Origin of the sequence: Nonomuraea sp. NPDC050643 (genome assembly GCF_040654715.1) — a bacterium.
Classification (GTDB): Bacteria; Actinomycetota; Actinomycetes; order Streptosporangiales; family Streptosporangiaceae; genus Nonomuraea.
Genome location: NZ_JBFAIM010000048.1, coordinates 1 through 55,374, shown reverse-complemented (window position 1 = coordinate 55,374; position 55,374 = coordinate 1). Strand labels below are relative to the sequence as shown.

Below are 55,374 nucleotides of genomic sequence, written 5' to 3'. Positions count from 1 at the left end.
GAGCCGTTCGAGCGCCGGGTAGGCGAGGCGGCGGGCGGAGAAGAGCGCCTCGGCCTCCTCGGCGTCGGTCGAGCGGGTGCTCCACGTGGCCCCGGCCCGGTCGAAGCACTCCTGCAGCGCGGCCGCCTCCCGCTCGTCGCCGGTGTCCACCCGGCCGAGCAGCAGGACGTCGCCGAGGTCGGCCAGCCCCATGTTCTTCCAGTCGTCCACGGCGCGCAGGCAGTAGCGGTCGACCAGTTCCAGCGCGGCGGGCGTGATCCCGGCCGCGGCCGCCGCCGCGACCCCTCTGCCCGCCGCCACCAGCGAGTCGAACGCGCCCACGATCGTCATCGGCGGGCTCTCCGGCAGCCGCAGCAGCCGCACGGTGATCTCCGTGATCACGCCCAGCGTGCCCTCGGAGCCGACGAACAGGGCGGCCAGGTCGTACCCCGCCACGCCCTTCCTGGTCCGGCGGCCGAGCCTGACCAGCTCGCCGGTGCCGGTCACGACCTGCAGGCCGAGGACGTAGTCGCGGGTGACGCCGTATTTGACGCAGCAGACGCCGCCCGCGTTGGTGGCCGCGTTGCCGCCGATGGTGGACCAGGGCGAGCTGGCCGGGTCGGGCGGGTACCACAGGCCGTGCTCGGCGACCGCCGCCCTGAGGTGGTCGTTGATCACTCCGGGCTGCACGACGGCGAGCTGCTCGCTCGCGTCGATCTCGAGGACGCGGTCCATGCCGTCGAGGGCCAGCAGCACGCAGCCGTCCACGGCGTTCGCGCCGCCGGACAGGCCCGTGCCCGCCCCTCTCGGCACGATCGGTACGCGGTGCGCGGCGCAGGCCGCCACCACCGCCCGTACCTGCTCGGCGTCCTGGGGCCGGACCAGCGCGAGCGGCCGGCCCGCGGGCGCCCAGGCGGCCTGGTCGCGGGAGTGGGCGGCGATGACGTCGGCGTCGGCGACGATCCGGCTCGGCGGCAGGATCTCGGACAGGACCTCGATGAAGGGCACGGGCAGCACGTTAACAACCCGTTCGGGGCGGGGCTCGTCACGGTTCGACGGCCGTGCCTGGGGCCGCCCTCGCCGCCGCGTCAGCCGCCGGATTCTCGGCCGCCGCCTTCTCCGCCGCGTAGGCGCGTAGGAGGGGGTGCAGGCCGTAGCGGCCGGCGGCGTGCTCCTCGACGACGTGGGCGGTGGCCAGCCGGCGCAGGAGGCGGGCCGCCGTGGCGGGGGCGGCGGCGATCAGGGTGGCGGCCTCCTGGGCGGTGACGTGCGCGGCGGGCAGGGGTCCGAGCCGCCGGAACAGGTTGCGGGCGTCTTCTTCCAGGGCCGCGTACGAGGCGTCGAACGCGGCCCTGACCCCGGTACGCGGATCGCCGTCCACGTCCAGGCCGCCGAGGGGGTCGGTGGCCAGGGTGGCGGCGTACTCGGTGGGGGTGGTGTGGGGGCGGGCGGCCAGGTTGGCGGCGGCGATGCGCAACGCCAGCGGAAGATTGCCGCACAGACGCGCCAGCTCCGCCCCCGGCGCCGCCGCGATCCCGTCGCCGCACGGGTGGGCCGGATCCGTTTGCGGTGCTGTGGGGAGGTGGTCGCCGATGAGGGCGGTGAGAAGGGCGTGGGCCTCGGGGTCGGACAGGACGTCGAGGGTCAGCGGCCGGGCGCCGTCGCGGGCGATCAGCCCGGTCAGGCGGTCGCGGCTGGTGACCAGGGCCAGGCAGCCGGGGCCGCCGGGCAGGAGGGGGCGTACCTGATCCGGGTCGCGGGCGTCGTCGAGCAGCACCAGCAGCCGCCTGCCGGTGAGGAGGCTGCGGTACAGGCCGCCGGCCTCGTGCACGTCGGAGGGCACCCGCCCCGCCGGTACGCCCAGCGCCCGCAGGAACCCGGCCAGCGCGTCGCCCGGCCGCACCGGGGTGCCGTAACCGCGCAGGCTCACGTAGAGCTGACCGTCGGGGAACCGGTCACGTACGCGGTGCGCCCAGTGCGTGGCCAGCGCCGTCTTGCCCACCCCGGGAGGGCCGGTCACCACGCACACCCCGGCGGCGCGGCCGTCCCCCGGGCGCAGCAGGGCGTCCAGGCGGGCGAGCTGCCCGGCACGGCCGGTGAAGTGCCCGACGGCGGCCGGTAGCTGCGCCGGGACAGGAGCGAAACTCCGACCAGGCTCGGGCCTCAGGGTCGGAACGGAGAGCGTGGCGGGGCCGCGCGGGGAGGGCGGAGCCAGGGTCTGGGTGAGGACGTCGCCCTGCAGCCGGCGCAGCTCCGGCCCCGGCTCCACGCCCAGTTCGGCGCAGAGCACCCTCCGCGCCCGCTGGTACGTCTCCAGCGCCTCGGCACGCCGGCCGCACCTGGCCAGGGCGGTCATCAGCAGGGCCCAGCGGCGTTCCCGCAGCGGCCCCTCCTCGGCCAGCCGGCGCAGCGCCTCCACCACCTCACCGTGCCGGCCCAGGTCGAGCAGGGCGCGCGCGTGCTCCTCCTCCGCGCCGAGACGAAGCTGTTCCAGGTACGTCACCCGCGCCGCGAGCGCCGGCGTCTCCGGCACGTCCGCCAGCGCGGCCCCCTGGCCCTGCCACAGGTTCAGTGCCCGGGACAGCCGCAGCGCCGCCACCTCGAGCCGCCCCGCCTGTGACTCCCTGCGGGCGGTCGCGAGCGAGCGTTCGAAGACGTCGGCGTCCACGTCGCCCTCGCCCGCGGTCAGCTCGTAGCCGCGTTCCCGGGTGACCAGCACATGACCGCCGAGCAGGCGGCGCAGCCGCATGACGTACGCCGCCACGGTGTTGGCCGTCGTCCTCGGCGGCCGGTCGCCCCAGATGGCGTCGGCGAGCTGATCCCTGCTGACGATGCGGCCCGCGTGCACCAGCAGCACCGCAAGGGCCACCCGCTGCTGCCCGGCGGCCACCCGCGTCCATCCGGCGCCGCCGCGTACCCGAAGCGGGCCCAGCATCCGGAATCGCATCTCGTCACCCCCTCTGGCAGGACCATCTCGAGGGTGACCGACCGCGTGCCGGGCGGACAGATCAGCGGCGATGCCCCATTGGCGGGCCTCCGCCAGGCGATTCATCCATCCGGGCCGGGCGCGCGAAGGAGCGGGCCGGAAGTCCGGCCCGCTCCTGTCGGGTGCCGCTGGACGCGCCGGTCAGGCGACGCGCCGCCAGGTCTGGAGCAGGGAGCCGTTGTCGGTCCAGATCTGGGCCTTGTTGGGGTCGTCCCAGCGCGGCTCCATCGAGATGGGCTTCTCCCGCTTGTTCTGCGCGCGGACGCTCATGATCTTCTGGCTGGAGTCGTCGCCGCGGAAGTACCAGAGCTGGGAGTCGGTGTTGTAGCACGACCACTGGTGGACGCGGGTGCCGCTGCGGGTGCTCCGCTCGGACAGGTCGACGCACTTGTCGGTGACCTTGCTGCGGATGCGGAAGGCGGTCACGGTGCCGTACAGGGTGCACTGGCCGAGGTTCCACCAGGCGTCGTCGACGCAGACGAGGACGCTGCCCATGTTCTCGACCCGCCACCGCTGGCCGTCGGTCCCGTCGCACGGGTAGTGGCCGATCCAGGCGCCGTCGTGGGCGGCGGATCCGACGAGGGTGAGGCAGTTGTCGAGCTGGGCGTTGCGGAACTGGAAGTAGTCGACCGCGTTGGCCGGCGACGCGGGCCAGGCGACCAGGCCGCCGGCGAGGAGCACGAGTATCGCGAGAACGCGCTTCATCCGGGTTTCCTCCTTGGATCGGTTGATCGTTGCGGAGATCACCTGGACGGTACGGCGGCGCGTTGACGCCGTGATGACTCGGCGATGAGGCGCGGGGACGCCCGGGGCCACGCCGGGCGTCCCCGCCCGCCTCACGCGTTCTGGGCGTTCAGTTCGGCCTCCCGCTTGACCTCCTGGATCTGCTCGTCGGTGACGACGACGCTGCCGAACTGGCGGACGGCCTGGTAGTACGTCCAGGCGAGCCCGTCACAGGTGGCCTTGGAGATTCCCGAGTATCCGGCGCACACCTGCCGCATATCGAAGTAGAACGCGTTGTCGATACGGTCCTTGTTCGCCGGGAATTGGCTGACCGCCTTGTAGTTGCGATAACCGAAGTCGTGCCGCCTGCACGACATTCGGAAATCGAATCCGAGCGGCTGGTCGGGACTGCTCGAGCACAGGTCGGTCGACCAGTCGAAGGTGTAGTCCGCCCATGCCGCCTGGTTCTGCCAGGCGTCCCGCCAGGAGGTGGCGCTGGGGGTCGTGGGCTGGGTGAACCCGGAGAGCGCGGCGAGCTTCTGCTCCAGGGTGACCGCGTGGGCCGGCGACGCGAACGCGAGGACGGCGATGAGGACGAGGGCGACGGAGGTGAGCGTCGCGAGGGATCGTCTGACCATGAGAACCTGCTTCTCCTGCCCGGGGCCAGATACATGTCGCGGCCAGGTTCGCCCGACGTCCTTACGATGAAGCGAAATAACGGCGAACGCGAAGCAGATCTTGCTCAATTTCGGGGCGAGAGTTTACGGAGGACGGCCCTTTACATCATGTCGGGATCATGTCAGGAGAGCTGTCAGCAATAGTCCCATTATGCAGGGTAATTTCCCCCGGCCCGTCCCGGCTGACGGCGCCGGAAAAGACAAGACTGTTTCTCGGGCGATCCTCCCGGCATCCTGGCGCGGCCGGACTCGAACGACGGAGGACACCGCAGATGACGACCGCGCACAACACCGGCCTGCCTCTTCACCTGGCGGGCAACAACGCACCGGTCACCGAGGAGGTGACCGTGGAGCCGGCGGAGGTGATCGGCGCCATCCCCGAGGAGCTGAACGGGGTGTATCTCCGCAACGGGCCCAATCCGCGTACGGGCTGGTCGCCGCATTTCTTCGCGGGCGACGGCATGGTCCACGCCGTGGCGCTGGAGGGAGGGCGGGCCCGCTGGTACCGCAACCGGTACGTGCGCACCCCGCTCTACGAAAACCCGGCCACGCCCCGCTTCGACCCGGCCACCGGGCGGTTCGACCACCGGGTCTCCACGGCCAACACCCACCTGGTCGCCCACGCGGGCCGGCTGCTGGCCCTGGAGGAGGGCGGCTTCCCGTACGAGCTGACCCCCGACCTGGACACGGTCGGCCCGTACACCTTCGGGGGCGCGCTGCGGACCCCGATGACCGCCCATCCCAAGATCTGCCCGCGCACCGGGGAGCTGCTGTTCTTCGGCTACCGGCTACGGCCGCCGTACCTGACCTACTACCGGGCCGCGCCCACCGGCGAACTGCTGCAGGCCGAGCAGGTGACGGTGCCGAGGGCGACGATGATGCACGACTTCGCCGTCACCGAGAACCATGTGATCTTCATGGACCTGCCCGTCGTGTTCGACCTGGCGATGGCCACGGCCGGCGGGATGCCGTGGCGGTGGGACGACGGGCACGGCGCCCGGTTCGGGGTGATGCGCCGGGACGGCGGCCCGGTCCGCTGGTTCGAGGTCGAGCCGTGCTACGTGTGGCACACGATGAACGCCTCCGAGACCGGCGGCGTGGTCACGGTCACCGGCTGCCGGGTGCCGACGCTCTGGCGCGGCGGCCCCGAAGACCTCGGCGGCGGACTGCCCGCCCTGCACGAATGGCGGCTGCACCTGGCCACCGGCACGGCCACCGAGCGGCCGCTCGACGACGCCCCGATCGAATACCCGAGGGTCGCCGACGCCGAGGTCGGCCGCCCGTACCGCTACGGCTACGTGACCGGCTTCTCCCTGGAGGCCGAACCCGAACGCTCGGAGATCCACAAATACGACCTCACGCGGGGCGCGGCCCGCACCACCCACCGCCTGCCCGCCGGTCACGTCTGCGGCGAGGCCGTCTTCGTCCCCCGCCGAACCGAGGCAGCGGAGACTCCCGCGGACGACGACGGCTATCTGCTGGCCTTCTGCCACGACCGCTCCCGCGGCACCGGCTACCTCGCCGTCCTGGACGCCGCCGACCTGTCGGCCCGGCCGGTGGCGGAGGTGCACCTGCCGGTCCGCGTCCCCACAGGCTTCCACGGCACCTGGGCCGCCACGCCCCCTCAGCGTTAGCCGGCCGCTCCACGTTTTCGCCCTTCCTGGTCGGAAAGTACAAGGGCTCGCGTGAATACGAGCAGGAGGGCATGAACATGGGCACCGACGACAAGATCCGCAACAAGGCCCAGGAACTCAAGGGACGGGCGAAGAAGAACATCGGCGACGCCACCGACGATGAGGACCTGCGCGCCGAAGGGCGTGCCGACCAGGCCGAGGGTGGCCTGAAGCAGGCCGGCGAGAAGGTCAAGGACGCCGGGAAAAAGGTCAAGGACGCCTTCAAGAAGTGACGTCCCACTCCGGCCGCGAACCACCCCGGGCCGGGCCCGGCAGGCCCCGAAAGCGGGTCTGCCGGGGCCGGGCCCCGCGGGCTGCGGCCCCATTCGAAGCCATCCGGCCGGGCGTCCGGAGCGTGCGGCACATCGAAAACGCGCCATCCCACGCCCTCGATCTTTCCTTGCGACCGGCGCGGACACCCCCCCGCACGGATAACGCCCCGGGCACGGATATCCGCCAGTGACAGGCATCCGCCACTGCGCCGGAATAAGCCCTGAGATTTCGCCCCTTCAAGCCTTCGTATCCAGCGCCCGGGACAGGCGGAGACGCCCGCCCGTGTATTCACCACGCTGGTTGGCCGGTCCGGCTGCAATGTCCGGCTAATGCCCTGCGCCCGCCCTGGTCGGGTTCATTCCGACGGCTGAGAATTGGCATGTCCAAGACAGGGTGGCCGGCTCACCGAAGTGCTCGGGCCGGAGTCCGGCCGGCCCCTGGCCACCGAGGATCGTGGCCATGCGGTCTCAGCGAAGGGCAGCCTTTCATGAAAAGATCACGCGCCGCCGCGGCTCTGCTCATCACCTCAGTACTCGTGGGCGTTTTCGCCACGGCCTCCCCCGCCTCCGCCGAACCGAGCCCGGACGACTGCCCCCCGGGGAACTTCTGCGCCTGGAGCGATTGGGGCCAGGAGGGCAGGCTCGTGGTGAAGACCACAGGCACATGGTTCGGCAGGGAAAGTTATCGGTCCTTCTTCAACAATGGCGTCCGTTTCCCCGGAGCCGACCATGTCGATATCACCTCTCTCTACGCGAACGGCCAGCGGCACACCCAGTGCATTCACTACAACCCGGGTCCTGGCCTCTACAAAGGGGACGTGCCCACGGCGACGGTCCTGGAGAGCGTAAGGTGGCGCGGCGAATGCTGACCGATCTCTGAGCCGCCGGATTCGAGCCGTCCGGAAAATGTCGCCGGGCGAAATCGGAAATCGTCCCGACGATGCCCTTTACCTGATCCACATGAAAGGAAGTCATCGTATGCGATTACTGCGCAAACTGGCGACGGTCGTGGTGGCGGGTGCGGCCGTGGTGGCCACATTGGCCACGCCGGCCCAGGCCGCCGGAGGGACGAAATACTGCCCGGTGACCGGCACCTTGGAGCCGTGGTGCGACCTTCAGCTCTATCCGACGCGATTCCCTGGCGGGACCATCTCGATCGACGTCGACGTGACCGGGCCCAATCCCGTCGTCGGGCACTGGACCCTCTACATCGACGGCGGTTCCGTATGCGGGGCGGACTTCGCCTACAGTGACCCACCCCGGTCGTGGGTCTGCAGAAACGTGCGGGCCGGTTACCCCACTCTCTCGGTGCCAAGAGGTTACGAGGCTGCACGGATCGGTCTGCGCTGGTGATGACGGCCGTACCGTGCTGCCGCCCCCGCCAGGTCCCTTCACGAAAGGTCGGACAATGATGAGACGGGCCACGAAATGGGTGCCGCTCATGGGCATCGCCATCGCGCTCGCTGCCGGGCCCCTGACGGCGGCGCCGGCTTCGGCCTCCGCCGCTGACTGCGTCATCAACCCCTACAAGGACCGGATACCGCCCGAGGTGCACGTCCGCTGCGCCACGACCGGGCCGTACAAGGCGATCGCCCTCTGCTCCAACCAGTTCTACAAGGACAAGTGGTTCGAGTCGCCCTGGACCAACGCCGGTTCCTGGGCGCAGGTGGCCTGCCCGCTGGCATACACGCTGACGGGCTGGGGAAAACAGGGCGGCGGCAGCGCCTGACCATGGCCCCTGGCGTACTGCGGGGGATGAGGGCCGGCGGCGCGATCAGGAGCGACGGCTTCCGTGATCGCCCGCCGGCCCGGGCGGGAGGCCGTGGCGGGGGGGAGCTAACCCACGGGCACCGGCTGCTCCGCCTCAGCCACGATCGGCGGTTTGGTCCGCTTCTTCTCCTTGCGGTTCTCGACCATGGTGTACAACGTTGGAATGCACACCCATGCCAAACCTGTAATGGTGATGTGATCTGACACCCTCTTCCCCGTCGTCCCGGGGTGGTGCCTGGGTGATCCACATCTCGCTAGCCGATCCGCTAGCCCCGTTTTCCGCACGTGAGTGATTTTCAGCGGAGGTCTCGTGGATCGATGTCGAGGAGGTCCAGGAGATGGAGTTGGAGGTCGGTGGGTTGCGGGATGGTCGGGGGTGATTGGCCGGTACCCCGGATGAGCCGGATGCGGGCCGGCGCGTCGAGGACGAGCTTGCCGGTGGGAACGGCGGACCGTCCGGCGTAAGGCGGGCTCCTCCCTGTAGCTCCATCAGGAAGGAGTCCGCCTTTCTCATGCCCAAGTTCAACACCGCAGCCGCCCGCCCGCCTGTGACCAGCCCCATCAAGGCCAGCACCACAGCCACCGGCCGCACCCACGAGGGCGGCGCCGGCTTCGGCCGCAACGCCAAGAGCGAACTTTTCATGGTGGCGATCACCAACATGGTGGGCGAGAACACCTACTACGAGCAGGACAGCGACCGTGACGCACGGTTCGTCAACCTGATCCGGATCGTCGCCGTCGAGGATTTCGACTGGCTGACCCGCTTCCTGCCTTGGCTCCGCTCCGAAGCCAACATGCGTTCCGCGCCAATCCAGGCCGCGCTGGAAGCCGTCCGCGCCCGTCTCGCTGGCGGAAATCGCCAACTCGTCGCCTCGGTCCTGCACCGCGCCGACGAGCCCGATGGTCATCTTGGGTTCTTGGCTTCTTCTCGCAGGTCAGAGCGATATGATCTTGTCAGGCACGTAAGGCACGTTGACCGGCATTGAAGCCATGTTGCAACGAAGGCGTGCCCGGGTGTTCGGCACCCTTCTCACCGCACTGTACGTGCCTGCCGGGAAACGGATCAGGAGAAGCGGCGGCCCTCGTCTCGGCGGTAGGCCCAGGTGGCGGCGGCCGCGGCGAGAATGGTCCAGGCCGCGAAGGCGGCCAGGGAGACGGGGGAGGGGGTGCGGCCCGCCACCGCGGCCCACGTGAGTTCGATCGCGCCACGGCTGGGCACGAACGGCGCCAGGGACTGCACGAAACGCGGCATGACCTCCAGCGGCATCAGCAGCCCGCCCAGCACCGCGATCGGGAAGTACGCCACCTGCGACACCGCGATCGCCGCCTTGGACGACACCGCGTACCCGATGAACAAACCCATCAGCATGAACGGCACAGAGCCCGCCAGCAGCGCGCCGATGCCCAGCGCCAGGCGGAGCGGGGAAATGACGGCGGCGGTGAGGAAGGCCGAGATGAGCAGGACCGGCACCACCGACAGCAGCATGCTGGCCATCGTGGTCAGGATGCGGCCGGCGAAGCGGGGCAGCGGGCCGGCGGGCAGCGTGCGCAGGTAGGGGTCCCAGGGCTGCTCGCGGTCCTGTGCCACGCTGATGCTCAGCCCGATCAGCGCCGCCGACATGGCGCCGAACAGCATCATCGCGGCCGTCGCCGACGTGGCGCTCGCCGGGTCGGCGCCGGTGAAGGGCACCACGAACGCCAGCATCGCGGCCGCGGGGAAGAACGCGCTGGCCACCAGCGCGATCGGGACGCGCAGCTGCTCCAGGAACTGGTAGCGGGTGTGGGTGAGGATGAGGTTAGACACGTGCCTCCTCCTTGGCGGTGATGGTGATGAAGGCCTCTTCCAACGAGGTCGGCCGCACCTGCAGGTCGGCGAAGGCCGTCCCGGTGCGTACCAGTTCGGTGACCAGCAGGTCGGAGTCGGTGGTGAGCAGGTGCACCCGGCCGTCCTCGATCGAGCTCCGCAAGATCCCGGGCAGATCGGGTACGGCCGGCGCCGCGAAGGAGACCCGGCGCACGCCCACCACGTCGCGCACGGCCTTTACGGTGCCGTCGGCCAGCACCCGGCCCCGGCCGACCACGACCACCCGCTGCGCCAGCGCCTCGATCTCCTCCAGGTAGTGGCTGGTCAGCACCACGGTGCCGCCGTCGGTGTGGAAGCTCCTGATGCCCTCCCACAGGGTTCGCCTGGCCTCCACGTCCAGCCCGGTGGTGGGTTCGTCGAGGAAGACCACGCGCGGGTTGCCGGCGAAGGCCAGCGCCACCGCCAGGCGGCGCTTCTGCCCGCCGGACAGCCCGCCGATCTGCCGCTTGGCCAGGTCGGCCAGCCTGAACCGCTCCAACAGGTCTGCCTTATCCCGGTGTTTCGGGTGATGGGCGGAGACGAAGGAGATGATCTCGCCCACCTTGAGCGCGTCCGGCAATCCCGTCTCCTGGGGCGTCACCCCGATGCCCCGTCGTACGGCGGGGTCGGCAGGCGAGCCGCCGAGCAGTTCCACCGTGCCCGACGTCGGTCGGCGCAGCCCTACGAAGAGGTTGATGAGGGTGGACTTGCCGGCGCCGTTCGGGCCGAGCAGCCCGACCAGTTCGCCCGCCCTGATGTCAAGCGAGACGCGGTCGAGCGCGAGCACGTCACCGTAGCGGCGGGTGGCCTCGATCGCTCTGGCGAGGACGGTCATGTCATGTCTCCTGTGCGGTGTCAGCGTTGTCCAGCGGGGTGCGAATGGTCGTGGGCGGGCCGCCCGCGCCCGGTTGGCGGGTGACGGGCCCGGGCGGGTTCATCGCCGTACCAGCCCCAGGACGAGCACGGTGCCGACGACCAGGTGCATCAGGACCAGCACCAGCATCGTGGCGATGCCGACGGCGCTGCCGATCGGCCCGAGCAGGGACAGGACGAGTACGGCCAGGGCGACGATCGTCCAGATCCGGGCAGACCGAGACGCGAACCGCTCCAGGACGACCAGCAGCGCCCAGCCCGTCAGCCCGACCAGCAGGCTCGCCACCAGGACCGATCCCGGTCCGATCTGCTGCGTGCCGGCGCCCATGCGCACGGTCGGAGTGGTTCCGGCGACCGGCACGGCCAGGGTCCAGACGGCCAGGGCGGCCGCGGGGGCGCCGACGACGGTGAGGAGGATTCGCTTGGCTGAGGTGTTCATGCCCGTCAGCTTCGCCCGGTCGCCCGATCCGCCGCATCGGGCGCACGGTCGCTCTGTGTTCTCCCCCGGTGCGGTACGGGTCCTACTTTGGTAGGTATGGCGCCAGCGAACCGGCGATTACCCTGACCCGGTGAGCAAGATCCGACCCTCGCACCCGATCGCGATGGCCAGCGTGGTCCTCGGGATGGGTGGCCTGAGCGCCCTCACGCTGTGGAGCCTGGCCGGCGGGCCCATGTGGGGACTGGACGTCGTCGTCGCGGCGGTGAGCCTGGTCGCGGCGCTCGCCCAGCTGTCGTGGCCGACCTCGGGAGCGCTGGCCGCCACCCTCCTGGCCACCCTTTCGCCCGTGGCCACTGCGGCGGCGACGATGGGGGCGCTGCAGGTGGCCCAGCGCAGGCGCTTCCCCGTCGCGGCGGCGGTGGCGGCCGTGGGCGTCGCGGCCCACGTGATCCAGGGGCTGTGGCGGCCGAACTCCGGCATCTCCCAGCAATGGTGGTTACTGCTGATCTGCGCCTCCTACGGCGCGCTGCTCGGCTGGGGCGCGCTGGCCCGCTCCCGCCGCACCCTGCTCATCTCCCTGCACGAGCGTGCCGACCGCGCCGAGGCCGAGCAGGGCAGGCGGGTCGCCGAGGCCCGCATGGCCGAACGCCGCCGGCTCGCCGGGGAGATGCACGACGTGCTGGCCCACCGCCTGTCCCTGGTGGCCACCCACGCGGGGGCACTGGAATACCGCCCGGACTCCTCCCCCGAGCAGCTCGCCCGGGCCGCCGGGGTGATCCGCACCGGGGTCCACCAGGCGCTGGAGGAGCTCCGCCAGGTGATCAGCCTGCTGCGCGAGCAGGACGACCACCTGGACGAGCTGGAACCCCAGCCGGCGCTGGCCGACCTGCCCGGCCTGATCGCCGACGCGCGGGAGGCCGGCCAGGAGGTGCGGCTCCGCGAGGAGGTCACCGACGAGGGCGCCTGGCCGCAGGCCGCGTCCCGGACCGCCTACCGCGTCGTCCAGGAGGGGCTCACCAACGCCCGCAAACACGCCCCCGGCCAACCGGTGGACGTGCTGCTGCGCGGCGCTCCCGGGACGCCCCTGCTGATCGACATCCGCAACCCGCTGGCCCCGGCCGGCGCCGCCCCACTGGCGCCCGGCAGCGGCCTCGGCCTGGTCGGGCTCACCGAGCGGGTACGGCTGGCCGGCGGGAAGCTGGATCACCACAGCGCTGAGGGGGAGTTCCGGCTCCAGGCCCGGCTACCATGGCCCGCGTGATCCGCGTGTTACTGGTCGACGACGATGCCCTGGTCCGAGCAGGGCTGTCCATGATGCTGGACGGCGCTGCCGGTATCACGGTCGTCGGCGAGGCGGCCGACGGCCAGGAGGCGATCACGGCCACCGACGCCCACGCCCCCGATGTCGTCCTGATGGACCTGCGGATGCCGCGGGTGGACGGCATCATCGCCACCCGCCGGCTGCGCGCCCGTGCCCGCCCGCCTGAGGTGATCGTGCTGACCACGTTCGACACCGACGAGAACGTCCTGCACGCCCTCCGCGCGGGCGCTGCCGGGTTCCTGCTGAAGGACACCCCGCCGCCGCGGATCGTGGAGGCGGTCACCCGGGTCGCCGCGGGCGATCCGATCCTGTCCCCGCGCATCACCCGTCGGTTGATGGAGCGCACCGTCGCGCAGGTCGGCGCCTATGAGCGGGCCCGTGCCGCGCTGGCCGCCCTCACCCCTCGCGAGCACGAGGTGGCCCTGGCGATCGCGCGCGGCCAGACGAACGCCGACATCGCCGCGGGCCTGTCCATGGGCATCACGACCGTGAAGGCGCACGTCTCCAGCATCCTCACCAAGCTCGGTATGGACAACCGCACCCAGATCGCGATCCTCGCCCACGACGCGGGCCTGAGCTGACCAGCCTGAAGCGAAGCAAGCGCCTGTATCACCTCATCTCCGCGTAGAACCACGTAGAACCACACTGTCCTACCTGGAGAGCCTGGGGATGCCCTCCGGCGAGGCGGCCTCGCCTCGCCGACCTCGTCCCGCTCGTACTGGTAGCGCGAATACGTCTCGATCACCTCGCGCTCCACCGGGATCGCCCGAGGCTGCCGCTCCTTGGCGAACGCGCCGTTGGCGTTCAGCCGCCGAGGGACGTGAACGTGCGGCCCTTCGTGCCGACAGCCCAGCACCCGGGAGTCCGGCAGCAGATGCATGTCCTTGCGGCGCCGGCCCAGCGCCTCACCGAGTCTCCTGCCCGTTTCTGCCAGGAGCTGGATCAGGAAGGCGTCGCGGGCGTGCCGGGCCAGGCCGAGCAGCACGCCGATCTCCTCATCCGACAGCCACTCATAGCCCGGGACCGCGACCCGGAACTTGATCGTGCGGGCCATCACCGTTCGGTTCTGGCCGTCTTCGCCCGCCTCGAACCCCGTGGGCAGGTAGCGCAGATACTGCGGCTGGGTCAGGGCGTTGACCAGCGTCGGCGGCACCCATCCCGGCAGGCTGCACCACGACAGGAACTCCCCGACCGTCCCCATGATCTTGTTCGCCATGTCTTCGCTGCGATACCGCGCCGTCGCTCCCGGCCTGCGCGAGCGCGGCCGCATCGGCTCGTCCACCAGCCACCGCATCATCGCCATCTGCTGCGGCAGGCTCGGGCTCGACCAGTCCACTCCGTGCCCCGTGCAGTACGACAAGTACAAGGCGATCCCGGCCGAAGGCGCGCGACATCTCGGCATCGTCGATCACGAACACGGTCCGCCGTGTCCGCCCGACGACACTGCGGCCTGCACCACCACTGTGGCGGTGCAGGCCGCGCGGCTCAGCGGGTCCACGGCCCGATGATCCCGTCCTGATATTTGCCGTAGAAAGTGAGAAGCCCGATCCGGAATCCCCACGCTTCCAGCATGGCGGTGGTGATGGGCGAGACGTGCGTGGGGTCCATCGCCAGGACATCCCACACCTCCGGATTCGGCGTCGTCACCACAACCCCTTTCGTCACCTGCCCGCGCGGCATCTCGTGCTCGTCGATGTACGCCAAGGGGTTCACGATCAGCCCGGCTGGGGCTGCCGGAGTTCGCGGGGCCGGGAACTCCGGCGCGGGCTGCGTGCCCGACCCGCCCTCAGCGGTCGAGCCGCCGGCGATGCCGGCCGTGCGGCGGGCCAACCGCAGGTCCCGTTCCAGCAGCCGGTCATTCAGGACCAGGTTGCCGCCGATGACGCCGTCCTTGTCCCTGGTCACCGTGAGCTGACGGATCCGCAGCGACTCCATGGCCCCGGCCTCGGCGGGGGCGAGAATCCGGTCGCCTGGACGGTAGTCACGCCACGACAGCCATCGCGCAGTGTACGGGCTGATCTGGCGGATGCGCTGGATCCGCTCGTGCCCGGCCCGCAGCAGCACCGCCTCGGCGAGCAACTGCGCGGTCCCCGGATCGGAGACGCCGCCCTGGCCGATGTAGGTCTCCCACCTCCCCCACGGCTCGTACGCGCCGCCGTTGTGGAACGACGCGCGGAACCCGTCCTCCCCCACCACCAGGGCCGCGCTGGCCAGATCCTCGAACGTGCCGACGTCGGGGGCCTGCACCACGTCGCGACCGAACCGCACATCCACCGGCGCGGGACCGGTTGCCCAATCGCGCGAGCTTGCTGTCTGGGTTGAACACCTGCAGCGTCCGCCCGCTCATGCGAAAGTCGCACACACCCTGCTCGGCGAGGTTGATGAGCGTAGTGAGGGCATCGAGGCCGGGCCGGTAGTAGATCGTGAGGATCTGCGCCCATGGCTGTCCCGCGCTGTCACATGGCCAGCCCGGTCTCGTCGACCTGGTCGGCGCGCCGCCGGATCAGCGGGAATCGACCGTCAGGCGGCTCCGTCCACATCAGCCCGTCTTCCGACCATTCAACGGCCAATTCGCACGGCTGCGCGAGCAGGCCGGCGCCGAGGGCGTGACGGCTGTACTTCAGCGTCATCGCGGGCAGGTCGTTCAGCGGATGCCCGGTCTGGACCGACAGCGGATGCGGCAGCAAACCCAGGCGGTCACCGTTGGGAGCGTAGGCGATGAGACGGACGCCGAACACCTGGTTGCCTCCTTCCAGCGGCCGGAGCGTCTACAGGGCTCGTGTCTTGGGGCGACGCAGGTGCTGAGCTACCAGCAGTTGACCAGTGCCTTTCGGCGGACGCCGAAAAACACTTCCCACGTGACGAACGCACGACGATGCTTCGGACGCGAACACCTTGCAACGCCGAAACACACCCCTACGACTTCAGGTGAGTCGTGATCCGCGAGCGCCGAAGTCAGCGGCACGCGCCGATGAGATCAAGGTCGGCGCTCTACTGCATCCCGTGGAGGATACGAGATGAACGTTGTTCGAATGGCGGCGCGTGTGGGAACGGCTGCCGTTCTAGTGGCCGGCGCCACAGTCCTGAACACGACACCGGCGAGTGCCGTTCCCAACCTATGCACCATCCCCAATGCTGTCGCGACGTGGGGCCCAGGCGGAGGTTCCTGGACACGGTGTACCGCGGGAACGGGCTACTACAGGGTGAGAATTACCTGTGCCGAAACTCCGTCATCCACCTGGTACTACTTCTACCGAGGGGACTGGTTCTGGGTTGGATCAGGGTCAAGTTCCGTGAGGTACTGCCCGCCTACCCAGTACTACATCACTGGCGGCGTCGAGCTGCAGTAGCTGTCGACATGGCTACAAGTAGGAGCGGCGCGCCCGGATCGCGAGAGCTGACGCGGCCGACGTGCCCAACGCCGCGGCGTCGACCAGGACGGCTCGCGAATGCGGATCGCCTACCGCCATAGCCGGAGTGAGGTGGAGCCACCGGAATGCCGACCCGGGGCCGGTCGCGTTGATGTCGCGGGTCACATCCGTCCCGGCCGCCAGGTCCCACGTATCGGTCGTCACCAAGCGGGCCCGCATCTGTCCGCAGTCGATCAGGAGCCGCTCTCCCGCGAGCACCCCGACGAGCGAGAGATCGGGCCTCCGGTGGCCACGTCGGTCAGGGCAGGGTTGACGGCCGCGCCGGTGAAGCGTACCAGTGCGTCGATGATCGGCCCGGTCGAGCCCGCGAGCGTGCTCACGGGCTGGTCAACGGCGTTCGCCGATCCCTGCCGTGTGGTCTCGATCTCGTCGCGCCAATACACGCCGGGGATGCGCACCAGCGCGGTAAGACGGGCCATCGCGGCCGAGGTGTTGAGCTCCGGCTCACTGATCCCGTCAAGGATGACGTCGGCCTGGCGGACGATCGTGCCCGCAATGTAGGTGAGCTTCATCAGTCGGTGCTTGACACCGAGCAGCGCGCCGAGCGCCTCCAGGTTGCGCTCCATCTGCTCGAACCCGCCTGGCGCACCGGCCGGGGTGCGGCCGTACACGGTCAGCACGAGCGGCACCGTCATCGTCTCATGGTGCCGGCCGGATGGTCGAGCGGACCCCCGTCGAGCTGGTACGTCGGCATGGCCCCTCCTACTTTGTTCAAAGGCCAGGGCGCGGTGTCCATGTGTTTACTGACGTCAAAGTGCCAAGTGCATTTCGGGCGCTCAAGCATCGTGAAGGCCCCATGCGAAATCGCTAGGCATTACCCAGCGCGGCTTCTACGCTCCGATGGTGGCGGACATCAGCTACTTGGAAGCGTGGCGCATGTGGTTCGACGGCAAATCCACCGTCGGCAACAATCTGCTCGGTGTTCCCATGTTGTGGTGGGGTCGGACCGGTAAGATCGGCGCGTTCCTCGGGGGCATGACGGTTGTTCTGGACGTGATCGGCCCTGAGCGTATCCGGCAGTTCGGGGAGCGGGTTCGGCGCGTTGACCCGTGGGCTGACCTCCCCGAAAAGTGGCTTCGTGTCCCATCGATGATTATTTGGCTGATCGGGGCGGTTCCCTTTGGGATTTCGGCCTACGTGGGCGGCGGTTCTGTCGAGTGGACGATCGGCGTACCCATGCTGGTCTGCTACGTGGCTATTGCTTTCGCGGTAGTGAACCCTGACGCGTTGGCGAAGCTGGCGGCCATGATGCTGGAGAATCCAGTGTCGGAACGAATCCTTCGATGGATAGCGGTGGTCCTGTTGATCGTCGGCTTCCACTTCGACCTGCTTGCGAGCTAACCTCGTGTACTTCGTTACAACACCCCCAGCATCCCGGCGTAGGCGAGGCCGCGGTTGACGGTCTCGCTGGTGGTCTCGGCGGCCGGGTTGATCGTGGTGACGGAGATGTTCACCCCGGCTGGCCGGTTCAGTCCCGCGCCGGTGACGGTGCGGCCGGTCGTTCCGAGGTCGCCGATGGTCGCGCTCAGGTTCGGCCGAAACGACCGCTCCAGGTCTCCGGCGATACGCGATGCGGTAGCCAGCACCGTCCGCGCCGAGGACTGCATGCCCTGAGCCATGCCAAGCATCGTGAACTGACCGATCTCCGCGAAGAGCGTCGAAGGCGAGCTGATGCCCATCGCCGCCCGCACCCAGTCGGGCAGGATGTTGCGGAAGAAGCCCCAGATCACGTTCCGAAATCACGAGGCGGCCGACTGGATGCCGTTCCACAGCCCTTGCGGGAGCTGCCAGCCGAGGTTGTCGACGATGACGAGGAAGTCGAGGATCCCGCGCCCGGCCGTGGCCAGTGCGTCGAGAAAGTCGCCCTGCAGGAGCAGCGCGGCTGACTGCACCAGCATGATCAGCGGCGGCAGCAGGGGCGTGACCAGCTGCAGCAGCGGCGGAAGGAGCGGCAAGATCATAGGCGTCAGATCGGCGACGCTCTTGATCAAGGCGAGCGTGTTCAGCAGGGCGAGCTGTGGCAGCAGTGGAGCCACGGCGGGCAGGACGCTTCCGGCTAGCGCAATCGCTAGCGATCCCAGCAGCGGAAGCACCGGACCGATCGCACTGACCGCCATCGCGAACGCGGCGACCAGCAGGTTCAGCGATGGCACGCTCGCCTGCACAGCGACAGCGAGCACCTGGGCGAGCAGCGCCGCGAGCTCCGGCGGGCGGCAGCCCTCGCGCCAGGCGATTCTGGTACGCCTCCGCCCACTGCTCGCCCGCTCTGTCGCTCTCGAAGGCGGCGATCTCCATCAGCACGCCCCGGGTCAGCTTGCCGACAGCGGTAGTGGAGTCCACCTCTTCTGTGGCCGACACCAGCTCACCGCCCGCCGCTTCCGGCCTGGCGAGGTTGAGCTGGTTGCCGGTGCGGTTCCGGCCGAAGCGGGAGTACTTCCACACGAGGATCGCGGTGGCCTTGCCCGACTCTACTTGGGCGATGGCTTCCATGATCGTTCGCTGGAAGTTCCTCCCCGACACATCCAAGTCCTCGATCCAGCCACCATTCGGCCACATACCCGGCGGGATGTAGTACCCCCGCCGGGCGGCTAACGACTCGATGGCGTCACGCTGGATTGCCGGCGAGATCTTTTCTTCGAGCATCATCGACACTCTGACGTAGACGATCGCCGGAATGAGGGGGACGCGATCTTCTCTCACGCCTCTCATGTACAGCAACCACAAGGGTAGGCACCAGGATGAGCGTGAGCAGGGTGGAGCTGACCAGGCCGCCGATGACCACGACGGCGAGGGGCTTGGAGATGAAGCCGCCGCCCCCCGTGATGCCCAGCGCCATCGGCATGAGGGCGAAGATGGTGGCCAGGGCGGTCATCAGGATGGGTCGCAGTCGTTTGCGGCCGCCCTCGACCACCGCCTCGTGCAGCGCCATCCCCTGCCGCCGATACTGGTTGATCAGGTCGAGCAGCACGATCGCGTTGGTGACGACGATGCCGACCAGCATCAGCAGGCCGATCATCGCCGCCAGCCCCAGCGGGGTGCCGGTGATCAGGAGCAGCCCGATGGCGCCGGTGGCGGCGAACGGGATCGACACCAGCAGGATCAGGGGCTGGATCAGGCTGCGGAACGTGCCGACCATGACGAAGAACACCAGGGCTACGGCCGCGACCAGCGCCAGCCCGAGGCTGCCGAACGCCTCCGCCTGGTCCTCGCTGGCGCCGCCCATCGAGTACGTGGCCCCGGCCGGCAGCGACAGCTTGGCCAGTCTGCTCTGCAGGTCGGTGCCGGCCGCGCCCAGGTCGGAGCCGGTGTGCTTGCCGGAGACGGTGGCGCTGCGCTGCCCGTCGATACGGGTGACCGAGACGGGCCCGTTCACCTGCTCGACCTTGGCGACGTCGCGCAACTCGACACCGCCGGGCAGTTCGAGGTCGCGCAGGTCGCCGAGTGAGGCGGGCGCGCCGCCGGTGCGCAGGACGACGTCCGCGGTCGTGCTGTCGAAGCTGAGCTGGGTGACGGTGGCGCCCTGGAACGCCTGCGCCACCGCCTGCCCGATGGCCATCTCCGACAGGCCCTTCTCGGCGGCCTCCTCGCGGTCCACGGTGACGTCGACGCGGGGCGCGGTGTCGGCGACGGTGCTGGTCACCTCGGCCACGCCGGGCATGGCCGCCATGGTGTCCCGGACGAGGTCGGCCGCCTGGCGCAGGGTGTCCTGGTCGGCGGCGTGCACCACGACCTCCAGGCCGTCCCCGCCGAAGCCGCCCGACTCCCCGACGCTGATCTCGCCGGCGTCGGTGAGGGCGCCGAGCCGGGTGCGCAGGGCGTCCTCGACGGCGACGGTGTCGCTGCCGTCGCGCAGGGTGAGGGAGTAGCTCGCGCGGGCCGCGCCGCCGCCACCGCCGCCGCGTCCGGGCGGGCCGCCGGTCATCGCGACGGCGCTTCCGCCGCCCACGGTGACCTGGTACGACTCGATGGCCTCCACGTCGGCCAGCATCTCCTCGACCTGCTTGGCCTTGGCGTCGGCGGCGGCCAGGGAGGTGCCGGCGGGCAGGTTCTGGGTGACGCTGACGGTGTTCTGGCCGGCGTTGTCGATGAAGCTGGTCTCCAGGCGCGGGATCAGGGCGAGCGTCCCGGCGAGGATGGCCAGCGCGGCGGCCACCGTGGAGAGCCGGTGCCGGGTGGCGAACCGGATGACGGGCACGTACGCCCGCTGCATCACGCTGCGCCGCTCACGCTCCTCGGCCTCGCCCCGGTCGCCCTCTTTGCCCGGCTTCATGAACCAGTAGCTCATCACCGGCACGACGGTCAGCGACACCAGCAGCGAGGCCAGCAGGGCCACCGTCACCGTGATGGAGAACGAGCCGAACAGCTCGCCCACGAGACCGCCGACGAAGGCGATGGGCAGGAAGACGGCGACCGTGGTCAGGGTGGAGGCGGTGACGGCTCCGGCGACCTCGCGGACGCCGTTCTCGATGGCCTGCCGTTTGCGTTCGCCGTAGGAGAGGTGGCGTTTGATGTTCTCGAGGACCACGATCGAGTCGTCCACGACCCGGCCGACCGCGATGGTGAGGGCCCCGAGGGTGAGCATGTTGAGCGAGTAGTCCCAGGCCCACAGCGCGATCAGCGCGATGAGCACCGACAGCGGGATGGAGACCGCGGTGACCAGCGTGGACCTGACCGAGAACAGGAAGACCAGGATGACCAGGACGGCCATGGCCAGACCCAGCAGGCCCTCGGTGGTCAGGCTCTCGACGGCCTGCTCGACGGAGGGCGCCTGGTCGAACACGATGGTGAGGCTGCCCTGGCCGCCGAGCTGCCGGGTCAGGCCGGGCAGCTCGGCCCGGACGTCCTCGGAGATGGACACGGCGTTGCCGTCGGGCTTCATGGTGATCGACACGCCGAGGCTCGGCCTGCCGTCGGTACGGGTGAGCGTGGCGGAGTCGGCCAGGCCCAGCTTGACGCTCGCGACGTCGCCCAGCCGTACGGGGTCGGGTTTGGGGGCGGGCTTCGGCGCCTGCTGCCGGGGCTGGGCGGTGCCGGGGCGTCCCGTCGAAGAGGGCTGTCCGGTGGCGGGCTCGGCGGTGGCCGGCGGGCTGAGGTAGAGGTCCTTCAGGTCGGCGAGGCCGTCGAACCGGCTGCCGACCTGGACGCTCAGCGCGGTGTCCGACCTGGTCAGCGTGCCGGCGGGCAGAGGGCTGCCCGCGTTCTGGATCGCGGTCGAGATCGCCGAGGCGTCCAGGCCCTTGTCCTTGAGCTCGTCCGTGTCGGGGGTGATGGTGATGACCTGGTCGCGCAGGCCGGTGACGGTGGCCTCCTTGACGCCCTCGATGCCCGCGAGCGTGGGCACCACCTGGGTCGACAGGGTGTCGGCCAGGCGCCGCTCGTCCGTGCCGGAGGTGGCGGCGAGCTGGAGGACCGGAAGGTCGTCGGTGCTGCCCACGTTGACCTGCGGTTCGACGCCGTCAGGGAGTGAGAGCCGGTCCACCGCCTGCTGGATGTCGCTCTGGGCGGCGTCGACGTCGGTGCCGAAGTCGAAGGCGACCTGGACGGCCGAGCTGGATTCGCGGGAGGTCGAGGTGACGCCGGTGACGCCGGTCAGGCCGCGTACCGCGTCCTCCAGGGGGACGGTCACGGTGTCCTCGACGATCTGCGGCGCCGCGCCGGGGTACGCCGCCATGATCGAGACCTGCGGGAAGGCCAATGAGGGCAGGAGCTGCTGTTTCAGCTGGGGGATGGTGAAGACGCCGAGGCCCGCCACCACGAGGGTGACGAGCGCGACGAGTCCTCTGTTGGCGAGGCTCAATCTGGCCAGGAACGACATCGGTCCACTTCTCTTCGCATATGGGACAGGGCAAGTAGCCCGGCGTTTCCAGACTCGCCGCCATATGCAGGGGAAATTTCCGACCTTGGGATGGTCCTGGCCTACCGCGATCGCCGTACCCGGCCACCCCGGCTACTGCGGCCGGGGATGGACCAGGCCCGTCTCGTACGCGATGATCACGAGCTGGGCGCGGTCGTGCGCGCCCAGCTTGAGCATCGCCCGGTTGACGTGGGTCTTGGCGGTCGTCCTGCTGATGCCCAGCCGGACCGCGATCTCGTCGTTGGTCAGCCCGGTGGCCACCAGCGTCATGATCTCCCGCTCCCGCTCGGTGAGCACGCCCAGGTCCTCGGGCAGGTGGTCGGGGTGGGCGTTCGGGCTGGCCAGGAAGCGGGAGATGAGCCCCCGGGTGGCGGACGGCGACAGCAGCGCCTCTCCCCTGGCGACCAGCCGGATCGCCTCCTGGAGCTGGTCGGCCTCGACGCTCTTGCCCAGGAAGCCGCTGGCGCCGGCGCGCAGCGCGGCGAAGACGTACTCGTCGATCTCGAACGTCGTCAGCACCAGCACCCTGATCCCGCTGTCGCCCGAGGTGATCTCACGGGTGGCGGCCAGCCCGTCCATGCCCGGCATGCGGATGTCCATCAGGACGACGTCGGGCTCGCTCTCCTTGGCCAGCCGCACCGCCTCGCCGCCGTCGGCGGCCTCCCCCACCACCGTCAGGTCGGGCGCCGACTCCACCAGCACCCGGAAACCGGCCCTGACCAGCGCCTGGTCATCGGCCAGCAGCACGCGGACGCTCATGGGAGCACCTCCTCGGGGACGGGCAGCACGGCATGCACGCTCCAGCCGCCGCGCCGGTCGGGTCCGGCGCTGAAGGTCCCGCCGACGGACAGGGCCCGCTCCCGCATCCCGATCAGCCCGTGCCCGGAACCGTTCCGGCCACCGCCGGAACCAGAGCCGCCGCAACCTGAGCCGCCGGGACCAGAGCCATCGGGACCAGAGCCATCGGAACGTGAGCCGTCAGCGCCGGGGCCGTCGTCGGTGACCTGGACGACGACCCGGGCGGGCTCCCAGCCGAGCCGCATCTTCACGCTGGCGTCGGTGGCGTGCTTGCTGACGTTGGTGAGCGCCTCCTGGACGATGCGGAACGCGGCCAGGTCCACGGGCGCGGGCAAGGGTCTGGGCGCGCCTTCGGCCAGGCATTGCACGTCGAGCCCCGCCGCCGTGAAGGAGGCGATCAGCTCGGGCAGCCGCTCGAGGCCCGGCGACGGCTCGGCCGGCACGTCCTCGTGGCTGCCGGGCTGGCGGAGCAGGCCGACGGTGGTGCGCAGCTCGTTCAGCGCCTCCTTGCCCGCGTTCCTGACGTGGCCGAGCGCCTGGCGGGCCTCGTCGGGCCGGCTGTCGAGCACGTGGGCGGCCACCTGGGCCTGGACGTTGATGAGCGCGATGTGGTGGGCCAGCACGTCGTGCAGTTCGCGGGCGATGCGCAGCCGTTCCTCCATCACGCGGCGGCGCGCCTCCTCCTCGCGGGTGTCCTCGGCCTTGCGGGCGCGTTCCTCGATGGCGGAGACGTAGGCGCGGCGGCTGCGCAACGCGTCGCCGATGGCGGTGGCCATGCCGATCCAGGCGACCTGCGCGAGCAGTTCGGGCGCCAGCGGCGACTCTCCCGAGAACACGAACCTGGCCCCGCTCAGGGTGAGCGCGACGATCAGCGCGGTGAGCCAGGCGGTCCGGCGCGGCGTGCGCGAGGCCACGGTGTACATGGCGATCACGGGGCCGGCGTCGAGCATGCTGCGCTGGCCTCCGAGCGCGAAGTACACGACGAGCCCGCTCACGCACACGGCCAGCACCGCCCACGGGTCGCGCCGCCGGAACAGCAGCGCGCCGCAGATCAGCAGGCCGATCACGATCGCCGCGGCCGAGGGCGGCGTCGTGGGAGGCGACGGCGGGGGAGGCAGCGGAGGCCCGTGGCGCCCGGCGTACGGGATCAGCAGCGTCCCGAGGTAGACGAACGCGGCCAGCACGGCGTCCCAGACGTACGGGCGGGCGCTCGGCGCGCGCCTCGCCCAGCTCAGCAGACTCACCCCTCCACGCTAGGGCTGTTCGGCGCCGCCTCCCTCCTTCACGGGGACGGCCTGCGCGTACTGCGATCGTGGTACCGCGACGACCTGGATGGACGTGGACGGCCGGGAGCGCGCCAGGCGTACGGCCAGCAGGGAGAGCGGGAGCAGCGGCACGAGGACGTAGGCGACGCCGGCCAGCCGCTGGTCGGCGAAGAGGTCCGGGGCGCCGGGCGGGGCCGCCAGCAGGAACCAGTCGGCCGCGGCCAGCGGCCCGAACAGCAGGGAGGCGCCCACGACCAGGTGCGCGGCCGCCACCGCCGCCAGCGTCCCGGCGCGGACGGACCAGGAGATCGAGCGGGGCAGCGGGTCCACGCCCGCCAGGATCCAGCAGACCAGCAGCCCGGCGCCGAAGAGCGCGAACTCGGTGACCAGATGGGCGGCATGCCCGGACAGCGCCCACGGCAGCCAGTCGGTGCGGTAGAGGAGCAGGAGCGCCATCACGTACGCCACCGGGGCCGACGACAGCACGGTCAGGCGGCGGCCCGCCAGGCGGGAGCCGAGGTGGCCGTACTGGGAGGAGGTGGTGGTGGCGCGGGCCGCCAGGGTGAGCGGGGCGCCGAGGCAGAGCAGGAGCGGGGCGACGACGGTGAGCACGGTCTGCTGGAGGGCGTGGACCGACACCATCGCCCGCGCGTAGCCGCCGAACCCACCGAGCAGGACCAGGGCCGTCAGGACGAGGCCGGCGTAGAAGGAGAGCGCGCGGCCGAGCGGCCAGGAGCCGGCGCGGCGCATCCCGATCAGGTAGCCGAGGGCGGGCAGCGCCAGCAGCAGCAGGATCATCGGATCGAGGCGGATCTCGGTGAACAGGGCGCCGGGGGTGAACGGGGCCAGGTCGTACTCCAGCAGGCGCGTGTCGTGCGCGCCGGCGGCGGCGGTGGCCGGGGTGGGCGGCGGGGTCCGCGACAGGCCGACGGCCAGGGCCATCGCCACGGCCATGACGATCAGCTCGCCCACCGCGAGGCGGGTGAAGACGTGGCGTACGCTCCGGTCGGCGACGTACGTGACCGTGCGGCGCCGGTGGGTCCAGCCGAACAGCGCGAGCAGCACGAGGGCGGCGGTCTTGGCCAGCAGGAACCAGCCGTACTCGGTGCGCCAGAGGTCGGAGACGGCGGTGAGCCGCACCCAGGCGGCGGCCACGCCGGAGACGGTGACGCCGGCGAAACAGCACAGGGCGATCGTGCTGAACCTGGGCAGCACGGTCCGCAGGTCCTCGGAGCGGCGGAAGTGCAGCAGGATCGCGCCCAGGCCGCCGACCCACAGGGCCATCGCGAGCAGGTGGGCCGTCAGGGCGGAGAGCGCGAGGTCGTGGTCGGCGGCGGAGGCCGCGTGGCCGACGTACGCGGGCGGGAGGAGCCCGAACGCGGCGATCACGAGGGGCACCCACGTGGGCACCCGCCGCAGCCGGGTGGCCAGACCCGCCGCGACGGCCACGGCCAGCACCAGCAGCAGGGCCTGCGCCTGCGGGATGGAGGTGGCGCCGGTACGGATCAGGTCCGGGGTGGCGAGCAGCTCCGCGACGGGCAGCGCGACGACGTCCGACACGGTCAGCACGTAGCTCGTCAGCGCCATGGCCGTCCAGGCGAGCGCCCACCAACCGGCCGCCCGCACGCAGGCCGCCTTCTCGGGTGAGTGGCGCGGGGCGAGGACGGCGGCGGCGAGCAGCGTACCGACGGTGGCGACCCCGCACAGGTCGTAGAGGAACCGGGCCAGCATCAGCCCGCGCTCCGTGAGCGGGCCGGCGGTGGGCAGCCCGGCGATCTCCGGCTGCCCCGCCCCGCCCAGCGGCAGGGCGACGAACACCAGCGCCGCGGCCCCCGCGAGGACCACGGACCCGGCGTAGACGCGCGCCGACGCCCTCATCGCCCGTCTCCTTCCAGCGCGCGGAGTCGCCTGCCGCGGTGGCACGGTTGCGGCGGCCGCATGGTCATCAGGCCAGCCGTTTGGCGATCTCCGCCAACTGGACGTTCTGCTCCTTGATCAGCCGATCGGCCAGTTCCAGGGTGGGACCGTGCCGGCCCGCCCCCTTGACCTGCTCGGCCATGTGCACCCCGTGCTTGAGGTGCTCGGACAGGGTCGTCAGCCACTTGCGGTCGAAATCGTCGCCGGCCGCCAGCTCCGCGCCGGCCTTCATCGCGTCGGCCGAGGTGACGGGGACGGCCACCTGCCAGGACTGCAGCCAGGAGGCCATCATGTCGATGTCCGCCTGCTCGGCCCCGAGCAGCTTCTTGCTCAGGTCTCGCACGTAGGAGTCGCCGCCACGCTCGGCCCCCACCTTGGCCAGGTAGATCGTCTCCTGGTGGTGCCCGATCATGTCCTTACTGAAGGTCACGTCCGCCTCGACATGATCGGCCGTCGTGTCCGCCGCCGCGGCGCATCCTGTCATGAGTGCCAAGCCCAGCAGTGCCAGGACCATCATCCTCCAACGCATACATGGGGGTACGCGCGGTGGGGCGGGCCGGTTCGAACACCGTTGCAGGAAGTCTTTGCGAAGCTTGCCATGTCGCTGCGGGACGGAGGCCGGCGGCGGGGCTGGAATGGGGGGATGGCTGATCTGCTCGATCGGGCCCGCGCCGCGCGTACGGGTCCGGGCACGGCGCTGGCGGAGGACGCCGCGCAGGTCGTGGAGGCCGCGCGGGCCATGGCCGCGCGGTTCGCGGCCGGGGGCCGGTTGCTGGCCTTCGGCGGCGCGGCGGACGCCGCCCACGTGGCGGTGGAGTTCGCCCATCCGGTGATCGTCGGCAAGCGGGCCCTGCCCGCGCTCGCCGTGGACGCCGCCCTGCTCGGCACGCTGGGACGCCCCCAGGACCTCGCCGTCGGCATCGGGCCGTGGCCGCTGCGCGGGCTGGAGCAGGCCCGCTCTCTCGGCATGCTGACCGTCGTCCTCACCACGGCCCCCGCCCCGGCGACGGCGGCCGATCAGGTGCTGCTCGCGCGCACCGGGGATCCGGTGATCGCGCGGGAGATCCACGTCACCACCTACCACCTCCTCTGGGAGCTGGTCCACGTGTTCCTGGAGGCCTCATGAGCGAGCGTTGTACGACCTGCGGCGACGTCGCCGTGCCCCTGCGCGTCACCGAGCTGCTGCCGGACGGGCTGGCCCTGGCCGACACCGGTGCGGGCAGCGAGGAGATCAGCGTGGCGCTGGTCGAGGCGCGGCCCGGGGACACCGTCCTGGTCCATGCCAAGGAGGCGATCGCGGTGATCGGGCGATGACGCTGTACCCGTTCCTGCGCCGCGACCCCCTCGACGTCACCGCTTCCACGGCCGCCAAGGCGCGGGAGAGCCTCGAGCTGCGGTTGCGGGTGATCGACGAGCTGGGCCCGGCGCTGGCGGCGTGCGCGGTCGAGGTGGCGGCGGCCCTGCGGGGCGGCGGGCGGCTGTTCGCGTTCGGCAACGGCGGCAGCAGCACCGACGCCGAGTCCGTGGCGGGGCTGTTCACCGCCGCCGGGCTGCCCGCGATCTCGCTGGCCTGCGACACGGCGCTGGTGACCGCGCTCGGCAACGACGTCGGGTTCGAGGTGGTCTTCGCCCGGCAGCTCGCCGCGCTCGGCGGCCCGGGTGACGTGGCGCTGGCGTTGTCGACCAGCGGCGGCTCGCCCAACGTGCTGCGCGGGCTCGCGGAGGCCGCGCGGCTGGGCATGGTGACCGTCGGCTTCGCGGGGTCGGGCGGCGGGCGGATGGCGCAGGACCGGCTGGCCGGGCACCTGTTCGTGGTGCCGTCGTCGTCGGTGCACCGTATCCAGGAGGCCCAGGCCACGCTCTACCAGCTCCTGGCCGAGCTGGTCTCAGCAGATGCGCGGTAGCGGGTCGCCGACCAGCACCTCCACCACGCGGGTGCCGCCGATCGCGGTCCGCAGCAGCACCAGGGCGGGCGGTTCGGCGGTGATCGTGCCGATGATGCCGGACTCGGCCCCCAGCGGGTGGGCGCGCAGGGCGTCCAGGGCGCGGGGGGCGTGGGCGGCGTCCACGACGGCCACGAAGCGGCCCTCGCAGGCGACGTAGAGCGGGTCGAGGCCGAGGAGCTCGCAGACGCCGGTCACCTCCGGGCGTACCGGGATCGCCGTCTCCTCCAGCAGCACGCCCACGTTCGAGGCGGTGGCCACCTCGTTGAGCACCGTGGCCACGCCGCCGCGCGTGGCGTCGCGCAGCGTCCTGACCCCCTCGGGCACGGCGTCCAGCAGCGCGGCGACGATGCCGTGCAGCGGGGCCGTGTCGGAGACGATCGGGGCCTGGATGTCGAAGTCGCCCCTGGCCAGCATGATGGCGGCGCCGTGCGCGCCGATCGGGCCGGACACGAGGACGGCGTCGCCGGGGCGGGCTCCCGAGGCCGAGAGCGTGAGCGGGCGCTCGACGAGGCCGACGCCCGTGGTCGTGATGTAGCAGCCGTCGGCGCGGCCGCGCTGGACCACCTTGGTGTCGCCGGTGACGATGCTCACCTCGGCGGCGGCAGCGGCGTCGGCCATCGAGGCGGCGATCCGGCGCAGGTCCGCGACCGGGAAGCCCTCCTCCAGGATGAACCCGGCCGACAGGTAGCGCGGGCGGGCACCGCACATCGCGAGGTCGTTCACGGTGCCGTTGACGGCCAGGTCGCCGATGTCGCCGCCGGGGAAGAACAGCGGCGAGACGACGAACGAGTCGGTGCTGAAGGCCGCGCGGGTGTCGCCGAGGCACAGGGTGGCGCCGTCCTCCAGCGAGGCGAGCAGCGGGTCGCGGAACGCCTCCAGGAAGACGGCCTCGATCAGGACCTGGGTGGCCCTGCCGCCGGAGCCGTGGGCGAGCGTGATGCGCTCCTCCCTGACGACGGGCTTGCGGCGGCGGGCCCGCTCGATGCGGTCGAGCACCTGCTGTTCCCGGTTCACGCCCGGCTCACCTCTCGTGCGCGGTCCCTGGTGAAGCGGCCGAAGTTGTAGTAGGCGGCGCAGGCGCCCTCCGACGACACCATGCAGGTGCCGATCGGCGTCTCCGGGGTGCAGGCCGTGCCGAAGACCTTGCACTCCCACGGCTTGATCACGCCTTTCAGCACCTCGCCGCACTGGCACGAGCGCGGGTCGGCGACGCGTACCCCGGGCACGTCGAAGACGCGTTCGGCGTCGAACGCCGCATACTCCTCGGCCATCGCCAGCGCCGAGTGAGCGATGAAGCCGAGCCCGCGCCACTCGAAGTGCGGGCGCAGCCGCATCACACGGCCGATCGCCTCGAGCGCCACCGGGTTGCCGTGCCACGGCACCACCCTGGCGTACTGGTTCTCGATCTCGCAGCGGCCCTCGGCGAGCTGGCCGAGCAGCATGTGGACCGAGGCCAGGATGTCCAGGGGCTCGAACCCGGCCACCACCATGGGCCTGCGGTAGTCGCGGGCGATGAAGTCGTAGGGCTCGCAGCCGATCACCGCCGAGACGTGGCCGGGGCCGATGAAGCCGTCGAGGCGCAGGTCGGGCGAGTCGAGGATGGCCTTGATCGCCGGGATGATCATGACGTGGTTGCAGAAGACGGAGAAGTTCCGCACGCCTTCGGCCGCCGCCCGCAGCACGGTCATCGCGGTGGACGGCGCGGTGGTCTCGAAGCCGATGGCCATGAAGACGACCTGGCGGTCCGGGTTCGCCTTGGCGATCTTGAGGGCGTCGAGCGGCGAGTAGACCATCCGGATGTCCGCGCCGGCCGCCTTGGCGTCCAGGAACGAGCCGGTGCCGCCGGGCACGCGCAGCAGGTCGCCGAACGAGGTCATGATGACGCCGGGCCGCATGGCGAGGTTGATGGCGTCGTCCACCCGGCCCATCGGGATCACGCACACCGGGCAGCCGGGCCCGTGGACCAGCGACACCTCGGGCGGCAGGTGGTCCTCCAGGCCGTGCTTGTAGATGGTGTGCGTATGGCCGCCGCAGACCTCCATGAACGCGTACCGGCGCCCCGGCCGGCACAGCGACGCGATCTCGGCGGCGAGCGCCCGCGCCCGGCCCGCGTCGCGGTACTCATCGACGAACCGCATCCGCCCTCCTCATGAAATGTCCGACGTACGCAGTGCGTCCAGCTCGTCCTCGTACGCCTGGCCGAGCCCCTCCAGCCAGTCCAGCACGGCCTGAGCCTCCTCTTCGGAGATCTTGGACAGCGCGAACCCGACGTGCACGAGCACCCAGTCACCGGGCTTCAGCTCCTGCCCGGCCAGCAGCCCCACGTTGATGCGCCGCCGTACCCCGCTGACCTCCACCACGGCGAGGTCGTCGTGCTCCTCGGCCGGGCCGATCAGCTCACCCGGCACGCCCAGGCACATCGGCCGCCTCCTCACCGAACCAGACGGACTCCAGCACCAGCTCGTCCCCACCGCGCAGGACCACGTCGCCGGCCTGGCAGTACGAGCACGCGGCCAGTACGTCCAGCGACTCCGACAGGACGCCGCAGCTCCGGCACTCGACGGTCAGCGGCGTGATGACCAGGTCGATCTCCGCGCCCTGCGCGGCCGTGCCCTCCGCGGCCAGGGTGAACGCCTGGCCGAACGCCTCGTCGAGCACCGCGTGCCGGGCGCCCACCCGGATGCGGGCCGCGGCCACCCGGCGGCCCGCGGCCTGCCGGTGGATCAGCTCGACAAGGCCCTCGCACAGCCCGATCTCGTGCACCTACATCCGCTCCATCCTCAGATACCGGTGGATCTGCGGCCACTGGTGAACGACGACCGCCACCATCCCGCAGATCAGGAGCAGCCGCACCGCTCGCGACTTCCTCATGCCAGATCACCTCACTCGTGCGCTCGATCGCGGCAGCCCGGTCCGGCACTTTCCGCAATCATTTCCATAACCAGGGACTTCACCAGGTTCGCGGCCTCTTCGACGGCGGCGCGCACGGGCGCGCTCAGCTCGAACAGCGCCTCGTCCACGGTCGCGGGCTCACAGCACACGACCCGCACCACGCCGGGCACCCGGCCCAGCTCGCCGGCCAGGCGCAGCACCCTGACCGGGTCCATGCCGTGCGTCTCCACCGCCGCGCCGCCGTCCTCGGGTTCCGGGTCGAGCACCGGGTCGAGCACCGTGAGGGTGCCCGGGGGCTCGCCGCGCGGAGCGGCGTCCACGAGGATCGCGGCGTCGTACTCGCGTTGCAGCGCGTAGGCCAGGTCCATGCCGCGGATGCCGAAGTCGACCACGTCCACGCCGGGGAGCCGGTCGGCGGCGGCCAGGTGGCGGGCCACCTCGACGCCGAAGCCGTCGTCGCCCAGGAAGACGTTGCCGATCCCGGCCACCAGGACCCGGTGGGCCCGCTCCCCGAGCGGCTCGATCTCCTCGGCGGCGTAGAAGAAGCGGTGGCCGGGCAGCCGGGCCTCGCCCAGGTCGCGCCCGGGGTCGTCGTCGAGAGTGACGGCGAAGTGGAAGGCGCCCTCCTCGTCCTGCTCGACGGCCTCGACCACGCCTTCCCGGCCGTCCAGGACCAGGTCGAAGATGTCGGCGGAGGAGCGGGGGCGCAGGCGTACGCGGCTGCCCGCGCCCACCGCCACCCCGCCGACGACCACCTCGGCGGGCCCCCGCCCCTCCATCCGGTCCCAGAAGCCGCTCACGCCGTCTCCCCTCTCCGGGTCCGGACGCCGCGCGCCCCTCCCGGTCCGACGCCGCTCATGCCGTCTCCTCCGTTCTGCGCATGACGCCGTGCAGGCGCATCAGCTCGGCGCCGGTCAGCGCGGTGCAGCGGTCGAGGATCTCGCGGCCCCGGGGGTCGCCGTCGCGGATCTCCCGCCGTTCCTCGTCGCTGAGCGCGAGCACGCTCAGCGTGAGGAGCTGGTCGATCTCGGTCGCGTCGAACAGGTCTCCCGGGCTCTCCGGGGAGATCTTCGGGTGGTCGTACAGGATGATCGGCGCGGCCAGCATGGTGTCCGCCCCCACCAGCACGGGCCAGGCGCCGTCGCTGCGGCAGCTCTCCGCGTGCGCGCGCAGCTCGTCCGGCGGGTCGATCGACGAGACGAACCGGCCGCCGGGCGCGTGCAGCACGGTGTGCGCGGAGACGAACGTGCGGGCGAGCGCGCTCTCGCGCGTGCCCCGCTCCCAGGGCGTGGTGTTGACGACGTCGGCGGTGATGCGGAACAGCCGCGGTTCCAGGGCCTCGGCGCGTACGTGGACGTGCCCGCGCAGCGCCTCCCAGCGGCGGACCACCTCCCCGTCGCGCTCCTCCCCCGCCGGCAGGTCGATCTCCGCCCGCCCCTCGCCGGGCAGCGCGACGGGTGGCATGCTCACCTCCCGCTCCCGCGCCTCCTCACCACCCGCCATCTCATCGCGCGCCCTGGCGACGACGTGCAGGAACCGTGCCCGCACCGTCACCGTGGCCCCCGGCTCCGCCTCCAGCAGGCACTGCGTACGCATCCGCCACCTCGCCGGGTCGTACGCCTCGGGGTGCACGCCGCCGATGGTCCACCGGTGCCGGTTCTTGAGCGAGGACTCCCGGTACGGCCACAGCAGGTACCCCTCGTACAGCACAGCGTTGGCGATCTTCCTGACGTGGTCCACGGTTCAGCCCTCCGCCAGCAGCGAGCGGACCACGTCGTCCCAGCCGGACAGCGTGTGCCGCACCTTGTACGCGTACAGCCGGTCGAACGCGTCCCGGCCCAGCCGGACCCACGCGCTCCCCGGGAAGTGCCGCTCCATCAGCTCCCGCCACACCCGCACCGGCATCCGGTACGACGCCTCGGTCCCCCTGGGCAGGTGCGCGGCCTGCAGCCGGTCGCCGTCGAGGTAGAAGACGGTGCCGGTGAACAGCAGGTCCAGCGGCGCCTCCCCGTCCTCCAGGCCGTGGAAGTACTTGGTGGCGGCCACGTCGAAGTCGTAGGTGCACGGCACGGTGACGTGGACGACCGTGTCGCCGGTGAAACCGGGCACCTGGGTGACGGTCTGCGTCCAGAGCAGGCTCGACAGGTTGCGCGACCACTCCTCCGGCGCGCCGAACAGCTCCGCGAGCCGTTCCCGGTCCCGGTCGCCATAGGCGCGGCGGGCGGCGTCGATGCGGATCTGGGTGGCGAGCGTGAGCGAGCGGATCTCGGGCCCGCCGGTGGCGTCGATGGCCAGCGTGAAGTCGAGCGCGGGCACGGCCGCGGGCGCGGCGGGCTCGACGCCGCGGACCTCGATCCGCGGCGCGGGTGGTGTGTGCCGCATGTCAGGCGGGCGACAGGTTCGGCATGCTGGGATCGATCGGGTCGTGTTTGCCCGGGTTGATACCGGTCGAGCGCCTGGCGGTGGAGCCGCCGTCGGGCAGGTGGCCCTCCTGCGCTTCGTAGTTGCCCGTCGCGTTGCCCTCCTTGACGCCCTTGACGTGGGAGGGCGTGTCGGGTCTGACGTCGGGCCTGCCGGTCCTGATGGGCTTCTTGGTCATGCCGGGCTCCTGTCGTTGAGGTCGATGAAGAAACGGGCGATCTGCTCGCGTACGCCGGGGCCGCCGGTCAGGCCGCGCCAGCGGGAGCGGACCAGGCCCGCCAGCCGGTAGCAGTCGTCGAGCGGGACAATCCAGGCGCCGTGCTCGCGGTCGAGCAGCAGCGCCTCGACGTCGGGCTCCAGCCGGGCGAGCGCCGGGTCGTCCCAGGCCGGGCCCGCCACGACGCCGGCCGGGCTGGGGTAGTACATGACCGGCACGCCCGCGCCCGAGTCCCGCACCAGGAACACCGTGCGGACGGGCGCGCCCACGCCCGACCAGGCGAGGCCGGTCAGCCGCTCGCGCCGCCGCGGCACCAGCCGGTACTGCCCGCCGCCCGCCGCCGTGTGGTCGAAGAGCACCTGACAGGCGCGGCAGGCGCAGCGCAACTCCCGGACGGTCAGGTCGAACAGGTGACGGTGCTCGGGCGGGACGGGCTCGCCGCACAGATCGCACCGCTCGACATCGGCCCGCTCAGCGGCCCGCTCGGCGGCGACCCGCTCCACGTCGGCACGTTCGGCGGCGGCTCGTTCTCCGCCGGATCCGGCCAGCCGCCGAAGCCGCCCGCTCACCGGCCCCCCACCGCCGCCTCCGCGGTCCCCGCCGCCGGGCCCGCCGGGCCCGCCGTGACCGGCGTGCCCGCTGAGCCCGCTGAGCCCGCTGAGCCCGCGCCGCGGCGTACGGTCAGGCTCTCGATCGGGATCAGCGGTCGCTCCGTCCCCTCGATCTCGATCCGTTCGACCTCGGGGGCCGCCGCGCGTACCGCCTGTTCGGCGGCGGTGACGCGGCAGCCGGACCCGCGCACGCGCAGCCGGGCCAGGCCGTCCTCGAGGTGGGTGAGGTCGGCGTCGTGCCCGGCCAGCGCGGACTCCACCCGGGCCCGGGTGTCCAGCGGGTGCAGGTCGTGCAGGACGAGCAGGGGGAAGATCAGCTCGTCGGCGGCCAGCCGCGCCGCCAGCGGCTCGCCGGCGAGCGTCATCACCCGCGCGAGCCCGTCCCCGTACAGCTCCAGGAGCCGCCTCACCAGCTCGATCGCGGCCGGGTCGGCGTCGTCGAGCAGCTCTTCGATGCGTTCGATGCGCTCCGACACGGCCCTATCCCGCCGCGCCGAAGGTCGGCGAGTGGAGCTTCTTGAGCACCTTGCCATCGCCGAGGTACATGTGCACCCCGCACGGCAGGCACGGGTCGAAGCTGCGCACGGTCCGCATGATGTCGATGCCCTTGAACGTGTCGGGGCCGTTCTCCTCGAAGATCGGCAGCCCCTGGACCGCGTCCTCGTACGGGCCCGGCGTGCCGAAGCTGTCGCGCGGGCTGGCGTTCCACGGCGTCGGCGGGTACGGGTGGTAGTTGGCGATCTTGCCGTCCCTGATCACCATGTGGTGCGACAGCACCCCGCGCACCGCCTCGTGGAACCCGCAGCCGATCGCCTCGTCCGGCACGTCGAAGTCGCTGAACACCTTGGTCCGCCCGGCCCTGACCTCGGCCATGGCCTGCTCCAGGAAGTACACCGCCATGCCGGCGGCGTAGGCGACGAAGTAGGCGCGGGCCCGGTTGCGTTCGAGCGTGTTCGCCCAGCGCGGGATCTTCCACTCGAAGCTCATCTCCGGCAGGGACCGGCTCTTGGGCAGGTTGATCTCGACCGAGCGGCCCGTGGCGCGGACCGTGCCGGTGTCGACCAGCCCGGCGAGCGCCGTCGCCCAGAGCCTGGCGAGGGGTCCGCCGCCGGTGTCGAGCGCCAGGTGGTCGCCGGTGCGCTGGTCATACCAGCGGGGGCTCATCACCCAGCTGTAGTTGCCGCCCTCCAGGTCGCGTTTCTGCGGGTGGGGCAGCGTGGTCTGGTTCCACGGGTGGCGCTGGTCGACCGGGTTGCCGAGCGGGTCGTGGGTGACGAACGTCTCCTCGGACTGCCAGTCGTCGTAGTAGGAGCTGCCGAGCAGGATCCGGATGCCGAGGTTGATGTCGACCAGGTTCGTCGTCAGCAGTTCGCCGTCGAGCACGATGCCCGGCGTGACGAACATGGCGCGGCCCCAGGTCTCCATGTTCCGGTAGTCGTAGTCGACGACGGCCGGGTCCTGGAAGGAGCCCCAGCAGCCGAGCATCACCCGCCGCCGGCCGACCTCCTCGTAGCCGGGCAGGGCCTGGTAGAAGAAGTCGAAGAGGTCGTCGTTCATCGGGACGGCCTTCTTCACGAAGTCGAGCACCCGCAGCAGCCGCGACAGGTAGTCGGTGAACACCTGCGGTGTCGCCACGGTGCCCACGCCGCCCGGGTAGAGCGTCGACGGGTGCACGTGCCTGCCCTCCATCAGGCAGCACATCTCCCTGGTGACCCGGCTGACCTCCAGCGCCTCGCGGTAGACGTCGCCGGTGAACGGGTTGAACGCGCGCATGACGTCCGCGATCGTGCGGTAGCCGTGGATGCCGCCGTTCGGGGCCTCGGTGGTCTCGGCGCGGCGCAGCAGGCTCGGGTTGGTCTCCTTGACCATCTGCTCGCAGTAGTCGACGAAGACCAGGTTGTCCTGGAAGAGCGTGTGGTCGAACATGTACTCGGCCGCCTCGCCGAGGTTGATGATCCACTCGGCCAGCGGGGGTGGCTTGACCCCGTACGCCATGTTCTGGGCGTAGATCGAGCAGGTCGCATGGTTGTCACCGCAGATGCCGCAGATCCGGCTGGTGATGAAGTGCGCGTCGCGCGGGTCCTTGCCCTTCATGAACACGCTGTAGCCGCGGAACAGCGACGAGGTGCTCTTGCACTCGGCCACTTCGCGGTTGTTGAAGTCGATCTTCGTGTAGATGCCGAGGTTCCCGATGATCCTGGTGATCGGATCCCAGGACATCTCGACCAGCTCGCGGTCGGTCCCCGTTGCCTGACCGCGCCCCGCCGTACGGGTTGTCACCTTGCCGTTCCCCCTAGTTTCCCCAGCGTGGGTCGTACCCGCTGGTCAGTTTGCGGCCGTTGTGCCGCCACTTCGGCTCCTGGTTGGCCGAGCGGTTGGTGATGGCGCGGAGTTTGCGGATGAGCGCGCCGTACGCGCCGCTCGCCGCCGCCGACACCGACGCGCCGGGGGGTTCGTCCATGAACGGCATGAACTTGTCGGGGAAACCGGGCATCGTGCACGCGATGCAGACGCCGCCCACGTTGGGGCAGCCGCCCACCCCGTCCATCCAGCCGCGCTTGGTGACGTTGCAGTTGACCACCGGGCCCCAGCAGCCGATCCGGACCAGGCACTTCGGCGAGTTGTAGTCGTGCGCGAAGTCGCCCTGCTCGTAGTAGCCGGCCCGGTCGCAGCCCTCGTGCACGGTCTTGCCGAACAGCCACGTGGGGCGCAGCATCTCGTCCAGCGGGATCGTCGGGGCCAGGCCCGCCGCCTGGTAGAGGAGCCAGGTCAGCGTCTCCATGAAGTTGTCGGGCTGCACGGGGCAGCCGGGCACGTTCACGATCGGCAGGCCGCCCGCGGAGCGGAAGTCGCGGCCCAGGTAGTCGGCCAGGCCCATGCAGCCGGTGGGGTTGCCGGCCATCGCGTGGATGCCGCCGTAGGCGGCGCAGGTGCCGATGGCGACGACGGCCCACGCCTTGTGGGCGAGCCGGTCGATCCACTCGTTGACGGTGATGGGCTCGCCGGTCTCCGGGTCGTTGCCCATCGCGGTCCAGAAGCCGTCGCCGTTGATCCGCTCGTTCGGGATCGAGCCCTCCACCACGAGGATGAACGGGCCCAGCTCGTCACGGTGCGCCTGGTGGAAGGCGGCCATGAACGCGTCGCCGACCTCCGTGGCGAGCACCTTGTTGTGCAGGTGGACCTTGGGCAGGCCGGGCACGAGGCCGAGCAGCACGTCCTCGATGCTCGGCAGGGTGGCGGCGGTGACGGAGACGGTGTCGCCGTCGCAGCTCAGGCCCTCCGACGTCCACAAGACGTGGACCTCGTCGAGCGCGGTGGATGTCGTCACGGCTCAGCCCCCCGGTCTGCCACGGAAGGTGATGAAGTTTCACCTCTCCGTAGCGGGCATACCGCGACGAGGGCCCCCGCAAACGCTCCTGGCCTGCGGCGATGGCCACGCTTGTGGTCCGCGTGACCACCGCCCGGCGGAGCCGGGGCCCACGTTTACTCGGACAGGGCGCTGCGGAGCTTGGTGAGCACGGCGCGCAGGATGCGGGAGACGTGCATCTGCGAGATGCCGAACTCGGCGGCGATGTCGGACTGGGTCATGTTGCCGTAGAAGCGCATGAGCAGGATGTTGCGCTCCCGCTCGGGCAGCGCGTCGATGAGCGGCTTGATGGCGTACCTGCCGAGCATCGTGTCCAGCGAGTCGTCCTGCGCGGGCAGGAAGTCGCCCAGGTCCGCCGCGTCCTCCTCGCCGCCGACCGGGGCGTCCAGCGACAGCGTGCTGTACGCGGTGGAGGCGTCGAGCGTGAGCAGCACGTCCTCCTCGGAGATGCCCATCCTGACGGCCAGCTCCGCGACGGTCGGCGAGTGGCCGAGCTCCTGGGTCAGCTCGGCGGTGGCCTTGTTGAGCTCCAGGCGGCGCTCCTGGTAGACCCGCGGCACCCGGATGGCCCAGGTGCGGTCACGGAAGTGCCGCTTGACCTCGCCCACCATGGTGATCATCGCGTAACCGCGGAACTCGTGGCCGAGCTCGGGGTCGAAGCCGTTGATCGCCTTCATCAGCCCGACGTACGCGGCCTGGCGCAGGTCCTCCATGGACTCGCCGCGGTAGCGGTAACGACGGGTGACCTCGCTGACGAGGCCGGCGTACATCTCCACGACGCGCTCGCGGATGCGGACGTTGTGCCATTCCTCGGTCTCGGGCCGGTTCATCTCCGCGAGCAGCTGCTCGGCGGTCATCTCTTCGAACGCGATTTCCAGGACGGCCATCTGATGCTCCACAAAGGTTCCAGGCGGCCCCTGAACACAGAAAAAGCCCATGCAGAGGCACACCACGATGTCACGTAGGAGAAGCCCTCTGCTTGGACTTCGGGATCAAGAATTCCCTATAAAACCGAATCTATCGCGAAATTAGGTAACAAGCGAATCACAACCGTGCGGACGCCCGGGAACCTACGGGCCGCGCTCGGCGCGGCCGGAGTGCCGGTTCATGATGAGATCTGCACGATCGACCGCGAACGTCTTCAGGAGAGAACCCATGGCCTACGCCGTTGTGGCCCATTACCGGTGCGAGCCGGACGACGCCGGCCTCGTCCGGGACGCGCTGCTGAAGATGCGCGAGCACACGCTCCAGGAGCCCGGAAACCTGGCGTACGTCGTCCACGCCGACGCCGGCGAGGAGGCGGCCTTCACGCTGTACGAGCAGTACGTCGACCGGGCCGCCTTCGACGCCCACACCGCGTCGGAGCACTTCGCCGAGCACGTCATCGCCACGATCCGGCCACGCCTGACCGCGCGGACCGTGTGGTTCGGCGAGGTCATCTGACGAGGCCGCTGCTGACGTCGCCGCCGATCGTCCAGCGGCGCGGTCCCGAGCTCACGTCGTCAGCCCAGGACGGGGAAGTTGCCGCGGAGGGTGCCCTGGGGGTCGCGGCCGCGCTTGAGCGCGCGCAGGCGGGCCAGGGCCCGCGGGGTGAAGGCGTTGGCGGCGCGCTCCCCCGGCGCGAGGAACGTGAAGGGCTTGCGGCCGGTGGTGTACGAGGTGAGAGCGTCGGCGAGGGCGCGCTGGCGGTCGCGGACCGCGTCCCCGTTCTGGCCCGGGATGCCGAACAGGTAGAGGGCGTACGGCTCGTCCAGGTGCCCGGCCGCCGTGTCCGACGGGCGGGCGAGGGCGCCGCCGAGGTGGCGGAGCTGGACGCTGAGCAGTGGGTCGATGGGACGCTCCAGCAGCGCCGCCGCGACCTCGCCGGTCAGGCCGGTGAGCAGTTCGGCGCGCGAGACGCCGGGCCCTGGATCGGTGGGCTCGGCGGTGATGGAGCCCAGATCGGCGACCGGCAGCGGGGCGCGGGAGTCGGAGAGGCGGCCGGCGATCTTGTCCAGGGGCCGCAGCAGGGCCTCGGCCTCGCCGCCCTCGCCGAGGAACGTGGCATCGATCGCCACCAGCGGGGCCGCACCCGGGAACTGCAGGAGGTCGTACCAGACGGTCAGCTCGTCGGGCGCGGCGCCGGTGATCTCGCGGTAGGCGTCCAGCACGGCGGGGGCCTTGCCGGCGGGCCAGAGCATCCGGCCGCCGTACAGGAGGGGCGCGGGGTGCAGGGCGAACTCGATCGCGGTGACCACGGCGAGGTCGCCGCCGCCCCCGCGCAGCCCCCAGAACAGGTCGGGGTCGCTCTCGGCCGTCACGCGGGCGCGGGCGCCGGTGGCGTCCACGATCTCGAACGCGCGCACCGCGCTGGAGGCGAAGCCGTGCCTGCGGCCGAACCAGCTCAGCCCGCCGCCGAGGGTGTAGCCGGTGACGCTGACCACGGGGCTGCTGCCGGGCAGGCCGGTCAGTCCGTACGGGCTCGCGGCCGCCTGCACGCGCCCCCAGGTGACGCCGGCCCCGGCGCGGGCGACGCGCTCGCCGGGGTCGACGGCCAGCTCGTCCAGGCGGGCGGTGCGCAGCAGGATCACCCCATCGGTGTCACCGGTGGCGCCGTGGCCGCTGGGCTGGGTGGCGACGGTCAGCCCGGCCAGGTGGGCGTACCGGACCAGGGCGGCCACGTCGTCGGCGTCGGCGGCCTCGACGACGGCCTGGACCGGCTGCTCGATCGCGAGGTTCCAGGGCCGCCGCGCCCGATCGAACCCCTCCTCCCCGGCGGTGAGCACCCGGCCGCGGAGGACGCTGCGCAGTTCGTTCCCGATCGTCATGACTTCTTTCCTTTCGTGGTGGCTGAGCTCACTCTGCCGACCGCGGTTTGGGATCGGGTTGGGGTCGAGTTGGGGTGCCGTATCGTGAGGTTTCGGACACAGGGTTGGGGAGGGTCATGGGGGCGGAACTGGAGTTCCGGCTGTTCGGCCCTCTCGAGGTGACGGCCGGTGAGCGGGGCGTGCTGGACCTCGGCACCCGCAAGCAGCGGGCGCTGGTGGCGATGCTGGCGCTGGAGCCCGGCCGCGTGGTCTCGCTGGACCGGCTGATCGAGGAGTTGTGGGCGGGCGAGCCGCCCGCCGGGGCGACCCGTACCCTGCAGGCCTACATCGCGCCGCTCCGCAAGACCCTGGAACCCGGCCGCCCGCCGCGGACCCCGCCGAAGGTGCTGCTGACCCGCGAGCCGGGATACCTGCTCGCCGTCGCGCCGGGGCAGGTCGATCTGTGGCGGTTCACCGCGTGGGCGGAGGAGGGCCGGGCGGCGCTCGCCCGCGGGGCCTACGACCAGGCCGTCCGTACGCTGGAGCGGGCGCTCGGGCTGTGGCGGGGGGATCCCCTGGGCGAGTTCGCCGAACAGGAGTTCGCCCGGCCCGTCGTGGCCCGGCTGGCCGACGCCCGCGTCGCGGCCCTGGAAGACCACGTCGACGCCCGGCTGGCCCAAGGGGAGGCCGCCTCCCTGGTCCCGGGGCTGGAGGAGCTCGTCGGGCACCAGCCGTACCGGGAGCGGGCCTGGTCCCTGCTGGTGCTCGCCCTCTACCGGGCCGGCCGCCAGGCCGACGCGCTGGCGGCGCTGCGCCGGGTGCGGACGCGGCTGGCGGACGATCTCGGCCTGAGCCCGGGGCCGGAGCTGCGGGAGCTGGAACAGGCGGTGTTCGACCAGTCGCCGGCGCTGCGCGTGCCGTTGCCCGAACCGGCGCCCGCCGTACGACCCGGGCCCGCCGTGGACGAGGACGGGCTGATCGCCAGGTCGGCCCAGCTCGCGCTGGTGGAGCGGCGGCTGGGCGCGGCGCGGCGCGGCCAGGGCGGCGCCGTACTCGTCACCGGCGAGGCGGGGATCGGCAAGACCCGCCTCGTCCAGGCCGCCGCCGACCTGGCCGCCGCGCGCGGCTTCCGTATCGCCTGGGGGCGCTGCCTGGACGGCACCGCGCCCGCGTTCTGGCCCTGGACGCAGATCCTGCGCGAGGCCGGCGACGGCTCCGGGCTGCTGTCCGGCCGCGCCCCCGACCCGGAGCAGGAGCTGTTCGGCCTGTACGAGAGGGCCCTCGACGTCCTGACGGGCGACGGGACGCCGCTGGCGATCGTCCTGGACGACCTGCACTGGGCGGATGTGTCCTCGCTGCGGCTGCTGGACTTCGTCGCCGGGGCGGCGGCCCGCCATCGGCTGCTCGTGCTCGTCACCTGCCGGCCGGAGCCCGGAGACCACCCGGGCGCGCTCCGCGACACGCTGGCCGTGCTGGCCAGGGCCGGCGAGCGGCTGGAACTGGGCCCGTTCACCGCCGGCGACGTGGCCGCCTACCTGCGGGCGAAGCAGGTCGCCGAACGACCCGGCCTCGTCCGGGCGCTGGTGGACCGGACCGGCGGCAACCCCTTCTACCTCGGTGAGGTCCTGCGCCTGGGAGGTGACGGGAACGGCGGCGGGGAAGCCGTGCCGAGCGGTGTCCGGGACGTGATCGAGCACCGCGTCGCCCGGCTGCCCGAGGAGACGCGCGCCCTGCTCCGCGCCGCCGCGGTCGCCGGCCGCGACGTCGGCATCGACCTGCTGGAGGCCGTCACCGGCACCACCGCCGAGCAGGTGATGACGTGGCTGGAGCCCGCGGTCGCGACCGGGCTGCTGGCCGAACCGCCAATGGGGGCCGACTACCGGTTCTCCCACGCCCTCGTCCAGGAGGCCCTCTACGCCGGTCTCGGCCGGCTGGAACGCTCCCGCCTCCATCTGCGGACCGGGGAGGCGCTGGAAACCGTCCTGCCGGAGCCGGAGCCGGCCACGCTGGCGCACCACTTCGCGCGCGCGGGGCGGCTGGGCGGGGCGGACAAGACGGTGACCTACGCCTCCCAGGCGGCCAGGCGCGCCACCGGCCAGCTCGCGCACACCGAGGCCGCCGGCTTCTGGGAGCTGGCGCTGTCCGCGCTCCCGCCCGGCCGCGACGGCGAACGAGCCCGCCTGCTCACCGAGCTGGGCGAGGCCCACCGCGCCGCCGGACGGCCGGGGGACGCGCGCCAGGCCTGGGAGGAGGCGATCCGCATCGCCTCGCGCGTCGGCGAGCGGGAGGTGCTCATCCTCGCGGTCACCGCCATCGGCGGGCCGTCCCTGTGGAACTGGCGCCCGTACGGCGTCGTCGACGGCGAGCTGGTCGCCGTCATCGAGGACCTGCTGGACGGCCCCCTTCCCGACGCCGGCCGCGCCCGGCTGCTGGGCGCCCTCGCCCTGGAGCTGCACTACGGCCCCCGCGGCGCCGAAGGCGAACGCCACGCCGCCGAGGCCGTCGCCCTCGCCAGGAAGACCGGCGACACCTCGCTCCTGGCCCGCGCGATGAACAACTACCTGCTGGCCGCCTTCCGCCCCGGCCGCAACGCCGAGCGGCGCGCGGTGGCCGCGGAGCTGGCGGACCTGCCCGGCCTGCCGGTCGGCGGCGAGGTGATGGCGCGGGTCTTCCTGATGTCCTGCCTGCTGCGCGACGGGGACCTGCCCGGCTGGGACCGCGAGCTGGCCCGCTGCGAGGCGCTGCTGGCCGGGCAGGTCGCCGTCGCACCACGGCCGGAGCTGGAGTCGATGGTCCGCATCGCGCAGACCGCCCGCGCCACCCTCGACGGCAGGTGGGAGGAGGCCGAGGAACTGCTCGCCCGGTACGGCGACATGCGGTTCGGCTCCACGCTGTGGGGCGGCGCGTTCCGGCGGCTGGTGACCACGTTCACCTGCCGCCGCGGTCAGGGGCGGGTCCCCGAGATCCTGGACGAGCTGGTGACGGCCGCCGGCGAGCCGGATCTGGTCCCGCTGCGGCCCGTGGCCGTGCTGGCGGCCGTCGAGGCGGGCCGTCCGGCGCTCGCCCGCGAGCTGGTCGGCCGGTGGGGAACCGACGTCCCCGACGACTGGGTCGCCGACTTCCTCATCCCGGTCTGGGGCCTGGTCGCCGCCCGTCTCGGCACCCCCGACCCCCGCGACCTGTACGCCCGCCTCCTCCCGTACGCGGACCAGCTCGTCGTGGCCGGCATGGGCACCGCCTGCTGGGGCTCCACCCACCTCGTCCTGGCCGAGCTGGCGGGCCGCCTCGGCGACGAGGACGCGGCCCGCGCGCACACCCGCGCCGCGCCTAGCCTGTCCTGATCGTCTTTCTCAGGGTGTGCAGGCACAGGTTGAGCGCGCTGTGCTTGGGCTCCTGGCGCGTGCGGGTGTGCTGCCAGGCGGCGTAGAGCAGGGCCCACATGGTCTCGGCCACCCAGGACGGCGGCAGGGCCGGGTCGATCGTGCCCTCGGCGTGGCCGCGCCGGATGAGCCGCTCCAGCGCCTTGTCGGCCTCGGTCTCGGTCTCCCAGTCCGTCCACTCCTGCATCTGCGGGTTCTCGAACGCGAACTGGAGCACGTCCCCGAGCTCGAAGTACTCCTGGCAGACCCGCTCCAGCGCCGCGTCGGCGGCGCCCTCCTCGAGGCGGGCGCGCACGGTGGCCGTCTCGATCCGCTCCAGCAGGTAGACGCCGATCGCCGTCAGCAGGTCGGTGCGCTCGGGGAAGTAGCGGTGGATCGTGGTGCGCCCCACTCCCGCGGCCACCGCGATGTCGGCGAGGGAGGCGGCCGGATTCTTCGAGAGCACCGAGACGGCCGCGTCGAGGATGGCCCGCCTGGTCCTGGCCCGCGCGCCGGTGGGGGCGACTGTGTCCATGCAGCTACGGTAGCGCCAAACTCCACTACGGAACACATTTGACTTTTTCTGGAACAGTTATGTTCCATTATAGGCATGACTGTTCCGAACCGTTTCCCCCGGCTCCGCGTGCTGTGGTCGTTCGCCCGGCCGCACACGCGCACGCTGGCGCTCGGACTGGTGCTGGCGCTGGCGGGCTCCGGACTGGGCCTGGCCTCCCCCATGGTGACCAAATGGGTGCTCGACGCGCTCGGCACGGGCGGCTCCCTGACCGGCCCGATAGGGGCGTTGCTGGGCCTGCTCGTCCTCGGCGCGGTGATCTCGCGCTGGCAGTGGACCAAGCTGGGCGCGCTGGGCGAGCGCGTCGTGCTGGAGGCCCGCGAGTCGATGGTGCGCCGCTTCCTGCGCGCCACCGTACCGGCGGTGACCAGGCATTCGCCGGGCGAGCTCGTCACTCGGGTGACCTCGGACACGGTGCTGCTGCGCGAGGCGGCCACGTCCAGCGTGATCGGCCTGATCAACGGGGTCGTCATGCTGGCCGGGACCCTGGTGCTGATGAGCCTGCTGGACGTGGTCCTGCTGGGCGTGACGCTGGCCGCGGTGCTGGTGGTCGTCGTCCTGTTCGCGCTGCTCATGCCCACGATCTCCAAGGCGCAGACACGGGCTCAGGAGCAGGTCGGCAAGCTCGGCGGCGTGCTGGAGGGCGCGCTGCGGGCGATCAGGACCGTGAAGGTGAGCCGGGCCGAGGAGCGCCAGTCCGAGCGCATCCTCGCCCACGCCAGGACCTCCGCCGAGCACGGCGTACGGGCGGTGCGCGCGGAGGCCACCGCCTGGACCGTGGCCTGGTCGGGCGTCCAGCTCGCGATCATCCTGATCCTCGGCATCGGCGCCTGGCGGGTGGGCGCGGGGCACCTGGAGGTCTCCAGCCTCATCGCCTTCCTGCTGTACGCCTTCGGCCTCATGGACCCCATCACCGAGCTGAGCCAGAACTTCACGGGCCTGCAGTCCGGCATCGCCGCCGCCGAGCGCATCCGGGAGATCAACGCCATCGAGACCGAGCCGGTCACCCGCCCGCACCCGCGGCGCGGCGAGCCGTCCCGCACGGGCCCCGTCCTGGAGCTGCGCGGCGTCACCGCCGCCTACGGGCCGGAGGGCGGGCCCGCGGTGCGCGGCGTCGACCTGACCGTCCCCCGCCGGGGTCACCTCGCCATCGTCGGGCCTTCGGGGGCGGGCAAGACCACCCTGTTCTCCCTGCTCCTGGGCTTCCTCGAACCCCAGGAGGGGACCCTGCTGCTCGACGGCCGCCCGTACGCCGAGCACACCAGGGACGAGATCCGGTCGCGCCTGGCGTACGTGGAGCAGGACGCCCCCATCGTGCCCGGCACCATCCGCGACAACCTGCTCTTCTCCCACCCCGACGCCACCGAGGAGGAGATGGCCGCGGCGCTGGCCGAGGTCCGCCTCACCGGCAGGGTCGACGTGCTCGACGACGGCCTGGACACGCCGCTGTCGTCCACCCAGGTCTCGGGCGGCGAGCGCCAGCGCATCGCCCTGGCCCGCGCGCTGCTGCGCACGCCGGACGTCCTCCTTCTCGACGAGGCCACCGCGCAACTGGACGGCCTCACCGAGGCCGCCATCCACGACTGCATCCGCAACCGCGCCGCCACGGGGGCGGTGGTCACGATCGCGCACCGGCTCTCCACGGTGATCGACGCCGACGGGATCGTCGTCGTGGACCAGGGCCGCGTCCGCGCGGCCGGCGACCACGCCGGGCTCCTCGCCACCGACCGCCTCTACCGGGAGCTGGTCGCCTCCCTGCGCATCGCCGAACTGCCGGACCCGGCCCCCGCCAGCACATGATCGTTTAGCGTTCGGGCCCAAGGGCAGTGACCTGTGTGAACACTTGTTGTGGGGGTGGATGATGCGGCTGCCACCTGTCCGCGGTCCGATCACCGAGCTGCTCTTCGACCGGCTCGCCGCCCGCCCGGGGACGCCGCTGCCCGGCGTGCCGGTCGCGGGCGGGCTCGACGACGACGATCTGCAGCTCGCCCTGTTCGCCTGTTACGAGCTGCACTACCAGGGGTTCGACGACGTGGACGACGCCTGGGAGTGGGAGCCCGCGCTGCTGGGGTTCAGGCGCGTGCTCGAAGGGGAGCTGGAGCGCGCGCTGGCGGCGGCCGTGCCGCGTCCCGACCCGGCCGCGGCAGGCGAGGTGCGGCGGGCGCTCGGCAGGCTGACGTGCGCGGACGACGGGCCCGGGGTGTCGCTGTACCTGCAGCGTGAGGCCGATCTCGAAACGTTCCGCGAGTTCGTCGTGCACCGGTCGATCTACCACCTGAAGGAGGCCGACCCGCACACCTGGGCCATTCCGCGCCTGAGCGGCGGGCCCAAGGCGGCGCTCGTGGAGATCCAGGCCGACGAATACGGCGGCGGGCGGCGAGAGCGGATGCACTCCGAGCTGTTCCGCGCCACCATGCGCGGCCTCGGCCTCGACGACTCCTACGGCGCCTACCTGGCCCGGGTCCCGGCCGCCACCCTCGCGATCTCCAACGTGATGTCGCTGTTCGGGCTGCACCGCAGGCTGCGCGGCGCGTTGCTCGGCCACCTCGCGGCGATCGAGATGACCTCCTCCGTGCCGAACCGCCGCTACGCCACCGGCCTGCGCCGGCTCGGCGGCGACCCGGAGACGGCGCGCTTCTTCGAGGAGCACGTACAGGCCGACGCCGTGCACGAGCAGATCGCGGCCAACGACATGTGCGGCGGGTTCGCGGCCGGGCATCCGGAGCTGGCGGGCGACATCCTGTACGGGGCCGCGTGCGCGCTGGCCCTCGAGCGGCGCTGGGCCGATCAGGTGCTGGCCTGCTGGGAACGCGGGGCCGGCTCCCTGCGCGGGCAGCCCGTCCCCGCATCGGCGGGCCGCGCGCCGTGAGCGACCGCGCCGGCGGCCTCGACCTGGACTACGTGCTGCCGCTGCGCTGGGACGACGACGCCGGCCTCGACGAACTGACCGCGTACCTGACGTGGCTGGCCCGCCATGTGCGGGTGATCGTCGTGGACGGCAGCCCCGGCGACCTCTTCGGCCGGCACGCCCGGCGCTGGCACGGCCTGGTGCGACACGTACGCCCGGCCGTCGGGTCGCGCTGCGCCAACGGCAAAGTCGCGGGCGTCACCACGGGGCTGCGGCTGGCGGCCGGCGACCGCGTGGTGATCGCCGACGACGACGTGCGCTACGACCTGGCCGCCCTGGCCACGATCCACGCCCTCCTGGGCGGCGCGGAGCTGGTCAGGCCCCAGAACTACTTCCATCCCCTGCCCTGGCACGCCCGCTGGGACACCGCCCGCACCCTGCTCAACCGCTGCCTCGGCGCCGACTACCCGGGCACGTTCGGGCTGCGGCGCGCCTTCTTCCTGCGCATGGGCGGCTACGACGGCGACGTCCTGTTCGAGAACCTCGAGCTCATCCGCACCGTACGCGCCCACGGCGGCCGCGAGCTGCGCCCCCTCGGCCTGTACGTCCGCCGCCTCCCCTGCGACACCCGCCGCTTCTGGTCGCAGCGGATCCGGCAGGCGTACGACGACCTGGCGCAACCGGCCAGGATGGCGGCGTTCCTGGCCGTGCTGCCGGCGATCGCGCTGCTGCGCCGGCCCCGTCCGCTCCTGGCCGGCGCGGCACTGGCCGTGGGGCTGAGCGTGGGGCTGGCCGAGGTGGGACGGCGGCGCGCGGGCGGGCGGGAGGTCTTCCCGCTCTCAGGGTCGCTGCTCGCGCCCGTGTGGGTCATGGAGCGGGCCGTGTGCGGCTGGCTGGCGCTGGGGGCCGCGCTGACCGGCGGCGTGCCGTACGGGGGCGGGCGGATCAGGCGGGCCGCCCACTCGGCGCGCCTGCTACGCCGGCGGGTCCGGTTCGCTGGTGGCGCGGAACCCGGCGGTCTTGTGGGAGCCGTCGCAGAACGGTTTGGCCGACGACAGGCCGCACCGGCACAGGGCGACCGTCGCGCGGCCCGCGTCGATCCGCTCCCCGTCCTGGGTGAGCAGCTCGAACGGCCCCCTGATCAGCAGCGGGCCGTCCTCGCACGGGGTCACCGTCACCACGTCTCTCATCCGCCCCGTCTGCCCCGCCGCTGACGATTCACACGGTGAAGACGAAACGGTGGCCGCCCGAGGGGATGCGGGCGGCCAGGCGTACGCGGTGGACGGTTTCGAGGGTGCCGTCATGCGCGCGCACGTCCTGTTCCTCCGCCCGCGCCGCCCAGCCCGGCGGGATCTCGAGCCGGACCGGCCCCCAGGTGACCGTGCCCGCGTCGATGACCGGGCGGCGGCGGGAGACGAACAGCTCCTCCACCAGGACGCCGGCGGTGGTGAAGGCGAAGGTGTCGGTGAGGTCGAGCCCGCCGGGGCGCCAGTGGAAGGCGCGGGTGAGGCGGGTCAGGTGCGGGGCGGCGTAGGCCGCGGTCAGGTCGAGGGTGAAGGTCAGGGTGTCCGGGGTCGTGGAGTGGCCGACGACCGTGGCGGCGTGCCGCCGGCCGGGGAGCTGGGCGGTGCCGGCGACGCGGGGGACGGAGTGCCAGTCCGCGGACGCCTGCGGGACGTCGTAGCGGCCCTCGCGGAAGTAGTCGCGGGTGTACTGCGGGGCGCCCAGGTCGTCCAGGATCGTCTCCCCGTCCGCGTGCAGGACGAAATGGCCGAGGTCCAGGTGGTTGTGGGGCTCGTCGTTGTGGCCTCCCTTGGCGGCGAAGGCCAGGCCGGCGGCCCTGGCCACGACGATCCCCGCGTCCGGCAGGTACGACCGCGGCTCCGCCCGCGCCCGCGGCCCGTCCGCGCACCACCACAGCGTCCGGGTCAGGTGGGCCCAGCGGTAGCAGGGGTCGTCGTGGAAGGAGGGGCCGGCGGGCTGGACGGGTACGGGGACGCCGAGGCGCTCCGCCAGCCGGTCGAGCAGCCCCGCGGGGTAGACGCCGTGGCCGTGGGAGTCGGCGAAGGCCGGGCGGGCGCCGCCGCCCAGGTCGATCCTGGCGGGGTAGGCGGCCATCTCGCGGACGTGCGGATCGTCCAGCAGGTCCCGGCCGGTGTGCTCGCGCAGCGCCTCGGCGAAGTAGACGAAGTAGCCGAACCCGTAGGACCAGTAGTCCGGGCCCTCCAGGCAGGCGCCGTCCGGGCCGGCGCTCGCCAGGAACGCCTCCAGGGCCCTTTCCAGGCGGGGCAGCAGCGTGGGCAGGCGACCGGAGTCCAGGGCCAGGGCGGCCATCCCGGCGGCGCCCGCGCAGACGGCCGGCCAGTTGTGCCGGGCCCGCTCCCACCACATCGGGGGCGCGTCCGCGTCCAGGGGGCGGAACACCCTGCGGTCCACCTCGTCTCGGACGCGCTCGCGTACCCGGGCGTCGACGTGGTCGCCGAGCAGGGTCGTGACCTCGGCCAGGGTGTGGGCGGTCTCGGCGGCGAACAGGTCCACGAACGCGTCGGGCGGGCCGTTCCCGGGCTCGTGGGCGGGCAGGACCCACGTGCGTTCGCCGCACACCGACCAGAGCAGGTCGTCCAGCGCCGGGTCGGGGCGGTCGTCGAGATGGGCGGCGAGGGCGAGCGCGGCCAGGCGCCGGCGGCGGTCGAAGTAGGCGCGCTCGTAGGCGTGGCGGTCTCCGGTGTCGGCGAAGCGGCGCCAGAGGGTGAAGGTCAGCTCGGGGGCCGGGGTGCTGCGAGCGCGTCCGGCCTCCTCATGGATCTCGCGGATCAGGCGGGCGGTGGTGACGGTGGGCATGGGGCGTCCGGTCGTGTCGGGGGCCGCTGGCGAATCTGCCGGGGATCTGCTCGGAGGCACGGCACCAGCCGAATCTGCCGGGGGCCTGCTCGTATGGCGTGGCATCAGGCGAGCCTGCCGAGGTCGGCTGGGCGTACCGCGCCTTGGAGGGGGTGGCCGTGGGTCAGGCGTTCCACCTCGGCCACCGCGAACTCCCCCAGCCGCCGCAGCTCCCTGCCCCTGGCGCCGCTGATGTGCGGGGTCACCAGGACGTTCGGCAGGGTGAGCAGCGGATGCCCGGCGGGCAGCGGTTCGGGGTCCGTCACGTCGAGGACGGCCGCGATGCGGCCGCCGGCGCAGTGGCGTACCAGGGCGTCGGTGTCGATCAGGGCGCCCCTTGCCGTGTTGATCACGGCGGCTCCGTCGCGCAGGAGCGACAGGTGGCGGTCGTCCAGCAGGCGGCGGGTCTCCGGCAGTTCGGGGGCGTGCACGGTGAGCAGCTCCGCCTCCCGGCACAGCTCGTCCAGCGGAACGGCCCGCGCGCCGAGCGCCGCCGCCTCCTCCCCGCTCGTGTACGGGTCCGTCAGCAGGATCCGCGCCCCGTGCTCACGCAGCCGCCCGATGACCAGCCGCCCCACCCGCGACGCCCCGATGACCCCGACCACCGCGCCGGACAGGCCGCCGCGCTCCCCCGGGGTGGCGACACCGGGCAGCGCGTCGCCCGACCAGCACCCCGCCGCGTACGCCCGCGACCGCGCGAACGCCTGCTTGGCCGCCAGCACCAGCATGGCCAGCGTGAACTCGGCCACCGGCACCGCGTTGGCCTCCGCCGCCGAGGACACCGCGATGCCCCGGTCGAACACCGCCGCCGTCAGATGCCCCTTGACGCTGCCGGCCGCGTGCACGACCGCCCGCAGGCGCGGGGCGGTGGCCAGCACGTCGGCGTCGATGCGCGGGCAGCCCCAGCCGGTGATCAGGATCTCCGCGTCCAGCGGGCCGTCGAAGGCGTCGATCACCCGCTCGCGCACCCGTGTCACCAGGGACAGCCGCCGCCGCAGGTCGAGGGGGAACAGCTCGGGCAGCAGCAACGGCTGCATCGCGAAGGCCGCGACCGGGATCATCGGGGGGTCATCGGGGAGCGAGGGGCCGGACCGAGTCGCGGACCACGATGTGCGTGCCGAGCGTCAGAGGGCTGGTGGTCAACCGGCCGAGCGCGAGGCGTACGGCGGCCCGGCCCAGCTCGTCGTGCGGCAGGTGCACGGTGGTCAGGCGCAGGTCCTGCGCCGGGGAGACGTCGTCGTAGCCGACGATCGACATGTCCTCCGGCACCCGCAGGCCGTGCTCGCGCAGCGCCTGGATCGCTCCCGCGGCGATGAGGTCGTTGCCCGCGAAGACGGCGGTGAAGTCGGGCGGGCCCGCGGCCAGGCGGCCGTTCATGGCGGTGTACCCGGCGTCGCGCGAGAACTCCCCCTCCACCTCCAGGGCGGGGTCGGCGGGCACGCCGTGCGCGGCGAGCGCGCTGCGGTAGCCGGCCACGCGGCTGTCGGAGGTGGTGTGGCCGGGCCGCAGGCCGAGGTAGAGGATGCGGCGGTGGCCGGCCGACAGCAGGTGGGCGGTCACGGCGTGGGCGCCGCCGGTGTTGTCGAAGCCGACGACCAGGGCGGGCACCCTCTCCCCCAGCGGCGGGCGGCCGCACAGGACGAGGCGGGAGCCGGCGGCGGCCAGCGCGTGCGCGTACTCGCTCATCCGCTTGCGGTACTCCTCGTCCACGACCACGCTGCCGACCAGGATGACGGCCTCGGCCCGCTGCTCGCGCAGGGACTGCACGATCGACAGCTCACGGCCGGTGTCGCCGCCGGTGGTGCAGATCAGCGACAGCCTGCCCTCCTGGGCGGCCTGCTCCTCGACGCCCTGGGCGATGTAGGCGTAGTAGGGCACCGCGACGCTGTTGACGACGATCGCGATGGCGCCGGGGCGGGCGGCGGACAGGGCGCGGGCGTGGGCGTTGGGGACGTAGTCGAGGTCGCGTACGGCGCGCATGACCTTGTTGCGGGTGGCGGCGAGGACCGGGTAGTCGCCGGCCAGGACCCGGGACACGGTGGCGACCGAGACGCCCGCCTGGCCGGCCACGTCCCTGATGGTGACGCGGCGGGGGGTGGTCATACGGACTCCCTGGTGACGGCGGGCTCCTCAGCGACCGGCTCCTCAGCGACCGGCTCCTCGGTGACCGGCTCCTCAGCGACGGGCTTTCCGGTGGCGGGCTCCCACGTGATGGCGGTCCCGTCCGGGGTGTGGCGGGCGTAGCGGGGGTGGTCGCCGAGCTCGATCTCCACCCGCTCGCCGTCCGGCAGGGAAAGGACGCAGCCGTTCGCGGTGGCGAGCAGGTGCGGCGGGGGTGGTGGTGGCGCGGCCCCCAGGGTGACGAGGGAGGCCAGGATCGCGGTGCCGCCCGGATGGTCGGCCTCCAGGTACGGGACGTCGGCGTCGGGCCCGAAGGCGGTCCCGGCCGGGAAGCGGGCCACCCCCTCCCGGTGCCAGCCGTGCAGGGGCGTGATGCCCCCGGAGAGCGCCGGACGACCGGCCGGGAGCGCGTGGCCGCCCTCGCGTACGACGTGCCCGGCCGGGGCGGTGACGCGGTGAACGCGGACCTCGTGCGGCCCGTACACGAACGAGGCACTCTCCACGACGACACCCACACCGGCGTCCACGGCAGCGTCGACGGCGGGGTCCACAGCGGGGTCCACAATGGGGTCCGCTGCGCTGTTCACGGAGCGGGAGGCGGCGAAGCGGTCGACGACGGCGATGCGCTCGATGCGGCCGCGCCGGCTCTCGGTCCCGTCGGCGGCGATCACGGTCACACGATTGTCGATCGCCCCCGGAACGGGGCCTTCGGCCCGCGCGGTGGCGCCGTCCGTCACGATCACGGGCGCGGTGTGGGTGGTGTAGGCGAGCCGATCGTAGTGCGGATCATCGTGCGCGGGCGCGGGCGGCGGCGGGTTGTGGTCGCTGCCGTGGTTGAGCAGCCGCACGATCCCGTCGTCCTTCGTCGAGTGCAGCAGCCAGCCCGGCGCGGGCAGCGCCACCACCTGGTCGGCGGTCTCGGCCGGGCCCGGCTCCTCGGTGGCGGTCCACACCGGATGGCCGGCGGGCAGCAGCAGGCCGATGAACCCCTTGCTCCCCCAGTACGGCGAGCACGGCCCCGAGTACGCCTGCGTGACCGGCAGGTACTCCCCATGCCACCCCAGGCTGAGCAGCCCGTCGGCCCCCACGGCCCCGTGCGACAGGAAGTGCCGCAGCGTCCCGCCGGCCAGGCGGCGCGTCGTGCCGGGCGGCAGCGGCGTGGCGTCGAAGATGGCGCCGAGCCACAGCGGGGCGGCGGCCGCGAAGCGGTAGGTGAGCGAGCGGCCCTGGTGCACCGGGGCGCCGTCGGCGGCGAAGAAGTGCTGGTAGGAGGTCAGGAAGGCGCGCAGGCGGTCGCGGTAGACGCCGGCCGGGGCGCCGGACATGCGGGCGTACCACAGCGTGTAGAGGTGCATGGCCCAGCCGCAGTAGTAGTCGTAGTTCTGGCCGTCGCCGTCGGTGTACCAGCCGTCGCCGGCGTACCAGCTCTCGACCTGGCCGAGGGCCTCCTTGATCTCGGCGGGCTCGTGGGGCGCGCCGGCGTTGGCCAGGAACTGCTGGACGATCACCTTGAACAGCACCCAGTTGCACGGCCAGGCGCGCTTGCCCACGATGCCGCCGAGCCAGGCGGCCACCCGCTTGCGGACGACCGGGGAGAGGCGGTCGTACAGGCCGCTCTCGTGCAGGGCCAGCGCGATCGAGGCGGCCTCGACGATCTGCTGGGAGTTGTCGGTGATCGCCGGCCAGGCGTACGGCGAGGCGGGGTCGGTGCCGGTGGCCAGGCCCTCGGCGTAACGTTCCAGGACGTCGTCGCACCCGCGGAAGGCGGCCAGCAGGAAGGTGCGGGCGAAGCCCTCCAGGCCGTCGAGCGCGGGGCCCGACGAGCTCGCCCGGCCGGGCAGGCGGATCTGCGCGAACCCCGGCACCGCGTAGGGCGCCACGGCCTCCAGCATCCCGTCGGCGGCGGCCAGCCAGTGCTCGCGCGTGTAACCGGTGTACGGCGCGGCGACCGGGTCGGCGGGCGGCAGTCTCACGACGGATTCTCCTCTGATCAGGTAACCGGTTACTTGAGCGATGCCCAGGACGGTAAGAGATCCGCCCAAGCCCGTCAACCCCACCATGAGAGCCTTTGTAACGAAAAGTTAACAATGGATTGACGCACCTGGACCTGCGCGTCTAGCGTCCGCGTCACGACGTCTGAAGTAACCGGTTACCTGACATCGGCACCGACTCACTCCCCCCAGAGAGGTGGCCCCGATGGACAGACCCTTCACCAGGCGCGGACTGCTCAAGGGATCCGTGCTCTTCGTCGCCGGCGCCGCGGTCTCCGCCTGCTCCACCGCCGACCCGCTGGCCAGGACGAGCTCAGCGCCCGCCGCCGGCGCCCCCAAGATCACCCTGACGCACTGGTACCACGAGTACGGCGAGGACGGCACCCAGCGGGCCGCCATGAAGTACGCCGCCGACTTCACCAAGGCCAACCCCGACATCGCGGTCAAGGTCTCCTGGATCCCCGGCGACTACGCCACCAAGTGGACGGCGGCCGTCCTGACCGCGGACGGCCCCGACGTGTACGAGGTCAACGACGTCAGCCCGAACATGGTCAAGGCCGGCCAGGTCACGCCGCTGGACGAGGTGCTCGGCGCGGAGAAGGCCGACTTCAACGCCACGGTGCTGGAGCCGTACACGTGGGGCGGCCGGCTGTACGCGGTGCCCATGATCATCGACCCGATGCTGGTGTTCTACCGCAAGTCCCTGTTCCAGCAGGCCGGCGTGGCCGTGCCGACGAGCTTCGGCGAGTTCGCCGCGGCGGCGAAGGCGCTCACCCAGGGCAAGCGGAAGGGGCTGTTCGCGGGCAACGACGGCATCGGCCCGCTGAACACGATGGTGCCCTGGTCGAACGGCAACCTGCTGATCGACGACCGGGAGATCATCTACGACGACGCGAAGGTCGTCGAGGCACTGACCGGACTCAAGGGCCTCTACGACGGCAAGACCACGCTCCAGGGCTACTCCACCGACTGGTGGGACCCGGGCGCGCTGATCACCGGCGCGGCGGCCATGCAGTGGGTCGGCCTGTGGGCGGTGCCGGGCATGACCGCGGAGCTGGGCGACGACGTGGACGCCTTCGCGCTGCCCGCGTTCGGGCCCGGCGGGCGGGCCGTGGTGAACATGGGCGGGTGGGTGCAGGTCGTCAACGGCAAGAGCCGCAACCTGGAGGCGGCCAAGAAGTACGTGCGCTGGCTGTGGGTGGACAACACCGCCGCGCAGACCGACTGGAGCCTGGCGTACGGGTTCCACATCCCGCCCCGCAACAGCGCCGCCGCCCAGGCGGCCAAGCTGGGGAGCGGGCCCGCCAAGACGGTCATGGACGCCGTCGCCGCCCACGGCGTCAAGCAGCCGGCGCTGTGGACCCCCGAGGTGCGCCAGCCGTACGTCGACGCGGCCACCGCCATCGTCAAGAAGGGCGCCGACCCGGAGAAGACGCTGGCCGCGGCGGCCAGGCGGTCTCAGGAGATCCTGGACAAGGTGCCGGCGCTATGACGACGGCCACGCCCGCCCGCCCCCGCGCCGGCGGGCCGCGCCGCCGGG

At 72.1% G+C, this 55,374-nt stretch carries 55 protein-coding genes and 1 pseudogene (1 of these 56 only partly in view); 18 read left to right on the top strand and 38 right to left on the bottom strand.

Features of this window, described 5'->3' with window-relative positions:
• The 4 genes from AB0I15_RS44255 to AB0I15_RS44240 all read right to left on the bottom strand — a co-directional run.
• Nucleotides 1-987, bottom strand: partial view of an FAD-linked oxidase C-terminal domain-containing protein gene (locus tag AB0I15_RS44255; RefSeq protein ID WP_358110369.1) — the 5' portion only. Its footprint begins 375 nt before the window's first position; the window shows 987 of its 1,362 coding nt (coding positions 1-987); the start codon lies at nt 985-987; the stop codon falls past the left edge of the window.
• A gap of 37 nt (nt 988-1,024) precedes the next feature.
• Nucleotides 1,025-2,926 carry an AfsR/SARP family transcriptional regulator gene (locus tag AB0I15_RS44250; protein ID WP_358110366.1) on the bottom strand — a complete coding sequence of 634 codons (1,902 nt, stop codon included), beginning with the start codon at nt 2,924-2,926 and terminating at the stop codon, nt 1,025-1,027.
• Nucleotides 2,927-3,106: 180 nt separating this feature from the next.
• Nucleotides 3,107-3,670, bottom strand: coding sequence for an RICIN domain-containing protein (locus AB0I15_RS44245; protein WP_358110364.1), 564 nt, complete (start codon nt 3,668-3,670; stop codon nt 3,107-3,109).
• Between the two features lie 131 nt (nt 3,671-3,801).
• Nucleotides 3,802-4,326, bottom strand: coding sequence for a phospholipase (locus AB0I15_RS44240; RefSeq protein ID WP_358110361.1), 525 nt, complete (start codon nt 4,324-4,326; stop codon nt 3,802-3,804).
• Between the two features lie 311 nt (nt 4,327-4,637).
• On the opposite strand from AB0I15_RS44240, the gene AB0I15_RS44235 reads away from it, so the two are divergent.
• From AB0I15_RS44235 to AB0I15_RS44210, 6 genes are all read left to right on the top strand, one after another.
• Nucleotides 4,638-5,999 (top strand): carotenoid oxygenase family protein, encoded by a 1,362-nt coding sequence (locus AB0I15_RS44235; RefSeq protein WP_358110358.1) that lies wholly within the window; start codon nt 4,638-4,640, stop codon nt 5,997-5,999.
• A 77-nt stretch (nt 6,000-6,076) separates the two neighbouring features.
• On the top strand, nt 6,077-6,271 hold the full coding sequence (locus AB0I15_RS44230; RefSeq protein WP_358110355.1) for a CsbD family protein: 195 nt from the start codon (nt 6,077-6,079) through the stop codon (nt 6,269-6,271).
• Nucleotides 6,272-6,690: 419 nt separating this feature from the next.
• Nucleotides 6,691-7,179, top strand: coding sequence for a peptidase inhibitor family I36 protein (locus AB0I15_RS44225; RefSeq protein WP_358110352.1), 489 nt, complete (start codon nt 6,691-6,693; stop codon nt 7,177-7,179).
• Between the two features lie 109 nt (nt 7,180-7,288).
• Nucleotides 7,289-7,663 carry a hypothetical protein gene (locus tag AB0I15_RS44220; RefSeq protein ID WP_358110349.1) on the top strand — a complete coding sequence of 125 codons (375 nt, stop codon included), beginning with the start codon at nt 7,289-7,291 and terminating at the stop codon, nt 7,661-7,663.
• A 55-nt stretch (nt 7,664-7,718) separates the two neighbouring features.
• Nucleotides 7,719-8,039, top strand: coding sequence for a hypothetical protein (locus tag AB0I15_RS44215; RefSeq protein ID WP_358110346.1), 321 nt, complete (start codon nt 7,719-7,721; stop codon nt 8,037-8,039).
• 553 nt (nt 8,040-8,592) lie between these two features.
• Complete coding sequence (locus AB0I15_RS44210; protein ID WP_358110343.1) at nt 8,593-9,066, top strand: hypothetical protein; 474 nt, start codon at nt 8,593-8,595, stop codon at nt 9,064-9,066.
• A gap of 77 nt (nt 9,067-9,143) precedes the next feature.
• On the opposite strand, the gene AB0I15_RS44205 is transcribed toward AB0I15_RS44210, so the two are convergent.
• The 3 genes from AB0I15_RS44205 to AB0I15_RS44195 form a co-directional block, all read right to left on the bottom strand.
• Nucleotides 9,144-9,884 (bottom strand): ABC transporter permease, encoded by a 741-nt coding sequence (locus AB0I15_RS44205; RefSeq protein ID WP_358110340.1) that lies wholly within the window; start codon nt 9,882-9,884, stop codon nt 9,144-9,146.
• Nucleotides 9,877-10,758 carry an ABC transporter ATP-binding protein gene (locus AB0I15_RS44200; RefSeq protein WP_358110337.1) on the bottom strand — a complete coding sequence of 294 codons (882 nt, stop codon included), beginning with the start codon at nt 10,756-10,758 and terminating at the stop codon, nt 9,877-9,879. The genes AB0I15_RS44205 and AB0I15_RS44200 overlap by 8 nt, the downstream gene beginning before the upstream one ends.
• A 99-nt stretch (nt 10,759-10,857) precedes the next feature.
• Nucleotides 10,858-11,235: a DUF6069 family protein gene (locus tag AB0I15_RS44195; protein ID WP_358110334.1), complete on the bottom strand. Its 378-nt coding sequence runs from the start codon at nt 11,233-11,235 to the stop codon at nt 10,858-10,860.
• A gap of 130 nt (nt 11,236-11,365) precedes the next feature.
• Here AB0I15_RS44195 and AB0I15_RS44190 point away from each other — a divergent pair, with 130 nt between their 5' ends.
• From AB0I15_RS44190 to AB0I15_RS44180, 3 genes are all read left to right on the top strand, one after another.
• Nucleotides 11,366-12,496: a histidine kinase gene (locus tag AB0I15_RS44190; RefSeq protein ID WP_358110331.1), complete on the top strand. Its 1,131-nt coding sequence runs from the start codon at nt 11,366-11,368 to the stop codon at nt 12,494-12,496.
• A complete protein-coding gene (locus AB0I15_RS44185) occupies nt 12,484-13,137 on the top strand; it encodes a response regulator transcription factor (protein WP_358110328.1) in 654 nt (217 codons plus the stop codon). The genes AB0I15_RS44190 and AB0I15_RS44185 overlap by 13 nt, the downstream gene beginning before the upstream one ends.
• Nucleotides 13,138-13,770: 633 nt before the next feature.
• Nucleotides 13,771-14,064, top strand: a complete 294-nt coding sequence (locus AB0I15_RS44180) for a hypothetical protein (RefSeq protein WP_358110325.1) — start codon at nt 13,771-13,773, stop codon at nt 14,062-14,064.
• On the opposite strand, the gene AB0I15_RS44175 is transcribed toward AB0I15_RS44180, so the two are convergent.
• The 3 genes from AB0I15_RS44175 to AB0I15_RS44165 form a co-directional block, all read right to left on the bottom strand.
• The gene (locus AB0I15_RS44175; RefSeq protein ID WP_358110322.1) at nt 14,042-14,830 is read right to left on the bottom strand and encodes a hypothetical protein; all 789 of its coding nucleotides are present in this window, start codon (nt 14,828-14,830) and stop codon (nt 14,042-14,044) included. The genes AB0I15_RS44180 and AB0I15_RS44175 overlap by 23 nt on opposite strands.
• A gap of 182 nt (nt 14,831-15,012) precedes the next feature.
• Nucleotides 15,013-15,294 (bottom strand): hypothetical protein, encoded by a 282-nt coding sequence (locus AB0I15_RS44170; RefSeq protein ID WP_358110319.1) that lies wholly within the window; start codon nt 15,292-15,294, stop codon nt 15,013-15,015.
• An 866-nt stretch (nt 15,295-16,160) separates the two neighbouring features.
• A complete protein-coding gene (locus AB0I15_RS44165) occupies nt 16,161-16,622 on the bottom strand; it encodes a hypothetical protein (protein WP_358110316.1) in 462 nt (153 codons plus the stop codon).
• 208 nt (nt 16,623-16,830) lie between these two features.
• Here AB0I15_RS44165 and AB0I15_RS44160 point away from each other — a divergent pair, with 208 nt between their 5' ends.
• Entirely contained in the window at nt 16,831-17,328 is a 498-nt protein-coding gene (locus AB0I15_RS44160) for a hypothetical protein (protein ID WP_358110313.1), read from the top strand.
• A gap of 14 nt (nt 17,329-17,342) precedes the next feature.
• On the opposite strand, the gene AB0I15_RS44155 is transcribed toward AB0I15_RS44160, so the two are convergent.
• The 8 genes and pseudogenes from AB0I15_RS44155 to AB0I15_RS44120 all read right to left on the bottom strand — a co-directional run bounded on the left by AB0I15_RS44155 (nt 17,343) and on the right by AB0I15_RS44120 (nt 26,338).
• Nucleotides 17,343-17,717, bottom strand: coding sequence for a hypothetical protein (locus AB0I15_RS44155; RefSeq protein ID WP_358110310.1), 375 nt, complete (start codon nt 17,715-17,717; stop codon nt 17,343-17,345).
• A 9-nt stretch (nt 17,718-17,726) separates the two neighbouring features.
• Entirely contained in the window at nt 17,727-18,140 is a 414-nt protein-coding gene (locus AB0I15_RS44150; protein ID WP_358110307.1) for a hypothetical protein, read from the bottom strand.
• A 124-nt stretch (nt 18,141-18,264) separates the two neighbouring features.
• A pseudogene (locus tag AB0I15_RS44145) lies at nt 18,265-18,630 on the bottom strand (recombinase family protein); the annotation flags it as partial.
• Nucleotides 18,593-21,802: an efflux RND transporter permease subunit gene (locus AB0I15_RS44140; protein ID WP_358110304.1), complete on the bottom strand. Its 3,210-nt coding sequence runs from the start codon at nt 21,800-21,802 to the stop codon at nt 18,593-18,595. The pseudogene AB0I15_RS44145 and the gene AB0I15_RS44140, both read right to left, overlap by 38 nt.
• A gap of 132 nt (nt 21,803-21,934) precedes the next feature.
• Nucleotides 21,935-22,600, bottom strand: coding sequence for a response regulator transcription factor (locus tag AB0I15_RS44135; RefSeq protein ID WP_358110301.1), 666 nt, complete (start codon nt 22,598-22,600; stop codon nt 21,935-21,937).
• A complete protein-coding gene (locus tag AB0I15_RS44130) occupies nt 22,597-23,883 on the bottom strand; it encodes a histidine kinase (RefSeq protein ID WP_358110298.1) in 1,287 nt (428 codons plus the stop codon). Before AB0I15_RS44130 ends, AB0I15_RS44135 begins: the two co-directional genes overlap by 4 nt.
• 9 nt (nt 23,884-23,892) lie before the next feature.
• Nucleotides 23,893-25,782 carry a cytochrome c oxidase assembly protein gene (locus tag AB0I15_RS44125; RefSeq protein WP_358110295.1) on the bottom strand — a complete coding sequence of 630 codons (1,890 nt, stop codon included), beginning with the start codon at nt 25,780-25,782 and terminating at the stop codon, nt 23,893-23,895.
• A gap of 67 nt (nt 25,783-25,849) precedes the next feature.
• Complete coding sequence (locus AB0I15_RS44120) at nt 25,850-26,338, bottom strand: DUF305 domain-containing protein (protein WP_358110292.1); 489 nt, start codon at nt 26,336-26,338, stop codon at nt 25,850-25,852.
• A gap of 126 nt (nt 26,339-26,464) precedes the next feature.
• On the opposite strand from AB0I15_RS44120, the gene AB0I15_RS44115 reads away from it, so the two are divergent.
• Genes AB0I15_RS44115 through AB0I15_RS44105 form a run of 3 tightly spaced genes read left to right on the top strand, consistent with a single transcriptional unit; the run spans nt 26,465 to nt 27,725 of the window.
• Entirely contained in the window at nt 26,465-26,947 is a 483-nt protein-coding gene (locus AB0I15_RS44115) for a phosphoheptose isomerase (RefSeq protein WP_358110289.1), read from the top strand.
• Nucleotides 26,944-27,135, top strand: a complete 192-nt coding sequence (locus AB0I15_RS44110) for a HypC/HybG/HupF family hydrogenase formation chaperone (RefSeq protein ID WP_358110286.1) — start codon at nt 26,944-26,946, stop codon at nt 27,133-27,135. Before AB0I15_RS44115 ends, AB0I15_RS44110 begins: the two co-directional genes overlap by 4 nt.
• Nucleotides 27,132-27,725 (top strand): SIS domain-containing protein, encoded by a 594-nt coding sequence (locus AB0I15_RS44105; protein ID WP_358110283.1) that lies wholly within the window; start codon nt 27,132-27,134, stop codon nt 27,723-27,725. Before AB0I15_RS44110 ends, AB0I15_RS44105 begins: the two co-directional genes overlap by 4 nt.
• Here the strand turns inward: AB0I15_RS44105 and hypE are convergent.
• The 13 genes from hypE to AB0I15_RS44040 all read right to left on the bottom strand — a co-directional run bounded on the left by hypE (nt 27,708) and on the right by AB0I15_RS44040 (nt 38,162).
• Entirely contained in the window at nt 27,708-28,781 is a 1,074-nt protein-coding gene (gene hypE, locus AB0I15_RS44100; protein ID WP_358110280.1) for a hydrogenase expression/formation protein HypE, read from the bottom strand. The two genes, AB0I15_RS44105 and hypE, sit on opposite strands and share 18 nt — an antisense overlap.
• Entirely contained in the window at nt 28,778-29,905 is a 1,128-nt protein-coding gene (gene hypD / locus AB0I15_RS44095) for a hydrogenase formation protein HypD (protein ID WP_358110277.1), read from the bottom strand. Before hypD ends, hypE begins: the two co-directional genes overlap by 4 nt.
• Nucleotides 29,906-29,914: 9 nt before the next feature.
• Nucleotides 29,915-30,187, bottom strand: a complete 273-nt coding sequence (locus tag AB0I15_RS44090) for a HypC/HybG/HupF family hydrogenase formation chaperone (protein WP_358110274.1) — start codon at nt 30,185-30,187, stop codon at nt 29,915-29,917.
• Complete coding sequence (locus AB0I15_RS44085; protein ID WP_358110271.1) at nt 30,165-30,530, bottom strand: hydrogenase maturation nickel metallochaperone HypA; 366 nt, start codon at nt 30,528-30,530, stop codon at nt 30,165-30,167. Before AB0I15_RS44085 ends, AB0I15_RS44090 begins: the two co-directional genes overlap by 23 nt.
• A gap of 119 nt (nt 30,531-30,649) precedes the next feature.
• Nucleotides 30,650-31,459 (bottom strand): hydrogenase maturation protease, encoded by an 810-nt coding sequence (locus tag AB0I15_RS44080; RefSeq protein WP_358110268.1) that lies wholly within the window; start codon nt 31,457-31,459, stop codon nt 30,650-30,652.
• A 55-nt stretch (nt 31,460-31,514) separates the two neighbouring features.
• Nucleotides 31,515-32,399: a hypothetical protein gene (locus tag AB0I15_RS44075; RefSeq protein WP_358110265.1), complete on the bottom strand. Its 885-nt coding sequence runs from the start codon at nt 32,397-32,399 to the stop codon at nt 31,515-31,517.
• Between the two features lie 3 nt (nt 32,400-32,402).
• Complete coding sequence (locus AB0I15_RS44070) at nt 32,403-33,041, bottom strand: DUF6084 family protein (RefSeq protein WP_358110262.1); 639 nt, start codon at nt 33,039-33,041, stop codon at nt 32,403-32,405.
• A gap of 1 nt (nt 33,042) precedes the next feature.
• On the bottom strand, nt 33,043-33,258 hold the full coding sequence (locus AB0I15_RS44065; protein WP_358110259.1) for a hypothetical protein: 216 nt from the start codon (nt 33,256-33,258) through the stop codon (nt 33,043-33,045).
• On the bottom strand, nt 33,255-33,866 hold the full coding sequence (locus AB0I15_RS44060; RefSeq protein WP_358110256.1) for a DUF5947 family protein: 612 nt from the start codon (nt 33,864-33,866) through the stop codon (nt 33,255-33,257). The genes AB0I15_RS44065 and AB0I15_RS44060 overlap by 4 nt, the downstream gene beginning before the upstream one ends.
• Nucleotides 33,863-34,384 carry a hypothetical protein gene (locus tag AB0I15_RS44055; protein ID WP_358110253.1) on the bottom strand — a complete coding sequence of 174 codons (522 nt, stop codon included), beginning with the start codon at nt 34,382-34,384 and terminating at the stop codon, nt 33,863-33,865. The genes AB0I15_RS44060 and AB0I15_RS44055 overlap by 4 nt, the downstream gene beginning before the upstream one ends.
• A 4-nt stretch (nt 34,385-34,388) precedes the next feature.
• Complete coding sequence (locus AB0I15_RS44050) at nt 34,389-36,188, bottom strand: nickel-dependent hydrogenase large subunit (RefSeq protein WP_358110250.1); 1,800 nt, start codon at nt 36,186-36,188, stop codon at nt 34,389-34,391.
• A gap of 13 nt (nt 36,189-36,201) precedes the next feature.
• Nucleotides 36,202-37,236, bottom strand: coding sequence for a hydrogenase expression protein HypE (locus AB0I15_RS44045; protein WP_358110247.1), 1,035 nt, complete (start codon nt 37,234-37,236; stop codon nt 36,202-36,204).
• 155 nt (nt 37,237-37,391) lie between these two features.
• On the bottom strand, nt 37,392-38,162 hold the full coding sequence (locus tag AB0I15_RS44040; RefSeq protein ID WP_358110244.1) for a SigB/SigF/SigG family RNA polymerase sigma factor: 771 nt from the start codon (nt 38,160-38,162) through the stop codon (nt 37,392-37,394).
• Between the two features lie 268 nt (nt 38,163-38,430).
• Between AB0I15_RS44040 and AB0I15_RS44035 the strand changes: the two genes are divergently transcribed.
• Nucleotides 38,431-38,718: a putative quinol monooxygenase gene (locus AB0I15_RS44035; RefSeq protein WP_358110241.1), complete on the top strand. Its 288-nt coding sequence runs from the start codon at nt 38,431-38,433 to the stop codon at nt 38,716-38,718.
• Between the two features lie 59 nt (nt 38,719-38,777).
• On the opposite strand, the gene AB0I15_RS44030 is transcribed toward AB0I15_RS44035, so the two are convergent.
• On the bottom strand, nt 38,778-40,082 hold the full coding sequence (locus AB0I15_RS44030) for an FAD-binding oxidoreductase (RefSeq protein WP_358110238.1): 1,305 nt from the start codon (nt 40,080-40,082) through the stop codon (nt 38,778-38,780).
• 116 nt (nt 40,083-40,198) lie between these two features.
• Here AB0I15_RS44030 and AB0I15_RS44025 point away from each other — a divergent pair, with 116 nt between their 5' ends.
• On the top strand, nt 40,199-43,402 hold the full coding sequence (locus AB0I15_RS44025; protein WP_358110235.1) for a BTAD domain-containing putative transcriptional regulator: 3,204 nt from the start codon (nt 40,199-40,201) through the stop codon (nt 43,400-43,402).
• On the opposite strand, the gene AB0I15_RS44020 is transcribed toward AB0I15_RS44025, so the two are convergent.
• Nucleotides 43,389-43,955 (bottom strand): TetR/AcrR family transcriptional regulator, encoded by a 567-nt coding sequence (locus AB0I15_RS44020; RefSeq protein WP_358110232.1) that lies wholly within the window; start codon nt 43,953-43,955, stop codon nt 43,389-43,391. The two genes, AB0I15_RS44025 and AB0I15_RS44020, sit on opposite strands and share 14 nt — an antisense overlap.
• A 75-nt stretch (nt 43,956-44,030) precedes the next feature.
• Here AB0I15_RS44020 and AB0I15_RS44015 point away from each other — a divergent pair, with 75 nt between their 5' ends.
• Nucleotides 44,031-45,794, top strand: a complete 1,764-nt coding sequence (locus tag AB0I15_RS44015) for an ABC transporter ATP-binding protein (protein WP_358110229.1) — start codon at nt 44,031-44,033, stop codon at nt 45,792-45,794.
• Between the two features lie 61 nt (nt 45,795-45,855).
• Nucleotides 45,856-46,863 carry an iron-containing redox enzyme family protein gene (locus AB0I15_RS44010; RefSeq protein ID WP_358110226.1) on the top strand — a complete coding sequence of 336 codons (1,008 nt, stop codon included), beginning with the start codon at nt 45,856-45,858 and terminating at the stop codon, nt 46,861-46,863.
• A gap of 953 nt (nt 46,864-47,816) precedes the next feature.
• Here the strand turns inward: AB0I15_RS44010 and AB0I15_RS44005 are convergent.
• The 5 genes from AB0I15_RS44005 to AB0I15_RS43985 all read right to left on the bottom strand — a co-directional run bounded on the left by AB0I15_RS44005 (nt 47,817) and on the right by AB0I15_RS43985 (nt 53,816).
• On the bottom strand, nt 47,817-48,032 hold the full coding sequence (locus AB0I15_RS44005) for a CDGSH iron-sulfur domain-containing protein (protein ID WP_358110504.1): 216 nt from the start codon (nt 48,030-48,032) through the stop codon (nt 47,817-47,819).
• 28 nt (nt 48,033-48,060) lie between these two features.
• Nucleotides 48,061-49,683 carry a heparinase II/III family protein gene (locus AB0I15_RS44000; RefSeq protein ID WP_358110223.1) on the bottom strand — a complete coding sequence of 541 codons (1,623 nt, stop codon included), beginning with the start codon at nt 49,681-49,683 and terminating at the stop codon, nt 48,061-48,063.
• A 104-nt stretch (nt 49,684-49,787) separates the two neighbouring features.
• Nucleotides 49,788-50,783, bottom strand: coding sequence for a hydroxyacid dehydrogenase (locus AB0I15_RS43995; protein ID WP_358110220.1), 996 nt, complete (start codon nt 50,781-50,783; stop codon nt 49,788-49,790).
• A gap of 7 nt (nt 50,784-50,790) precedes the next feature.
• The gene (locus AB0I15_RS43990; RefSeq protein ID WP_358110217.1) at nt 50,791-51,825 is read right to left on the bottom strand and encodes a LacI family DNA-binding transcriptional regulator; all 1,035 of its coding nucleotides are present in this window, start codon (nt 51,823-51,825) and stop codon (nt 50,791-50,793) included.
• Nucleotides 51,822-53,816 (bottom strand): DUF2264 domain-containing protein, encoded by a 1,995-nt coding sequence (locus AB0I15_RS43985; RefSeq protein WP_358110214.1) that lies wholly within the window; start codon nt 53,814-53,816, stop codon nt 51,822-51,824. Before AB0I15_RS43985 ends, AB0I15_RS43990 begins: the two co-directional genes overlap by 4 nt.
• A gap of 223 nt (nt 53,817-54,039) precedes the next feature.
• On the opposite strand from AB0I15_RS43985, the gene AB0I15_RS43980 reads away from it, so the two are divergent.
• The gene (locus AB0I15_RS43980) at nt 54,040-55,326 is read left to right on the top strand and encodes an extracellular solute-binding protein (protein ID WP_358110211.1); all 1,287 of its coding nucleotides are present in this window, start codon (nt 54,040-54,042) and stop codon (nt 55,324-55,326) included.
• The last annotated feature ends 48 nt before the right edge of the window (nt 55,327-55,374 follow it).

What these genes read in the sequence shown, in the direction of transcription:
- AB0I15_RS44195 (WP_358110334.1), bottom strand. Translation starts at nt 11,235, where the DNA reads ATGAACACCTCAGCCAAGCGAATCCTCCTCACCGTCGTCGGCGCCCCC.
- AB0I15_RS44010 (WP_358110226.1), top strand. Translation starts at nt 45,856, where the DNA reads ATGCGGCTGCCACCTGTCCGCGGTCCGATCACCGAGCTGCTCTTCGAC.
- AB0I15_RS44090 (WP_358110274.1), bottom strand. Translation starts at nt 30,187, where the DNA reads ATGTGCCTGGGCGTGCCGGGTGAGCTGATCGGCCCGGCCGAGGAGCAC.
- AB0I15_RS44105 (WP_358110283.1), top strand. Translation starts at nt 27,132, where the DNA reads ATGACGCTGTACCCGTTCCTGCGCCGCGACCCCCTCGACGTCACCGCT.
- AB0I15_RS44210 (WP_358110343.1), top strand. Translation starts at nt 8,593, where the DNA reads ATGCCCAAGTTCAACACCGCAGCCGCCCGCCCGCCTGTGACCAGCCCC.
- AB0I15_RS44220 (WP_358110349.1), top strand. Translation starts at nt 7,289, where the DNA reads ATGCGATTACTGCGCAAACTGGCGACGGTCGTGGTGGCGGGTGCGGCC.
- AB0I15_RS44035 (WP_358110241.1), top strand. Translation starts at nt 38,431, where the DNA reads ATGGCCTACGCCGTTGTGGCCCATTACCGGTGCGAGCCGGACGACGCC.
- AB0I15_RS44040 (WP_358110244.1), bottom strand. Translation starts at nt 38,162, where the DNA reads ATGGCCGTCCTGGAAATCGCGTTCGAAGAGATGACCGCCGAGCAGCTG.
- AB0I15_RS44005 (WP_358110504.1), bottom strand. Translation starts at nt 48,032, where the DNA reads ATGAGAGACGTGGTGACGGTGACCCCGTGCGAGGACGGCCCGCTGCTG.
- hypD (WP_358110277.1), bottom strand. Translation starts at nt 29,905, where the DNA reads ATGCGGTTCGTCGATGAGTACCGCGACGCGGGCCGGGCGCGGGCGCTC.
- AB0I15_RS44250 (WP_358110366.1), bottom strand. Translation starts at nt 2,926, where the DNA reads ATGCGATTCCGGATGCTGGGCCCGCTTCGGGTACGCGGCGGCGCCGGA.
- AB0I15_RS44135 (WP_358110301.1), bottom strand. Translation starts at nt 22,600, where the DNA reads ATGAGCGTCCGCGTGCTGCTGGCCGATGACCAGGCGCTGGTCAGGGCC.
- AB0I15_RS43980 (WP_358110211.1), top strand. Translation starts at nt 54,040, where the DNA reads ATGGACAGACCCTTCACCAGGCGCGGACTGCTCAAGGGATCCGTGCTC.
- AB0I15_RS43990 (WP_358110217.1), bottom strand. Translation starts at nt 51,825, where the DNA reads ATGACCACCCCCCGCCGCGTCACCATCAGGGACGTGGCCGGCCAGGCG.
- AB0I15_RS44225 (WP_358110352.1), top strand. Translation starts at nt 6,691, where the DNA reads ATGTCCAAGACAGGGTGGCCGGCTCACCGAAGTGCTCGGGCCGGAGTC.
- AB0I15_RS44030 (WP_358110238.1), bottom strand. Translation starts at nt 40,082, where the DNA reads ATGACGATCGGGAACGAACTGCGCAGCGTCCTCCGCGGCCGGGTGCTC.
- AB0I15_RS44015 (WP_358110229.1), top strand. Translation starts at nt 44,031, where the DNA reads ATGACTGTTCCGAACCGTTTCCCCCGGCTCCGCGTGCTGTGGTCGTTC.
- AB0I15_RS44140 (WP_358110304.1), bottom strand. Translation starts at nt 21,802, where the DNA reads ATGTCGTTCCTGGCCAGATTGAGCCTCGCCAACAGAGGACTCGTCGCG.
- AB0I15_RS44245 (WP_358110364.1), bottom strand. Translation starts at nt 3,670, where the DNA reads ATGAAGCGCGTTCTCGCGATACTCGTGCTCCTCGCCGGCGGCCTGGTC.
- AB0I15_RS43995 (WP_358110220.1), bottom strand. Translation starts at nt 50,783, where the DNA reads ATGATCCCGGTCGCGGCCTTCGCGATGCAGCCGTTGCTGCTGCCCGAG.
- AB0I15_RS44025 (WP_358110235.1), top strand. Translation starts at nt 40,199, where the DNA reads ATGGGGGCGGAACTGGAGTTCCGGCTGTTCGGCCCTCTCGAGGTGACG.
- AB0I15_RS44235 (WP_358110358.1), top strand. Translation starts at nt 4,638, where the DNA reads ATGACGACCGCGCACAACACCGGCCTGCCTCTTCACCTGGCGGGCAAC.
- AB0I15_RS44200 (WP_358110337.1), bottom strand. Translation starts at nt 10,758, where the DNA reads ATGACCGTCCTCGCCAGAGCGATCGAGGCCACCCGCCGCTACGGTGAC.
- AB0I15_RS44070 (WP_358110262.1), bottom strand. Translation starts at nt 33,041, where the DNA reads ATGCGGCACACACCACCCGCGCCGCGGATCGAGGTCCGCGGCGTCGAG.
- AB0I15_RS44165 (WP_358110316.1), bottom strand. Translation starts at nt 16,622, where the DNA reads ATGACGGTGCCGCTCGTGCTGACCGTGTACGGCCGCACCCCGGCCGGT.
- AB0I15_RS44120 (WP_358110292.1), bottom strand. Translation starts at nt 26,338, where the DNA reads ATGATGGTCCTGGCACTGCTGGGCTTGGCACTCATGACAGGATGCGCC.
- AB0I15_RS44115 (WP_358110289.1), top strand. Translation starts at nt 26,465, where the DNA reads ATGGCTGATCTGCTCGATCGGGCCCGCGCCGCGCGTACGGGTCCGGGC.
- AB0I15_RS44185 (WP_358110328.1), top strand. Translation starts at nt 12,484, where the DNA reads ATGGCCCGCGTGATCCGCGTGTTACTGGTCGACGACGATGCCCTGGTC.
- AB0I15_RS44020 (WP_358110232.1), bottom strand. Translation starts at nt 43,955, where the DNA reads ATGGACACAGTCGCCCCCACCGGCGCGCGGGCCAGGACCAGGCGGGCC.
- AB0I15_RS44240 (WP_358110361.1), bottom strand. Translation starts at nt 4,326, where the DNA reads ATGGTCAGACGATCCCTCGCGACGCTCACCTCCGTCGCCCTCGTCCTC.
- AB0I15_RS44065 (WP_358110259.1), bottom strand. Translation starts at nt 33,258, where the DNA reads ATGACCAAGAAGCCCATCAGGACCGGCAGGCCCGACGTCAGACCCGAC.
- AB0I15_RS44215 (WP_358110346.1), top strand. Translation starts at nt 7,719, where the DNA reads ATGATGAGACGGGCCACGAAATGGGTGCCGCTCATGGGCATCGCCATC.
- AB0I15_RS44125 (WP_358110295.1), bottom strand. Translation starts at nt 25,782, where the DNA reads ATGAGGGCGTCGGCGCGCGTCTACGCCGGGTCCGTGGTCCTCGCGGGG.
- AB0I15_RS44230 (WP_358110355.1), top strand. Translation starts at nt 6,077, where the DNA reads ATGGGCACCGACGACAAGATCCGCAACAAGGCCCAGGAACTCAAGGGA.
- AB0I15_RS44180 (WP_358110325.1), top strand. Translation starts at nt 13,771, where the DNA reads ATGTCTTCGCTGCGATACCGCGCCGTCGCTCCCGGCCTGCGCGAGCGC.
- AB0I15_RS44000 (WP_358110223.1), bottom strand. Translation starts at nt 49,683, where the DNA reads ATGCCCACCGTCACCACCGCCCGCCTGATCCGCGAGATCCATGAGGAG.
- AB0I15_RS44110 (WP_358110286.1), top strand. Translation starts at nt 26,944, where the DNA reads ATGAGCGAGCGTTGTACGACCTGCGGCGACGTCGCCGTGCCCCTGCGC.